Raw genomic sequence first — 54,333 nt, forward strand, 5'->3', positions numbered from 1 at the left:
CCCGACGCGGCGTACTCGCTCGCGCCCGTCGCCGAGCGGCTCGGCGAGCTGCTGGGCACCGACGTCGCGTTCGCGACCGACACCGTGGGGGAGGACGCCAGCGCGAAGCGCTCGGCCCTCGTCGACGGCGGCATCGTGCTGCTCGAGAACCTCCGGTTCGACGCGCGCGAGACGAGCAAGGACGCCGGCGAGCGCGAGGCGTTCGCCGCGCAGCTCGTCGAGGGTGCCGACGCGTTCGTGTCGGATGGCTTCGGGGTCGTGCACCGCAAGCAGGCGAGCGTGTACGAGGTCGCGAGCCTCGTGCCGAGCGCCGCCGGTCTGCTCGTCGCCGCGGAGCTCGACGTGCTCTCGCGACTCACCGACTCGCCCGAGCACCCGTACATCGTGGTGCTCGGCGGCTCGAAGGTGTCCGACAAGCTCGGCGTCATCGAGCACCTGCTGCCTCGCGTCGACCAGGTGCTCGTCGGCGGCGGCATGCTCTTCACGTTCCTCGCGGCGAACGGCCACGGCGTCGGCAAGAGCCTGCTCGAGGCCGACCAGCTCGAGACGGTGCGGGGCTACCTGCATCAGGCCGAGGCGTCCGGCGTCGAGATCGTGCTGCCCACCGACGTCGTCGTGGCCGAGGCGTTCGACGCCGACGCCGCGCACGAGACGGTCGCCGCCGACGCCATCGAGTCGAGCGCGTTCGGCGCCGACGGCATCGGCCTCGACATCGGACCGGACACGGCGAAGGACTTCGCCGCGCGCATCGCGGGCTCGCGGACGGTCTTCTGGAACGGGCCCATGGGCGTGTTCGAGATGGAGGCGTTCGCGGCCGGCACGAAGGCCGTCGCGCAGGCGCTCACCGAGGTCGACGGCCTCGGCGTGGTCGGTGGCGGCGACTCCGCAGCCGCCGTGCGCAGGCTCGGCTTCGCCGACGCCGACTTCGACCACATCTCGACCGGTGGCGGTGCGAGCCTCGAGTTCCTCGAGGGCAAGCGGCTGCCAGGACTGGAGGCACTCGGATGGTGACCCGTACCCCGCTCATCGCAGGCAACTGGAAGATGAACCTCGACCACCTGGATGCGATCCGGGTGGTGCAGAAGCTCGCATGGACCCTGCAGGACGCCAAGCACGACGTGAAGGACGCCGAGGTCGCGGTCTTCCCGCCGTTCACCGACCTGCGCAGCGTGCAGTCGCTCGTCGCAGCCGAGCGCTTCGACATCGCGTACGGCGGCCAGGACGTCTCGGAGCACGACTCCGGTGCCTACACCGGTGAGGTCAGCCCCGTGTTCCTCGCCCGCCTCGACTGCGCCTACGTCATCGTGGGGCACTCCGAGCGTCGCCAGATCCACGGCGAGAGCGACGAGCTCATCGGGCGCAAGTCGGCAGCGGCGCTGCGTCATGGCGTGACGCCGGTCATCTGCATCGGCGAGACCGCCGACGACCTCGAGCAGCACGGCGCCGCCGCGGTGCCCGTGCAGCAGATCCGCACGATCCTCGAGGGCCTGCCCGCCGGCGACATCGTCGTGGCGTACGAGCCCGTGTGGGCCATCGGCTCCGGGCAGGCGGCGACCGCCGAGCAGGCGCAGGAGGTGTGCGCCGCGATCCGCGCCGCGATCGCCGACGTGCGCGGGGCCGAGGCGGCCGAGGCGACGCGCATCCTCTACGGCGGATCCGTGAAGTCGGCGAACATCGCGGGCTTCATGCGGCAGCCCGACGTCGATGGTGCGCTCGTGGGCGGTGCGAGCCTCGATCCGGTCGAGTTCGCCGCCATCAGCCGCTTCACGCACCACGTCGGCACGTGACGTTCGCCGCGGCGCCGGGGGGGACCTCGGCGCTGCGGTAGACTGATCGATCGACCAGACTTCCCACGAGAGGTGAACGTGGAGATCCTCCAGATCATCATGCAGGTGATCCTCGGCATCACGTCGGTGCTGCTGACGCTGCTCATCCTGCTGCACAAGGGCCGCGGCGGTGGCCTGTCCGACATGTTCGGAGGCGGCATCTCGTCGTCGATGGGCTCGTCGGGCGTCGCCGAGCGCAACCTGAACATCCTGACGGTCGTCTTCGTGCTGACGTGGATCACGTCGATCACGGTGCTCGGCGTCATCACCCGCTTCAACGGAGCCGGCTGATGGCCTCCGGCGGCAGCGCCATCCGCGGCTCGCGCGTCGGCGCGGGCCCCATGGGCGAGCAGGACCGTGGCTTCCACGCCGAGCGCGTCGCGATCTCCTACTGGGATGCGGCGGGCAACGAGACGGTGCGGTACTTCGCAGCCGATCTCCCTGAGGACGAGATCCCCGAGGTGATCGACTCGCCGTCGACGGGTCTGCCCGCCGGCCGCGACAAGGACGCACCTCCGCAGGTCTCGAAGGCCGAGCCGTACAAGACGCACCTCGCGTACGTGAAGGAGCGCCGCACGCCCGAGGAGGCGGAGCAGCTGCTCGAGGAGGCGCTGCAGAAGCTTCGCGCCCGCCGCGGTCAGGCCTCCTGACCGAGGCGCCACGCAGACGCTCGAAGGCCCCGCATCCATCGGATGCGGGGCCTTCGAGCGTCTGCGCTCAGCCGAGCATGCCGTCGGGCAGCAGCGAGGTCGCGGAGCGGTCGACGAGGTAGCGGGTCTCGATCGTGCCGTGCACGCCCGCAGCGGGCACCTCGTGCCGATCGGCGGTCGACATCGCGAGGGCGAGGGCCGACGCCTTGTCGTCGCCGGCGACCACGAGCCACACGCGCGCCGCGCGGTTGAGCGAGCCGAAGGTGAGGCTCAGTCGCTCGGGCGGCGGCTTGGGGGAGTGGCGCACGGCGATGACGCCCGTCTCCTCGACGTCGGTGCCGTCGTAGCCGGGGAACAGCGACGCGACGTGCGCGTCGGGGCCCATGCCGAGCAGCACGAGGTCGAGCGCACGATCGCCGAGGTCCGACGTCGCTGCCGCTGCCGCCGCGTCGAGGTCGAGTCCTGCGTCGGACGCCGGCATCTCGTGCACGTTCGACGAGGGGATGTCGACGTGGTCGAGCAGCGCCTCACGTGCCTGCAGGGCGTTCCGCTCGCCGTCGGTCGCCGGCACGAAGCGCTCGTCGCCCCACCAGCAGTGCACGCGCGACCAGTCGAGCGAGCGGCCGCGCAGGGCTCCCAGCAGCTCGATCCCCACCGATCCGCCCGTGAGCGCGACGTGGCACTCGCCGCGCTCGGCGAGCACGGCGTCGACCGTCGTGACGAACCGATCGGCCGTCTCGGCGACGAGTGCCGCACGATCCGCGTGGACCACGAGCTCACGGCTCATCGTGCGCCTCCCTCGGGTGCGGGCACGCTCGTGCCTGCCGTGCCCCACGACCGGATGGCCTCAAGCACCTGGTGGTACATCTCGTCGGGGTCGAGCCTGCGCAGCTCCTCCGCGAGCTGGTCGCGCAGCTGCCGATGCGACAGCGCGACCTCGTGGTCGGGCTGGCCGGGGATCTGCAGCAGACCCGTCGACGGTCGGATGCGCGTGAGCGTCGCGTCGCCGGAGGCGCGCGTCAGCGTGACCGACGACAGACCGCTCGAGCCGAGCGGGCCGTCGGCGCGCGACGACACGGCGACCTCGACGCCGAGCCGCAGCCGCAGCCACGACGCCATGAGGTGCACCGACGGGCTGCGGAGCGCGCCCGAGACCCGCGCGTGCAGCACGGGCTCGTACGGCGGCTGGTCGAGCACGGCGGCGAGCTGGGCGCGCCAGTTCGTGATGCGCGTCCATGCGAGGTCGGTGTCGCCGGGCTCGTAGCCCTCGGCGAGGCCGCGCAGCACCGACCGCGGATCCTCCTGCCGCGCGGAGTCGGTGATGCGGCGCTGCGCGAGCGCGCCGAGCTGCGCGGACGCGGGATGCTCGGGCATGCGGTCGGGCCACCAGGCGACGACGGGCGCATCGGGCAGCAGGAGGCCCTGCACGACGCCGATGAGGTGCGCGCCGACCTCGCCGTAGCACTGGAGCAGGACGACCTCGCTCGCGCCCGCGTCGCCGCCGACGCGGATCTCCGCATCGAGGCGCGGCTCCTCGGTCGCGGCGATCTCGTCGATCGACCGCGACACCACGAGCACGCGCATGGGGTGCTCGCGGCTCGCCTCGTTGGCGGCCGCGATCGCGTCCTCCTCCTCGCCGAGGTGGGTGTGGATGACGAGCGTGAGGACGCGGCCGAGCGCCAGCACGCCGCCCTCCTCGCGGATCTCGACGAGTCGGCGCTGGATCGCGCTCGTCGTCGTGCCCTCGAGCGTGACGATCATGGGCGCCTCCAATGCCGGTCGGTGCGCCGCAGCATGGCGTCGGCGCTCGCAGGGCCCCACGAGCCCGGTGCGTACTGCTCGAGCGGACCGCCTGCGGCAGCCCAGTGCTCCTCGACGGGGTCGAGGATCGCCCACGACAGCTCGACCTCGCGCGCCTGGGGGAAGAGGGGCGGATCGCCGAGCAGCACGTCGAGGATGAGGCGCTCGTAGGCCTCGGGCGACTCCTCGGTGAACGCGTGGCCGTAGCCGAAGTCCATCGTGACGTCACGCACGTGCATGCCGGGGCCAGGCACCTTCGAGCCGAAGCGCATCGAGGTGCCCTCGTCGGGCTGCACGCGGATGACGAGCGCGTTCTGGCCCATCGACTGCGTGGCGGTCTCGGGGAAGAGGTACTGCGAGGCGCGCTTGAACACGATCGCGATCTCGGTGACGCGGCGGCCGAGGCGCTTGCCTGCCCGCAGGTAGAAGGGCACGCCAGACCAGCGGCGGTTGTCGACCTCGAGGGTGATGGCCGCGTACGTCTCGGTGCCGGAGTCGGGCGCCATGCCGTCCTCGTCGAGGAAGCCCGTCACCTGCTCGCCGCCCTGCCATCCGCCCGCGTACTGACCGCGGGCGGTCGACGCGTCGAGGTCGCCGGGGATCCGTGCGGCCGAGAGCACCTTCTCCTTCTCGGTGCGCAGGTCGACGGCGTCGAACGACACCGGCTCCTCCATCGCCGTGAGGGCGAAGAGCTGCAGCAGGTGGTTCTGGATGACGTCGCGTGCGGCGCCGATGCCGTCGTAGTAGCCGGCGCGACCGCCGACGCCGATGTCCTCGGCCATCGTGATCTGCACGTGGTCGATGTAGTTGGCGTTCCAGATCGGCTCCCACAGGTTGTTGGCGAACCTGAGGGCCAGGATGTTCTGGACCGTCTCCTTGCCGAGGTAGTGGTCGATGCGGAAGACGCTGTCCGGCGGGAACACCGAGTCGACGACGGCCGCGAGGTCCTTCGCGGAGGCGAGGTCGTGCCCGAAGGGCTTCTCGATGACCACGCGGCGCCACGACTCGTCGCTCGTGGCGACGCCCGACCGCTTCAGCTGCTGCGTCACGACGGGGAACTGCCCGGGCGGGATCGACAGGTAGAAGGCGTAGTTGCCCATCGTGCCGCGCGCCTCGTCGAGCTCGCGCAGCGTGTCGGCGAGCCGGTCGAACGCCTCGTCGTCGTCGAAGTCGCCGCGCACGAATCGGAGGCCCTCGGCGAGCTGCGCGAAGACGTCCTCGCGGAAGGGCGTGCGCGCGTGGCGGCGCACCGCCTCCTCGACGACCCCTCGGAAGGCCTCGTCGCTCCAGTCGCGTCGGCCGTAGCCGACGAGCGAGAAGCCGGGAGGCAGCAGCCCGCGGTTCGCGAGGTCGTAGATCGCCGGCAGCAGCTTCTTCTGCGCGAGGTCGCCCGTGACGCCGAAGAGCACGAGCGCGTTCGGCTCGGGGATGCGCGTCAGGCGCATGTCCGAGGCGTCGCGCAGCGGGTTCGACCAGCTCGCCGAGGCGCTCATGCGGCGGCTGCGGCGGCCAGGCGGCGGTACCCGTCGTCGAGGTCGGTCAGCGTCAGGGTGAGCACGGGCCGGTCGTGGCCTGCGAGCACCGCGGCGTCGCCGCCGGCCTGCGCCTGGAGCAGCTGGCCGAACGAGAACGGTCGCTCCGGGATCTCGAGGTCCTCGGCGGGCGTGCCGAGGATCTGCAGGAAGACGCCGGAGGGCTTGCCGCCCTTGTGGAACTGACCGGTCGAGTGCAGGAAGCGCGGACCCCACCCGAACGTCACGGGGCGCTGCACGCGCGCCGCGAGGATGTCGCGCAGGGTCGCGAAGCGCTCCTCGCCGAGGCGATCGAGGTACGTGTGCACCGCGAGGTAGCCGTCGGCGGGCACTGCAGCCAGCAGCGCGTCGAGGGAGGACTCGAGCGTGTCGCCCGTGACGGAGCCGCGCAGCTCGATCGAGCCGTCGACGACGGATGCGGGCGCCGGGGGAGCGAGATCCTCGAGGAGGCCGCGGGCGGCGTCCTTCGCGGACTCGACGTCGGGCTGGTCGAACGGGTCGATGCCGAGCAGGCGGCCGGCGACGGCCGTCGCGAACTCCCACACGAGCAGCTGGGCGCCGAGCGTGCCTGCGACCTCGACCTCGCCTGCCGCGACGTCGCGGGCCTCGTCGCGCGAGCCGACGACGCGGATGACCTGCAGGTCCGCGAGCCCCTCGGAGAGCTCGGGGGCGTCGACGTCGAGCACGACGGGCAGCACGCCCGTGCCCTGCTTGCCCGTCGACTCGGCGATGAGCTGCTCGGCCCAGTCGGCGAAGCCCACGATGTGCGTGCCGTCGGCGACGATCCCGACGTAGTCCTTGAGCGGCTTCGTGCCCGCGAGCACGGCACCGAGCTGCAGGCCCGGGTTCGACTCCGCGTCCTCGGAGACGAGCGGCAGTGCCGCCTCGGCCTCGTCGAGCAGCTCGGCCACGTCGACGCCGGCGAGCGCCGACGGCACGATGCCGAACGCGGTGAGCGCCGAGTAGCGGCCGCCGACGTTGGGGTCGGCGTTGAAGACGCGGAAGCCGGCCTCGCGAGCCGACCGGTCGAGCGGGCTGCCCGGGTCGGTGACGACGATGATGCGCTCGGTCGGGTCGATGCCCGCGTCGCGGTACCACTGCTCGAACACGCGCTTGGCGGAGTCGGTCTCGAGCGTCGAGCCCGACTTCGAGGACACGACGATCGCGGTGCGCGCGAGCTCGTCGCGCAGCGCCGTGAGCACCTGGCCGGGCTCGGTCGAGTCGAGCACCGTGAGGTGCACGCCGAAGGTGCGCGTGATGACCTCGGGGGCGAGCGACGAGCCGCCCATGCCCGCGAGCGCGAAGCGGTCGACGCCCTTCGCGGCGAGGTCGGCCTTGAGCTCGAGCACGTCGTCGACGATGCCGCGCGTGTTCGAGGCCGCGTCGATCCAGCCGAGGCGCTTCGACGCCTCGGCCTCGGCGGCCTCGCCCCACAGGGTCGAGTCCTTCGCTGCGATGCGGCCCGCGATGCCGTCGGCGACGAGCTGCGGCACGACGCGGTCGATGGCGTCCTGCGCGGCGCCGGTCGCGTGGAGGATGAAGGTCATCGGTCGCCTCCCGCCTGCGCGAGCTGGCCGCGCACGGTCTCGACGAGCTCGTCCCACGAGGCGATGAACTTGTCGACGCCCTCGCGCTCGAGCAGGTCGGTCACCTCGACGTACGACACGCCCTGCGCCTCGACGGCGTCGAGCACGCCCTGAGCGGCCTCGACGTTCGCCGAGATCTCGTCGCCCGTGACGACGCCGTGGTCGGCGAGCGCCTCGAGGGTCTTCTCCGGCATGGTGTTGACGGTCTCGGGCGCGGCGAGCTCGGTGACGTAGAGCGTGTCGGGCAGCGACGGGTCCTTGACGCCCGTCGAGGCCCACAGCGGACGCTGCGAGTTGGCGCCGGCCGCGAGCAGCGTCTGCGCGCGCTCGGAGGAGAACGCCTCCTGCCACACGCCGTAGGCGAGGCGCGCGTTCGCGATGCCAGCCTTCGACTTCAGCGCCGTCGCCTCCTCGGTGCCGACGGCGTCGAGGCGCTTGTCGATCTCGGTGTCGACGCGCGACACGAAGAACGACGCCACGGAGTGGATGGTCGACAGGTCGAGGCCCGCCTGCTGTGCGCGCTCGAGGCCCGTGAGGTAGGCGTTGATGACGTCGCGGTAGCGGTCGAGCGAGAAGATGAGCGTGACGTTGACGCTGATGCCGGCGCCGATGGTGGCGGCGATGGCCTCGAGCCCCTCCTTCGTGGCGGGGATCTTGATGAGCACGTTCTCGCGATCGACGCGCTCGTGCAGCGCCTTCGCCTCGTCGACGGTGCCCGCGGTGTCGAAGGCGAGGCCGGGGGAGACCTCGATCGAGACGCGGCCGTCGATGCCGCTCGTGGCGGCGTAGATCGGCTGGAAGATGTCGCAGGCAGCCGCGACGTCCTCGGTCGTGAGGGTGCGGATGACCTCGTGGACGTCTGCGCCGTTCGCCTTGAGCTCGGACAGCCGCGACTCGTAGCGCTCGCCGTTGGCGAGCGCCGAGGCGAAGATCGACGGGTTCGTCGTGACGCCGACGACGTCGCGCGTCTCGATGAGCTCCTGCAGGTTGCCGGTCTCGATGCGCTCGCGCGACAGGTCGTCGAGCCAGATGCTGACGCCGACGTCGCTGAGGGCCTTCGTGGAATCGGTCATGGGGTTCACGCCTCCTTGACGGCGGAGAGCGACTCGCGCGCGGCGGCCACGACGGCCTCGTGCGTGAGACCGAACTCGCGGAACAGGGTCTGGTAGTCGGCGCTGGCGCCGAAGTGGTCGATGCCGACGGAGCGGCCGGCGTCGCCGACGATGCCCGCCCACGTCAGGGTGGAGCCGGCCTCGACCGACACGCGGGCCTTCACCGCCTTCGGCAGCACGGACTCGCGGTGCTCGGCCGACTGCTCGGCGAACCACTCGAGGCTCGGGGCGGCCACGACGCGCGTGCCGACGCCCTCGGCCTCGAGCACCTCGCGAGCGGCCACGGCGATCTGCACCTCCGAGCCCGTGGCGATGAGGATGACCTCGGGCGTCTCGGTGGATGCGTCGACGAGCGTGTAGGCGCCCTTCGCGACGTTCGACGCCGCTGCGAAGGTCTCGGCGGTCGCCGCGCCCTCGCCGCGCTCGAAGGTGGGGATGGGCTGCCTGGTCAGCGCGATGCCGACCGGCTTGCCCGTGCGCTCGAGGATCGTCTTCCACGCCCACGCGGTCTCGTTGGCGTCCGACGGGCGGACGACCTCGAAGCCGGGGATGGCGCGGAGCGTCGCGAGCTGCTCGATCGGCTGGTGCGTCGGGCCGTCCTCGCCGAGGGCGACCGAGTCGTGCGTCCAGACGTGGACGGGGTGCACGCCCATGAGCGCCGCGAGCCGCAGCGCCGGGCGCTGGTAGTCGCTGAAGATGAGGAACGTGCCGCCGTAGGGGCGCGTGGGGCCGTGCAGCACGATGCCGTTGAGGATCGCCGCCATCGCGTGCTCGCGGATGCCGAAGTGCATGGTGCGACCGCCGAACGACGCGTCGGGGAAGACCTTCGTGCCGCTGCCCGACGGCAGGAACGAGCCCTGGCCCTCGAGCGTCGTGTTGTTGGACTCGGCGAGGTCGGCGGAGCCGCCCCACAGCTCGGGGATGACGCCGGCGAGCGCGTTCAGCACCTTGCCGGATGCGGCACGCGTCGCGAGGTCGGTGCCCGACTCGAACACGGGCAGCGCCTCCTCGACGCCCTCGGGCAGCTCGCCCGTCTGCAGGCGGTCGAGCAGCGCCTTGCGCTCGGGGTTCGCCGACGCCCATGCGTCGAAGCGCTCCTGCCACGCGGCGCGCGCCGTCGCAGCGCGCTCCGCGGCGTTGCCGCGTGCGTGCTCGAGCACGCCGTCGGGCAGCGCGAAGTGCTCCTCGGGGTCGAAGCCGAGCAGCTCCTTCGTCGCGGCGAGCTCCTCGGTGCCGAGCTTCGAGCCGTGGACCTTGCCCGTGTTGCGCTTCGTGGGTGCGGGCCAGCCGATGATCGTGCGCAGCACGATGATCGACGGCTTGCGGGTCTCGGCCTTCGCCGCCTCGATCGCCGCGTGCAGCGCCGGGAGGTCCTCGTGGTAGTCGGCATCGTCGGCGGGGTCGCCCGAGCGCCAGTCGACCTCGAGCACCTGCCAGCCGTAGGCCTCGTAGCGCGCCTTGACGTCCTCGGTGAAGGCGACGTCGGTGTCGTCCTCGATCGAGATCTGGTTCGAGTCGTAGATGGCGATGAGGCGGCCGAGCTCCTGCCGGCCCGCGAGGGATCCGGCCTCGCTCGTCACGCCCTCCTGCAGGTCGCCGTCGCCGGCGATCACGTACGTGAAGTGGTCGAACGGGCTCTCGCCCTCTGCGGCGTCGGGGTCGAGCAGCGCGCGCTCGAAGCGCTGCGCGTACGCGAAGCCGACGGCGGAGGCGAGGCCCTGGCCGAGCGGACCCGTCGTGATCTCGACGCCGTCGGTGTGCCCGAACTCGGGGTGGCCGGGGGTCTTCGAGCCCCACGTGCGCAGCGCCTGCAGGTCGGCGAGCTCGAGGCCGTCGCCGGCGAGGAACAGCTGCACGTACTGCGTGATCGACGAATGGCCCGCCGAGAGGATGAAGCGGTCGCGACCGAGCCAGTGGTGATCGGCGGGGTCGCGCTGCAGCACCTTCTGGAACAGCAGGTACGCGGCCGGCGCGAGGCTCATCGCGGTGCCGGGGTGGCCGTGTCCGGCCTTCTCCACGGCATCCGCTGCGAGCAGTCGGGCCGTGTCCACGGCCTTCGCGTCGGTCTCAGTCCATTCGAGCGTCAAGGCGGGCCCTTCCATGCGGGATCGGCCCCGCGGCGTGGCAGGGCCGATGCAGAGGTGGTGCGACGTCTCCCAGCATAGTGATGGCGCCATGCGCCGGACGGGCCCTTGCCAAGCGGTAGACTCGAAGCGTCACACCACCGCCTGCGTCGTCTTCTCGAGGGTCATGACCGCCACCGCCCACCGCTCCGATCGAGCGCGTCTCGTCGACCGCGCGAAGGCCTACCTGGCGCTGACGAAGCCCCGTGTGATCGAGCTGCTGCTCGTCACGGCGCTGCCGACGATGTTCCTCGCAGCAGACGGCATCCCGCAGCCGGTCGCGCTCGTCGCGACGCTCATCGGCGGGTTCCTGTCCGCGGGTGCGGCGAACGCGTTCAACATGATCATCGACCGCGACATCGACGCCGTCATGGAGCGCACCCAGGGTCGCCCGCTCGTGACGGGCGCGCTGACGCCGCGGCAGGCGACGGTGTTCGCATGGACGCTCGTCGTCGTGTCGACCGCGGTGCTCGCGCTCTTCGCGCACTGGCTCGCCGCCGTGCTGTCGCTCGCGGCCATCGGCTTCTACGTCTTCGTCTACACGCTGCTGCTGAAGCGCCGCACCGAGCAGAACATCGTGTGGGGCGGCATCGCCGGGTGCTTCCCCGTGCTCATCGGCTGGGCGGGCGTCACGGGCACGCTCGACTGGCCCGCGTGGATCCTCTTCACGCTCATCTTCCTCTGGACGCCTGCGCACTACTGGCCGCTGTCGATGAAGTACCGCAAGGACTACGCCGCCGCCGACGTGCCGATGCTCGCCGTCGTCCGCGGCCGTGCCACGGTCGGCATCCAGGTCGTGCTCTACGCGTGGGCCTCGCTCGCGTGCACGCTGCTGCTCATCCCCGTCGCGGGCATGGGCGTCGTGTACGCGATCGTCGCGCTCGCCGCGGGCATCTGGTTCGTCGCCGAGGCGCACGGGCTGCACTCCCGGGCCGTCCGCGGCGCCGAGGCGCGCGCGATGCGCGTGTTCCACGCGTCGAACACGTACCTGACGCTCGTGTTCCTCGCGGTGGGCATCGACCCGCTGCTGCCCTTCTAGCGACTCACAGCCGGTCGAGGTGACGCAGCAGGCGGCCCTCGCGCAGCGCCCACGGCGACACGTCGAGCTCGCGCACGCCGAAGGCGCGCATCGCCTCCGAGAGCACGATGCCGCCCGCGACGATCTGGAAGGTGCGGTCCGGCGTGATGCCGGGCAGCGCGTGTCGCGAGTCGGCATCCATGCGCGCGATGCGCGGCACCCAGTCGTCGAGGTCCTTGCGGCGCAGCACGACTCGATCGTCGCCGCCGAGACCGGGCACGACGCTGCCCGCGAGGCGGGCGAGCGAGCGGATGGTCTTCGACGAGCCGACGACGTGGTCGGGCCTGCCCGCGGCGCGCACCGTGCCGACGACGTCGTCGAGCACGGCCTTCGCGTAGGTGCGCAGCGCACGCTGCTGCGCGGCCGACGGGGGATCGTCGGCGAGGAAGGTCACGGTCGAGCGACCCGCGCCGAGGGGCACCGACAGCGCGACCTCGGGCTCCTCGTCGGCGCCCACGGCGATCTCGAGCGACCCGCCGCCGATGTCGAGCAGCAGGATGCGCCCGGCCGCCCAGCCGAACCATCGCCGCACGGCGAGGAACGTGAGACGTGCCTCGTCGTCGCCGGAGAGGATGTCGAGCTCGACGCCCGTCTCGGCCTCGATGCGCGCGATGACGGCCTCGCCGTTCTCGGCCTCTCGCACCGCGCTCGTCGCGACGACGAGCAGCCGCTCGAGCCCGACCGACTCGGCGACGTCGACGCACTCCTGGATCGCCGCGACGAGGGCGCGCTGCCCCTCGTCGCTGATGGCGCCGTCGACGAGGTAGCGCATGAGGCGCATCGTCACCTTGTGCGACTGGTGGGGGATGGGCCGGCCGCCGGGTGCGGCGTCGACGACGAGCAGATGGACCGTGTTGGAGCCGACGTCGAGGACGCCCAGGCGCATGCTCATGGGCACGATCCTGCCCGACGCCGGCGTCAGGCGGCGACGGGCTCGCGCGGGACGTCCGCCTCGAGCGGCTCGCGCACCTCGACCCGCAGCGACAGCGCGGCGACCACGGTGCACGCGACGATCATCACCGAGATGACCATGTGCGCGCCGACGAGCGCGATCGGCAGACCCAGGTTCGACTGCACGACGCCGACGAGCGCCTGCGTCACGATGAGCGCGAGCAGCGTGCCCGCCCAGATGCCGAACGGACGCCGCCGCCAGCCGACGAGCACGAGCGCGACCGCGAGGGCGAGCAGGAGGTAGGCGGGCAGGGCGTGCACGTGCTGCATCACGGCCGGGTCGAGACCGTTGCGCGCTGCCCCGCCGTCGCCGGCGTGCGGGCCCGACCCCGTCGTGAGGATGCCGACGTACACGACGACGGGCACCATGACGGCGGTGGCGAGCATGAGCGCCCGCTGCGCGAGCGTGCCGCCGAATCGCGTGGCCCGGCCGCGGAAGACGCGCCACGCCATCCACGCCGCGACGCCCACGAGGATCGCCGAGAGCGAGAAGTGGATGCCGACGGTGTCGGGTCGCAGGTGCAGGAAGACGACGATGGCGCCGATGAGCGCCTGGGCGACGGTGCCGACGACGAGCACGATCGCCAGGGGGAGGACGCCGGGATGCCGGCGTCGGTGCAGGATCGCGAGCACGAGCATGATCGCCGCGACGAGCAGCACGACGCCGCCCATGACGCGGTTGGCGAACTCGATGACGCCGTGGATGCCCTGCTCGGGCACGGGCACGAACGACTCGGGCGTGCAGTAGGGCCATGTCGTGCAGCCGAGGCCGGAGCCCGTGAGGCGCACGGCGCCTCCCGTGCCCACGATGACGATCTGGGTCGCGAGGGTCGCGAGGCTTGCGATGCGGATGCCGCGGGTCACGGTGCTCTCTTCCAGCGCAATGAGGTTCCGCTGCGCGTGGGCGGGTCACGGTAGGCTGGTGGTCCGGATGAGGCCCGTGTCGGGCTACGACCATCAGCCCCTCCATTCTGCCACCGCATGACGGTGTCCACGGAATGGCATGGCTGGCCCATCCATTTGCAGACTTCGAGAGGTGAGGGGGAGCGATGGCCGACGTGCTGATCGACCGACCGGAGCTGGAGGGACTCGGCCAGTACGAGTTCGGCTGGCACGACTCCGACGAGGCGGGTGCCATCGCCAAGCGCGGCATCAACCCGCAGGTCGTCGAGGAGATCTCCGGCCTCAAGAGCGAGCCCGAGTGGATGCGCGACCGCAGGCTGAAGGCGCTGCAGCTCTTCGAGCGCAAGCCCATGCCCACGTGGGGCGCCGACCTGTCGGGCATCGACTTCGACAACATCAAGTACTTCGTGCGCTCGAGCGAGAAGCAGGCGCAGACGTGGGAGGACCTCCCCGAGGACATCCGCACCACGTACGACCGCCTCGGCATCCCCGAGGCCGAGCGCGCGCGCCTCGTCGCCGGCGTCGCCGCGCAGTACGAGTCCGAGGTCGTCTACCACTCCATCCAGAAGGAGCTCGAGGACCAGGGCGTCATCTTCATGGACACCGACACGGCGCTCAAGGAGCACCCGGAGTTCTTCGAGGAGTACTTCGGCTCGGTCATCCCCTCCGGCGACAACAAGTTCGCGGCCCTGAACACCGCGGTGTGGTCGGGCGGCTCGTTCGTGTACGTGCCCAAGGGCGTCCACGTCGAGATCCCGCTGCAGGCCTACTTCCGGATCAACACCGAGAACATGGGCCAGTTCGAGCGCACGCTCATCATCGCCGACGAGGGCTCGTACGTGCACTACATCGAGGGCTGCACGGCCCCGATCTACTCGTCCGACTCGCTGCACTCGGCCGTGGTCGAGATCATCGTGAAGAAGGACGCCCGCGTCCGCTACACGACGATCCAGAACTGGTCGAACAACGTCTACAACCTCGTCACGAAGCGCGCGATCGCGCACGAGGGCGCGACGATGGAGTGGATCGACGGCAACATCGGCTCCAAGGTCACGATGAAGTACCCGTCGATCTACCTGGCGGGCGAGCGCGCGAAGGGCGAGACCCTGTCGGTCGCCTTCGCGGGCCCCGGCCAGCACCAGGACGCCGGCGCGAAGATGATCCACATGGCGCCGCACACGACGTCGTCGATCGTCTCGAAGTCCATCGCGCGAGGCGGCGGCCGTGCCGGCTACCGCGGCGAGGTCCGGGTCGATGCGAACGCGCACCACTCGGCGAACACCGTGCGGTGCGACGCGCTGCTCGTCGACACGATCTCGCGCTCCGACACCTACCCCGCCATCGACATCCGCGTCGACGACGTGGTGCTCGGGCACGAGGCGACGGTGTCGAAGGTGTCCGAGGAGCAGCTGTTCTACCTCATGAGCCGCGGCATGCCCGAGGACGAGGCCATGGCCATGATCGTGCGCGGGTTCATCGAGCCCATCGCCCGCGAGCTGCCCATGGAGTACGCGCTCGAGCTCAACAAGCTCATCGAGATGAGCATGGAAGGATCCGTCGGCTGATGACCGTGGTGGAGAGCACCCCCTTCGTCCCCATCCAGACCCGCTCCGAGCGGCCCACGTCGTTCGAGCCCGCCGACTTCGGCACGCCGACCGGCCGCGAGGTCAACTGGAAGCTGTCGGACGTCCGGCGTCTCGCGCCGCTCCTCGTCGACGACGAGACGCCCGCCGAGCAGGATGCCGTCGCCTACGACCTCGCGAGCCTCGAGGCCTACGTCGTCCCGTCCTCGGGCCACGACGCGGCGCCGCGCGGCGAGATCTTCCGCCCGGAGGACGTCGCGTCCGCCATCGCGTGGAAGCGCAGCCCCGACGCCCTGCACATCCGCGTGCCCGAGGGCGAGACGGTCGCCGAGCCGCTCGTCGCCCGCATCCAGGGCCTCGGCGAGGGGCGTCGTGCGACGTCGCAGGTCGTCGTCGAGGCGATGCCGGGCAGCGTCGCGACCGTCGTGCTCGAGCACTCCGGCTCGGCTGCGTACGCGCAGAACGTCGAGATCCTCGTGCGCGACGGCGCCCGCCTCACGGTCGTCTCCGTGCAGGAGTGGGACGACACGGCCGTGCACGCCGCAGCCCACCAGGCCGTCGTCGGCGCAGGCGCGTACCTCAAGCACGTCGTCGTGACCTTTGGTGGCGGCGCCGTGCGGGTGAACCCGTCGATGCGCCTCGCGGGCGAGGGATCCGAGGGCGACATGCTCGGCCTCGCGTTCGCCGACGCCGGGCAGCACCTCGAGTCGCAGGTCTACATGCACCACGAGGGCGTCTCCACGAAGGGCGACGTGCTCTACAAGGGCGCGCTGCAGGGCACGGGCGCGCGCACGGTCTGGATCGGCGACGTGCTCATCGGCCAGGGCGCCACGGGCACCGACTCGTACGAGAAGAACCAGAACCTCGTGCTCACCGACGGCACGCGCGCCGACTCGATCCCGAACCTCGAGATCGAGACGGGCGACATCGCGGGCGCCGGCCACGCGTCGGCGACCGGTCGCTTCGACGACGAGCAGCTGTTCTACCTGCAGGCGCGCGGCATCCCCGAGGAGCAGGCGCGACGCCTCGTCGTCGTCGGCTTCCTCATGGAGATCGTCCAGCGCATCGGCATCCCCGAGCTCGAGGAGCGTCTCGCGGCCGACATCGAGGCCGAGATCGCACGCGGTGCCGGCCTGGCACCCGCGTCGCGGGCGGGGGCATGAGCGCGACCCGCGCGTGCGGAGTCTCCGAGGTCTCCGTCTCCGAGCCGCGCAAGGTCGAGGTCGGCGGCATCGCCGTCTCGATCGTGCGTGACTCCGCAGGCGCGATCCACGCGCTCGGCGACCGCTGCACCCACGGCGACATCTCGCTCTCGGAGGGCTTCGTCGAGGACGACACCCTCGAGTGCTGGGCCCACGGCTCGCGGTTCTCGCTGCGCACGGGCCACCCCCTGAACCTCCCGGCCTACGAGCCGGTGCCGGTCTATCCGGTGACGATCGACGGCGACGACGTGCTCGTCGACGTGACGAACCCCATCGACGTGTCCGGCCTCGCGGCCGACGGAAGGAGCTGACGTGAGCACCCTGGAGATCAAGGACCTGCAGGTCTCGATCGAGACCGAGCAGGGTTCGAAGCCCATCCTGAAGGGCGTCGACCTGACGATCCGCTCGGGCGAGATCCACGCGGTCATGGGGCCGAACGGCTCCGGCAAGTCGACGCTCGCGTACACGATCGCCGGCCACCCGCGCTACCAGGTCGACGGTGGCTCGATCACGTTCGACGGCCAGGACGTGCTCGCGATGAGCGTCGACGAGCGCGCTCGCGCCGGCGTCTTCCTCGCCATGCAGTACCCGGTCGAGATCCCCGGCGTCACGGTGTCGAACTTCCTGCGCACCGCGAAGACCGCGATCGCCGGCGAGGCGCCGCAGCTGCGCCCGTGGATCTCGTCGGTGCGCGAGGCGATGAGCGACCTCCGCATGGACTCGTCGTTCTCCGAGCGCAACGTCAACGAGGGCTTCTCGGGCGGCGAGAAGAAGCGCCACGAGATCCTGCAGCTCGAGCTGCTGCAGCCGAGGCTGGCCGTGCTCGACGAGACCGACTCGGGCCTCGACGTCGACGCGCTGCGCATCGTCAGCGAGGGCGTGAACCGCGTCAAGGACAAGACCGGCATGGGCGTGCTGCTCATCACGCACTACACGCGCATCCTCCGCTACATCCAGCCCGACTTCGTGCACGTCTTCGTCGACGGCAAGGTCGCCGAGCAGGGCGGCAAGGAGCTCGCGGAGCGTCTGGAGGACGAGGGCTACGATCGGTTCCTGAAGGCAGGAGTCTGATGGCAGTCACCGAGCTCGCACCCGAGCTGTTCGACGAGGCGACGGAGGCCCTGAAGGGCGTCGTCGACCCCGAGCTCGACGTCAACATCGTCGACCTCGGCCTGATCTACGACCTCGCGTGGGACGACGAGCAGGATGCCCTCGTCATCTCGATGACGCTGACGTCGGCGGGCTGCCCGCTGACCGACGTCATCGAGACCGAGATCGCCGACAAGCTCGACGGCATCGTCGCGCGCTTCCGCATCAACTGGGTGTGGATGCCGCCGTGGGGCCCGGAGCGCATCACCGAGGACGGTCGCGAGATGATGCGGGCGCTCGGCTTCACGATCTGACCGCACCGAGCGAAGCGAGGGATCTCGGCCTCACCATCGAGGAGATCCCCGCGAGGACGGCGCAGCACCTCCGGGTGCTGCGCCGTTCCGCGCGTGGGGGGAGCGCAGTCAGCGGCCGATGCGCCGGATGCGCGGCGCCCACGTGCGCACCGACTCCGCCTCGGACAGCATCGACCACACGGTGGTGGCGAGCGGCGGGTAGTCGGCGGCGATGCGGCGCAGCACGACGTCGCTGACGTCCTCGTCCGGGCGGACGGCACCCGGCGGCAGGATGCGCTCGCTGCGCAGCAGCAGGACGACGAGCTCGTCGACGCTCGGCAGGTCGGCCATGAAGTCCCACGGGTCCTCGCCGGCGCGCAGCCGCTCCTCGACGAGCACGGAGCGCTCGTCGGCCGCCTCGGCCCGCAGCACCTCGAGGCTCGCGCGTCGCTGCGGCGACGGATGCGGAGCGGGTTGCTGGGTCACCGATCCAGCCTACGCGGAGGGTCGGACGGCGCTCGGCGTGTCCGCCGTCCGCGAATCGCGCGCGTGTCCGGACACGCGCCGCGTCGATGCCAAGATGGCGTCCGTGAGCTCGCAGTCGACGACGCACCGCAATCGCGCGGCGGTGCTGCAGGCTGCGCGCGAGGCGCACGGCGCCTCCCGCGCCGAGCTCGCTGCGCGCACGGGGCTCAGCGTCGCCACGGTGTCCCGTGCGGTGGCAGCGCTCCTGGAGGCCGGCCTGCTGCTCGAGGAGAGCGCGGTCGGACCCGCGGGCGGGCGGCCGCTCGGCCGCGTGCAGGTCGACGATCGTGCCGCGAGCGTGCTGGCGGTCGACGTCGCCGACCGGCACACGACGCTGGCGCTCGTCGACCTGGGCGGTGCCGTGCGCGAGTCGCGCCGCATCGAGGCGCCCCCGCTCGACCCCGAGGCGCGCCTGCAGCACACGCTCGATGCCGTCGAGGAGGCGTGGCACGCCGCGGAGCGCCGCCCGATCGCCGTCGGCGTCGCGATCCCGGGTCCCGTGCAGCCCGACGGAGCGATCGACTTCGCGCCGGCGCTGCGGTGGCGCGGCATCCGCATCGGCGACCTGCTGCGCGAGCGCATCCAAGTGCCGGTCGCGGTCGCGAACGACGCCAACCTCATCGCGCTCGCCGAGTCGCGATGGGGTGCGCACCGCGACGCGTCGAGCCTCGTCGCGCTCGCGGTGTTCGAGGGCATCGGCTCGGGCATCGTCGAGGCGGGCCGCGTCGTGGAGGGCTCGCGCGGCTTCGCGGGGCAGATCGGGCGCATGCTGCTCGACGCGCGACCCATGGAGCACCTCGATGACGACTTCGGCGACCTCGAGGCGCAGCTGGGCGCCGTCGGCATCGAGCGCCGCGCGCGGCTCGACGGGATCGCGCTCGCCGGCGACGATCCGTTCGCCGCCCTGTTCGCGAGGCTCGACGCCGAGGACGATGCCGCGCTGCTCGCGCACCGCGTGCTCGACGAGTTCGCGGTCGCCATCGCGAACCTGTGCGCGGTGCTCGATCCGGACGTCGTGGTGCTGGCCGGGCGATTCGCGCCGCTGGCTCAGGCGATCGTGCCGCAGCTCGAGCAGCGCCTGCGCGGGCGCGTCCTCCACGTGCCGCGGCTCGTGCCGCCGTCGACCGCGACCGATGGCGCGGTGCTGGGCGCCGCGGCCGTCGCGATCGATGCCTTCGGGCCGCTGGAGCGCCTCATCGCATCCTGATCGGGTCACGATCCGGTCACGGCTCTGGCCGAGCGAGGAATCCTCGTGCCAGACTGACGACATCATTTCTCGCAGTCTGCGCAAAAGTGCGGACCGCTGATGCAAGGAGGCATCGAATGCGCATGCGTGCTCTCGGGGTCGCGGCCCTGGCGGCGACGGCCCTCGTCGCGACCGGCTGCTCCACCGTCTCGAACGAGCCGGCATCGTCCGGCGGGGACGGCGAGTCGACCGGACCCTTCACGATCGGCATCTCCAACGGCTTCGTCGGCTCCGAGTACCGGACCCAGATGATCGCCGACATCGAGGACGCCGCGTCCGACTACCAGGACGAGGGGGTGCTCGAGGACCTCGTGCTCGAGAACGCCGACACCGACGTCAACGGACAGATCCAGCAGGTCCGCAACCTCATCAACGCCGGCGTCGACGCGATCATCGTCGACCCCAACTCCGGCTCGGCCCTCGACCAGGTCTTCCAGGAGGCCACCGACCAGGGCATCCTCGTCTTCGCGATCGACCAGGCCGTCACGGCCGAGTCGGTCATCAACGTGGGCATCGACCAGGCCGAGTGGGCGGCGACGAGCGCCGAGTGGCTCGCGGAGCAGGTGGGCGAGGGCGGTCAGATCGTCGCCGTCAACGGCATCTCGGGCCACCCCGCGAACGAGGCGCGCTACGGCGCCGCCCAGGAGGTCTTCGAGGAGGCCGGCGTCGAGGTGCTCACGACCGCCGACGGCGGCTGGGACCAGGCGACGGGCCAGCAGCAGATGGGCAACCTGCTCGCCACCTACCCCGAGATCGACGGGGTGTGGACGCAGGACGGCATGGCCCTCGGCGTGCTGCAGGCCGTCATCGCCGCGGACCGCGTCGACGAGATCGTCGTCACGGGCGAGGCCCGCAACGGCTTCCTGCAGCTGTGGAACGAGCAGTCGGACGACTTCGAGTCGATCGGCGTCACGAACCCGCCCGGCACGGGCGCCACGGCGCTGCACCTCGCCATGGCGATGCTGCAGGGTGCCGAGATCGACGAGTCGCAGCTCGTCGACGGCAACACGCTCGTGCTCGACCTCGAGGAGCCCGTCACGAACGAGAACCTCGACGCCGTCTGGGCGGAGACCGAGGAGGAGGGCGAGTCCTACGTGCTCGACTCGATCCTCTCGGCCGACGACGTCCAGCAGTACCTCGTGCAGGACTGATCCGATGACCGGGACCTCGCCGCTCGTGCGGCTGCAGGGCGTGCGCAAGCGCTACGGCGGCGTGCAGGCCCTTCGCGACGCGAGCCTCACGGCCGCGGGCGGCGAGGTCCACGGCCTCCTCGGCCCCAATGGCTCCGGCAAGTCGACACTCGGCAAGGTGCTCGCGGGCTCCGTGCGACCCGATGCCGCCGAGATCGCCCTCGCGGGCGAGCCGGTGCGCATCGGGTCGCCGCGAGCCGCCGCACGGCTGGGCATCGCCGCCGTGTACCAGCAGCTGAGCCTCGTGCCCGACCTCACGGTCGCGCAGAACCTCGTGCTCGGCTCGGAGCCGAGCAGGATCGGCTTCCTCTCCGACCGCGCCGCCGAGAGGCGCGTCGCGCCCATCCTCGAGCGGCTCGGTCCGGCGCTCGGCGACGTGCGCGCCGACGACGCCGTCCGCGACCTCGCACCCGGGCAGCAGCAGCTCGTCGAGATCGGCAAGGCGCTGCTGCGCGACCCCCGCATCCTCATCCTCGACGAGGCGACGGCGTCGCTGCACCGCGACCAGGTCGCCCTCGTGTTCGACGTCGTGCGCGAGCTGCGCGACGGCGGCGCCGCGATCCTCTTCGTGTCGCACCGTCTCGACGAGATCACCGAGCTGTGCGATCGCGCGACCATCCTGCGCTCCGGCGAGACCGTGGCAGCCACGAGCGTGCCCGACACGACGCCAGACGAGCTCGTGCGCCTCATGGTCGGCGACGTGCAGGCCGTCGAGCGCGAGCACGCCGACGTCGCGGACGGCGCCGTGCGCCTCAGCGTGCGCGGCCTCGCAGGCGGTGCCCTGCACGGCATCGACCTCGACGCGCGCGCCGGTGAGATCGTCGGGCTCGGCGGCCTCCAGGGCCAGGGGCAGTCGGAGCTGCTGCTCGCCCTGTTCGGCGCCACCCCGGCCACGGGCGACGTCGAGGTCGACGGCGAGCCCGTGCGACTCTCGTCGCCCCGCACCGCCGCCGGCCGCGGCATCGCGCTCGTGCCCGGCGACCGGGGCACGCAGGGCACCCTGCCGGCACGCCCCATCCAGGAGAACCTCGCCATCGCGAGCATCGCGGGCCGCTCGCGCGTCGGCGTGCTGTCTGCGCGACGCGAGCGCGAGGCGGCGCAGTCGATGGTCGAGGCGCTCGCCATCAAGATCGGCGGTCTCGCCGACCCCATCTCCAGCCTCTCCGGCGGCAACGCGCAGAAGGTCGTCTTCGGCAAGTGGCTGCTCACCGAGCCCACCGTCGTGCTGCTCGACGACCCGACGAAGGGCGTCGACGTCGGCGCCAAGGCCGAGATCTACCGGATCGTGCGATCGCTCGCCGCGCGCGGTGCGACCGTGCTCATCAACTCGAGCGAGGATCGCGAGCTCGTCACGGTCTGCGACCGGGTGCTCGTGCTCTACGAGGGGCAGGTGCGCGCGACGCTCGTCGGCGACGAGATCACCGAGGAGCGGCTCGTGCAGGCCGCGCTGCGCATCGGCGAGGGCGAGCACGGCGAGGCGAAGGAGGAGGACGCAGCATGACCGACACCGCCACCCGGCCGTCGCCCCCGTCGTCGACGGCGTCGTTCGTCGACCGCGTCCGCGGCGTCCGCGTCGCCTCGTGGGCGACCGCCGGACTGCTCGTCATCGCCGTCGTCGTCGCCATCGCGCTGCAGCCGAACCTGCTGAGCTCCTACGGCATCGCGTCGACCTTCGCGACGTTCCTGCCGCTCGTGCTCGTCGCGGTCGCGCAGGCCATCGTCGTCATCGGCGGCGGCCTCGACCTCTCGGCGGGCGCCATCGTGGCGCTCTCGAGCGTCGTCGCCGTGCAGGTCATGCGCGGCGAGGACGGCATGGCCGCCGTCGGCCTCGTCGCGGCCGTCGGCACCGGGCTCGCCTGCGGGCTCGTGAACGGCCTCATCGTGTCGCGCCTGCGGCTGCAGCCCCTCATCGCGACGTTCGCCTCCGCCTCGATCTTCTCGGGCCTCGCACTGCTCGTGCTGCCGACGCCCGGAGGCACCGTGCCCGCCGTGCTCACCGGCACGTTCCGGCAGGCGATCGCGACCGTGCCGATGTCGGTGCTGCTCGTCGTCGCCGTCGCGCTCGGCTGGCTCGTGCTGCGACGCACGCGCATCATGCGGCACATCCGTGCGACGGGCGGCGACCCCGCCGCGGCGTACGCGTCGCTCGTGCCCGTGCAGACGAGCCAGCTCGCGTCCTACGCGCTCTCCGGCGCCATCTGCGGCCTCGCCGCCCTCGCCGTGCTCGGCAACGCCGGCTCGGGCGACCCGTTCATCGGCGGCGACCTGGCGCTCAACAGCGTCGCGGCCGTCGTCGTGGGCGGCATCGCCCTGCGCGGCGGCATCGGCTCGCCGCTCGGCGCCATCGCAGGCGCCATCATCCTCTCGCTGTCGTCGACGATCCTCTTCGCGATCGGGCTGCCCACGTCGTGGCGCGCCCTCGCGGCGGGCGTCGTCGTCATCCTCGCCCTCGCGCTCAGCGCGCTCGGAGCCCCCAGGAGGCGTCGATGAGCCGCGCCGTGCGCGTCCTCAAGGACCCCATCGTCATCGCAGCGCTCATCGCGGTGCTGCTCGTCGTCGTCGGCGGCATCCTGCGACCGGGATTCGCCGCGCCCGCGCAGATCGTCGACATGCTGCGCGTGGCCTCGTTCCTCGGCATCATCGCGATCGGCCAGACCATCGTCGTGCTCTCCGGCGGCGAGGGCATCGACCTCTCCGTCGGCACCGTCGCGACCCTCGGCGCCATCCTCGCGAGCCGCACCATGGCGGGCGACGACGCGATGATCGTGCCCGCCGTGCTCCTCGCCCTCGGCGTCGCAGCCGTCATCGGCCTCGTGAACGGCCTCGGCATCGTGCTGCTGCGCATCCCGCCGTTCGTCATGACCCTCGGCATGCTCGGCGTCGTCGGCGGGCTCATCCTCGTCGTCACCGGCGGACGTGCCGACGGCCGTGCGGCGCCCGCGCTCGTCTCGCTCGTGAACGGACGCGACGTGCTCGGACTGCCCGGCATCCTCGTCGTCTGGCTCGTGCTCGGCATCGCCGTCACCCTCGTGCTGCGCCGCACCGTCTTCGGTGCCCGCCTCTACGCGATCGGCACGAGCAGGGAGGCCGCTCGGCTCTCCGGCGTGCCCGTGCGCCGCACGACCGTCAGCGCCTACGTGCTGTCGTCGCTCTTCGCGGCCCTCGGCGGCATCGCGATGGTCGGCTACTCGCAGCAGGTGTTCCTGAACCTCGCCGACGACCTCACGCTGCCCTCCATCGCCGCGGTCGTCATCGGCGGCACGCTCGTCGCGGGCGGCGTCGGCGGCTACCTCGGCAGCGCGATCGGCGCGATCGTCCTCACCGTCCTCACGAGCCTGCTCACGACCCTCGCGATGCCCGAGTGGGCGCGCACGGTCGTGCAGGGCGTCGTGCTCATCGCGCTCCTCGCCGTGTACGGCCGGCAGCGCAGGCTTCGCGCCTGAACGAAGGGAACCCCATGGCAGAACGCTCCGTCCTCGGCGTCGGCATCGTCGGCGCAGGCTTCATCGGCGAGTTCCACGTGCGCTCCTGGACCGGCGTGCGCGACGCGGACGTCGTCGCGGTCGCGTCCCGCACGCGCGAGAGCGCGAGCCGCGTCGCGGCGCTCGCCGAGGAGCTCGCGGTCGGCTCCGACGTCGCGGTGCACGACGACGTGCGCGCGCTCGTGCGCGATCCGCGCGTCGACGCCGTCTGGGTGCTCACCCCGAACGACACCCGCCTGGACGTCATCCGCGCCATCTGCGACGAGGTGCGGGACGGCGCGACGCTTCGTGGCATCGCGATCGAGAAGCCGCTCGGCCGCACCGTCGCGGAGGCGCAGGCGATCCTCGACCTCGTCGAGGGCGCCGGGCTGCTGCACGCCTACCTCGAGAACCAGGTCTACTCGCCGGCCATCACGCGCGCCCACGAGCTCGTGTGGCGCCGCGGCGCGTCCGAGTCGGGCTCGCCATACCTCGCGCGCTGCGCCGAGGAGCACTCGGGACCGCACAAGGCGTGGTTCTGGGACGGCGCCCGCCAGGGCGGCGGCGTGCTGTCGGACATGATGTGCCACTCGGTCGAGGCCGGGCGCTACCTCCTGACGCCTCCCGGCGTCGACCCGGCCGACTGGCTGCGACCCGTCTCGGTGAGCGCGAGCATTCAGTCGCTCAAGTGGGGGAGGCCCGAGTACGCCGAGCGCCTGCTCGAGCTCTACCCCGGCGCACCCGACTACCGCGAGCGTCCCAGCGAGGACTACGCCCGCGCGGCGTGGGAGTTCGTCAACGGCGACGGCGAGATCGTCATCGCCGAGGGCACGACGTCCTGGAGCCACGTGGGCGCCGGCCTCAAGCTCGCCTTCGAGCTGCTGGGCCCCGAGTACTCGATGCAGTCGGACACGCTGCAGACCGAGTCGCGCGTCTTCCTCTCGCGCGAGCTCGGCCAGCACCAGGGCGAGGACATGCTCGAGAAGCAGAACGCCGAGCAGGGCCTCATGCCGGTCGTCGCCGACGAGGCGGCCACCTACGGCTACACGGGCGAGAACCGCCACGTGGCCGCATGCTTCCTGCGCGGCGAGCAGCCCGCGGAGTCGCTGCGCAACGGCGTCGCCGTCGCCGAGCTGCTCATGGCCGCATACCTGTCCGCCCAGACGGGCGAGACCGTGCGCTGGCCGGTCGACCTCACGGACTTCGTGCCGGACGTCGCGAAGGGCACCTGGAACCCGCGCCGCCCCTGAGGGCGGCGCGGGCCCGCGTCAGTCGCGGCGGTGCCGCGGCTTGCGGTCCTCGCGGTCGTCGCGGCGCGGTCGGTCGGAGCCGCCCCGGTCGTCGCGACGCGGACGGTCGAATCGGTCGTCGCGATCGCGACGCGGGCCGCGATCGGCACGGCCACCGGTGTCCGGGCGGATGTCGATCGGCTTGCCGAGGATGCGGGTCTCGGCGAGACGGCCGAGCTGGTCGTCGGAGAGCTGCGGCAGCTCGACGAGCGTGAAGTCGAACCGGATCTGGATGCGGCCGAAGTCGTCGCGGCCGAGCCCGCCCTCGTTCGCGAGGGCGCCGACGATCTGACGCGGCTCGACGCGGTTGCGCGAGCCGACGGCGAGACGGTACGTCGTCGCATCCGACGGGCTGCGACGCTCGCGGCGCGGACCGCGGTCGTCGCCCTCGTGCGGGGCACGCGCGTCGTCGCGATCGCGCGCGCGCTTGGGGGGCCGGGACGCGACGTCGTCCTGCTCGTCGAGCAGCATGGGCACGGGCCCCTGCGCGACGACGGCGAGGGCGGCGGCGACGTCGACGTGCGGGACGTCGTGGTGCTCGACGTAGTGCGCGACGATGTCGCGGAAGCGATCGATGCGCGCCGTCTCGCCGAGCGCTGCCGAGATCGCGTCGTCGAACTTCGACAGGCGCGACGCGTTGACCTCGCCTGCCGACGGCATCGGGATCTCCTCGACCGTGCCGCCCGTCGTGCGCTCGATCGCGCCCAGCATGCGACGCTCGCGCGGGGTCACGAAGCTGATGGCGTCGCCGGTGCGGCCCGCGCGCCCCGTGCGACCGATGCGGTGCACGTAGGACTCGGTGTCGATGGGGAGGTCGTAGTTGACGACGTGGCTGATGCGCTCGACGTCGAGGCCTCGCGCCGCGACGTCGGTGGCGACGAGCACGTCGAGCGAGCCGTCGCGCAGCTGCTCGATCGTGCGCTCGCGCTGCGCCTGGGCGACGTCGCCCGAGATCGCGGCCGCCGTGTAGCCGCGCGCCCGCAGGCGCTCGGCGACCGTCTCGGTCTCGGAGCGCGTGCGCACGAACACGATGGCGCCGTCGAACGGCTCGACCTCGAGCACGCGCGTGAGCGCCTCGAGCTTCTGCTGGTACGACACGAGGATGGCGCGCTGGCGGATGCTCGCCGACGTCTTCGCCCCGCCCTGCACCGAGATCTCCTCGGGGTCGCGCAGGTGCTGCTGCGAGATCGCCCGGATCTGCCTCGGCATCGTCGCCGAGAAGAGGGCGACCTGCTTGTCCTCCGGCGTCGACGCGAGGATCTGGTCGACGTCCTCGGCGAAGCCCATCCGCAGCATCTCGTCGGCCTCGTCGAGCACGACGTGCGTCAGCCTCGACAGGTCGAGGGTGCCCTTGTCGAGGTGATCCATGATGCGACCCGGCGTGCCGACGACGACGTGGACGCCGCGACGCAGCGCCGACAGCTGCACGCCGTAGGCCTGACCGCCGTAGATCGGCAGCACGTGCACGCCGCCGAGGTGCGCCGCGTAGCGCTCGAACGCCTCGCAGACCTGCACGGCGAGCTCGCGCGTCGGCGTGAGCACGAGCGCCTGCACGTGCTTCGACGCGACGTCAACGCCCGCGAGCACGGGCAGCGCGAACGCCGCCGTCTTGCCGGTGCCGGTCTGCGCGAGGCCGATGATGTCGCGCCCCTGCAGCAGGGTGGGGATCGTCGCCGCCTGGATGCTCGAGGGGGTCTCGTAGCCGACGTCGGCGAGCGCCTGGAGGATCGCGGGCGGCAGGCCCAGGTCGGCGAACGTCGAGCGCTCTGCGTCGGTCGCCTCGGCGGGCGCGGTGTCGGTCATGACGTCAACGGTACGCGGCCTGGGGGCTCGCGCGCGCCACATGCCCGCGGTGCGTCGTCAGAGGCGGGCGGGCCCCTGCAGCGACACCTCGAGGAACGCGAGCACCGTGTCGCGCACGTCGGGCTCCGTGAGGAGGCCGATCGAGTGGTGCTGCGAGGGCACCACGGCGAGCTGCACGGGCACGTCGTGGCGCTCGAGCACCGACGCGAACGCCTCCGCCTGCGCGAGCGGGATCATCTCGTCGTCGCCGTGCACCACGAGGAACGGGGGATCGGTGGGGTCGACGAACGTCGCCGGGCTCGCGAGCCCGGCGGCGGGGCAGTCGGCCAGCTCGTCGCACGCGAGGTAGGCGAGCTGTCGCTCGACGAAGTCGTCGCGCACGTCGACGCCGGAGAGGTCGAGCGGTGCCGACATCGACACGACGGCGGCGACGCGGTCGACCGCATCCCAGTCGCCGGAGCCCGCCGTCGCGAGCAGCGACGCGAGGTTGCCGCCCGCCGAGCCGCCGAAGGCACCGATGCGGTCGGCGTCGATGCGGTACGTCGCGAGCGTCTCGGGGGAGCGCAGCCATGCGAGCGCGGCCGTCACGTCGTCGATCCCGGCGGGGAAGGGATGCTCGGGTGCGAGGCGGTAGTCGACGTTGGCGACGACGTAGCCGGCCGACGCCAGCCACGTGCACGTGTCGCGCCACAGCGGATCCGTGCGGCTGCCGCGCGCCCACGACCCGCCGTGCACGAGCAGGATCGCGGCACGCTCGGTCGTGGTCTCGCCGCGCGGCAGGCAGACGTCGATGCGCTGCGCGGGGTCGGCGCCGTAGGGGATGGCCTCGACGACCGCGATGCCGGTGCGGTCGCGCGCGGGCGTCGACGGCCGCTCCGCGTGCACGCCCGGCACGACGCCGGGCGCGACCACGGCGCCGACGAGCACGAGCACGCCGAGCGCACCCGCGCCCGCGAGCGCGAGCGCACGCCGCATCCCCACCGTCGGACGCCGAGCCGATGCCGAGGCGCTACTGGCCGCGACGCGCGTCGAGCGCGCGCACGCCCCGCCACGCGATCGGCAGGATCGCGGCAGCGAGCAGCGCCTTCACGATGCCGCCCGGGATGAAGGGCACGAGGCCCCACGCGAGGATCTGCTCGAGCGAGCCGCCCGTCGCCACGGCGAGCCACGTCATGCCGAACGCGAACGTCACGAGCGTGCCGGCCGTCATGGCGACGACGGCGCCGAGGAACCGCCGGTCCCAGCGGCGCTCGGCGAGCCAGCCCGTCAGCGCCGCCGCGGCGATGAAGCCGAGGATGTAGCCGCCCGTCGTGCCCATGAGCACGCCGAGGCCGCTCGCGCCGTCGGAGAAGATCGGCAGGCCGACGACGCCGAGCACCGCGTAGAGCGCGAGCGAGGCCGCGCCGCGAGCGGCACCGAGCGAGGCGCCGACCACGAGCACCGCGAGCGTCTGGCCCGTGATGGGCACGGGCCACAGCGGGATCGCGACCTGCGCGAGCAGCGCGGTGAGCGCGGCGCCTCCCGTGACGAGCGCCACGTCGGTCGCGACGGACCGGTGGGCGACGAGACGGTCGGCGAGCACGGCGGGGGCGGCGATCGAGGTCATGCGAGACTCCTGGGTCGTCGAGCGATTGCCCCGAGCATAGGGCGACGCGCGCGAGCGCGTCGGCACATGACGACGAGCGGGCCTCGCACGCCTGCGGACGTGCCAGCATGATCGCGTGGATCCCATCGCCTGGCTCGTCGGCGCCTACACGGCGCAGATCGAGCTGCCCGGCGGCCAGTCGCTCCTCCTGCGCGAGGTCGTGGGCAACGTCTTCGGCCTCGCGAGCGCCCTCGGCGGCATGGCCAGGCGCGCATGGGCGTGGCCCGTGGGCATCGTCGGCAACCTCCTGCTGCTCAGCGTCTTCCTCGTCGCGATCGTCGACCCCGACCACGGCCTGCCCGGGCTGCTCGGCCAGGCGGGTCGACAGGTCATGTTCATCGCCGTCGCCGTCTACGGCTGGGTGCGGTGGCGACAGGCGCGCGACGGCCACGGGCAGATCCGGCCGCGGTGGGCGAGCGGGCGCGAACGCGTCGGCATCGTGCTCGCGCTCCTCGTCGGCACCGTGGCGCTCACGCCCGTCTTCACGGCGCTCGGCTCGTTCGAGCCGCAGTGGGCGGATGCGTGGACGTTCGTCGGCTCGCTCGTCGCCACCTACGGCATGGCCCGCGGATGGACGGAGTTCTGGCTGGTGTGGATCGCGGTCGACGTCGTGGGTGTGCCGCTGCTCGTCGCCGCCGGCTACTACGCGACCGCCGCGATGTACGTGTTCTACGGCGCCTTCACCGCCGTCGGCTTCGTCGTGTGGTGGCGTGCGCAGGGGCGCAAGCCCGCGGTCGAGACGCTGCTGCCCGACCCGCGCATCCACGACTGACGCGCGCCGGCGTCACCCGACGAGCGTCAGAGCAGACCGAGCTCGAGCGCCTTCGTCACCGCGCGCGTGCGATCCGAGACGCCCAGCTTGTCGAACACGCGCGCGAGGTACGTCTTGACCGTGGCCTCGCCCACGTAGAGCCGAGCGCCGACCTCGCGGTTCGTCAGCCCCGCTGCGACGAGCGCCAGCACCTCGGCCTCGCGCGGCGACAGCGCGACCGCCGACGCCTCCGGCTCCCGGGCCGCCCGCACGAGCGCGCGGGCCACCGACGGCGCGAGCGCCGTCTCGCCGGCGGCCACCGAGCGGATGCCCGCGACGACCTCCGCCGCCGGCGCCGCCTTCAGCAGGTAGCCGGAGGCGCCCGCGGCGATCGCCGCCAGGATGTCGTCGTCGGTCTCGTACGTCGTGAGCACGAGCACGCGCGCCGCCGCGTCCGCATCGACGATGCGACGCGTCGCCTCCACCCCGCCGAGGCCGGGCATGCGCAGATCCATGAGGATGACGTCGGGCTCGTGCGCTGCGACGCGAGCGATCGCCGCCTCGCCATCGTCGGCCTCGCCGACGACCTCGATGCCGTCCGCAGCGGCGAGCAGCGCGACGATGCCCGCGCGCACGACCTCGTGGTCGTCGACCACCAGCACGCGGATGGGGGCGGTCACGAGCGCTCCTCGCGTGCGACGGGCACGCGCACGACCACGCGCGTGCCGCCGAGCGGCGACGCGCTCGTCGACGCGGAGCCGCCGGCGAGCGCCGCGCGGCGCGCCATCGCCTCGAGCCCGAAGCCGCGCGCCGATGGCGGCGACGACGGCATCCCGACGCCGTCGTCGTCGACCGTGAGCACGGCGTCGTCGCCACCGACGAGCGCCACGCGCACGGCACCGGCGCGAGCGTGCCTGCGCACGTTCGACAGCGCCTCCTGCAGGCAGCGCACGAGCACCACCTGCGCCTCGCGGTCGATCGCGACGGCGTCGAGCCTCGCGTCGACGTCGACGCCGTGCTCGCGCGCGAAGCGCTCGGCGACGTCGCGCAGCGACGCCGCGAGACCACGGCCCTCGACGTCGATCGCGATCTCGCCCGCGACGAGCGCGCGCGCGTCCGCGAGCGAGCGGCGCGCAGCCTGCTCGGCGCGCTCGAGCGCCGCCGGCGCCGCGTCGCTCGAGGCCCGCGCACCCTCGAGCAGCATGACGACGCCCGCGAGGTCCTGCGCGATCGTGTCGTGGATCTCGCGCGCGATCCGGTCGCGCTCCTGCATCGCGCCCTGCTCGGACGCGAGCGCGGCGACCTCGTCGCGCGAGGCCTGCAGCGCCTCCACGAGGCGTCGGCGCTCCTCGCTCAGCCGATCGATGGAGCCGATCCACAGCCCGAACCACGTGGAGAACGCCCACGACCCCGCCTGCGTCGCCAGCGCCGCTCCCCAGTCCTCCGGCGAGTGCAGGATCCATCCCGCAGCCGCCGAGGCGGCGACGAGGCCGGAGGCGACGACGCCGAACCTGCGGCGGTCGGCGCCGATCCACGCGAGCGGATGCAGCACCGCCTGCACGATCGCGAGCCACGGGGCCGCGAGCGTGCAGGCGAGGGCGATGGCGCACAACGCGACGACGCGCCACGCAGGCGCCGTGCCCGTCGCGGCCAGCGAGCGTCGCAGCACGAGCCACAGCGCCGCGAGAGCGACCATCGCGGCCACCACGAGCGCGACGCTCGCCGCGCCGCCCGGTGCGATCGCGACGAGGGTCACGGCGGCGACGACGACCGAGACGACCGCGACGTCCGCCCACCGCAGCGTCCGCGCCTCGTCGTCGCGGATCGGGGTCGGGACGTGCACCCCGCCATCCTGACGCACCTCGGTCGGCGTCGACGCTCGCAGCGTCACGATCGACGGATCCATCGGAACGTGAGCCGCACGAGCACGAGCCCCACGACGACCCACGCACCCAGCACGAGCGCCACGCCCTCGAGGTTCCACGACCCGCCGAGCTCGAGCACCGCATGCTCGGCGGGCAGGAGCGCGGCACGCATGCCGAGCGCCATCCACGCGACGGGCAGCGCCTGCGCCGCCTGCTGCATCCACTCCGGCAGCACCGAGAACTGGATGAAGATCCCCGACGCGAACTGCACGACGAGCACGATGGGGATGATGACCGCCGTCGCGCTGCGACCCGATCGCGGGATGCGCGACAGCGCGATGCCGAGCAGGGCGCTCGCGAGGGTGCCGAGCACGAAGACCCAGGCGAACGTCGCCCAGGCACCCGCATCGGTCGGCAGCGCGACCCCGAACACGAGGGCGCCGACGCCGAGCAGCACGACCGCCTGCGCGGCGCCCGTGACCGCAGCCTGGCCGAGCTTGCCTGCGATGTAGGCGATCGGCGGCATCGGCGTGCCGGCGAGCCGCTTGAGCGTGCCGTTCGTGCGGGCGACCGCCACGTCGACCCCGAGGTTCTGCACCCCGGAGAGCAGGATGCCGGACGCGAGCATCGCGGGCAGGTAGTACTCGGCCGCTGGCAGCTCGGTGGTGCCGCCGCGACCGTCGGGGAACGTCATGGTGTCGAACACCGACGCGAAGATGCCGAGCATCAGCACGGGGAACAGGAACGTGAAGAAGACCTGATCGAGCTGGCGGAAGTACATCCGCACCTCGTAGCCGACGCGGCCCGCGGCGATGCGGGCCGTGCGCGCGATGCCGACGGGCGACAGCGGCGACGGGATGCCGTTCGTGCTCGTGGCCTGCGCGACGCTCATGCCGCCACCTCCTCGCGGTCGGCGCGGACGATGCCCAGGTAGACGTCCTCGAGGCTCGGGCGCACGACCTCGAGCCCGTCGGGCTCGCCGAGGCGCGCGACCAGCGATGCGACGACGGCTCCTGGCTCGACGGATCGGTGCTCGCGCATCGCTCCGCCCTCCCGCCAGCGCACGAGGGGCACGCGCGCCTCCGCACCGCCGATCGTCGAGGGCGGGCCCTCCGCGGCGACGCGGCGGTCGGCGATGACGACGATGCGGTCGGCGAGCTGCGCGGCCTCCTCGAGGTAGTGCGTCGTCAGCAGGATCGTCGTGCCATCGGCCTGCAGCGAGCGGATGAGCGCCCAGAACTCGCGCCTCGCCTCGGCGTCGAACCCCGTGGTCGGCTCGTCGAGGAACAGCAGCCTCGGCCTGCCGACGATGCCCATCGCCACGTCGACGCGGCGCTGCTGGCCGCCCGAGAGCGAGGCGATGCGCCGATCCGCATGCTCGGAGAGCCCCACCGCCTCGATCACGTCGTCGACGGCGCGGGCTCGCGGGTGCAGGGCGGCGAGCCCGCGCAGCTCCTCTCGGACCGTCGCGACCGACGCCTCGCCGGTCGACTGCAGCACGATGCCGAGCCCTGCCCGCCAGGCGACGCCCGCGCGCTGCGGATCCTCGCCGAGCACGCGCACGTCGCCACCCGAACGCACGCGGTAGCCCTCGAGGATCTCGATCGTCGTCGACTTGCCCGCACCGTTCGGGCCGAGGAGGGCGAGCGTCTCGCCCTCGTCGACGTGGAGGGTCACGTCGTCGAGCGCGACGCGGTCGCCGTAGGACTTCCGGAGGTGCTGCACCTCGACCAGTCGATTCGTCATGCCCACAGCCTGCTCCCGCCGCGACGCGCCCGCGAGGGGCGGGCGGAGGACCCGGCGTCCACCGGATGGCGGACACAGGGACCGTGGAAGGGCGCGTCAGTCGGCGGCGACCCTCGTGGCTGCCGCGTCGTCATCGGCGAGCGACGGCGGAGCACCTGCGCGACCGGCGCCCGGCCGCGCGAAGCACAGCGCCGCCACGACCCCGAGCGCCGTCACGGCAGCGGGCAGCAGCAGCGACTGCCCGAGCGCGGCGGCGAAGGGCCCCGCGACCTGCTCGGGCAGCGCACCGCCCGCCGATGCGCCGGAGACCCGATCGCTCGCGCCCGCACCGAGCTCGGCGTCGATGCGCCACGACATCGCCGCCGCGATCGCCGCGGAGCCGACGACCGCACCGATCTGCCGCACGGTGTTGTAGACGCCCGAGCCCGCCCCCGCGAGCCGCGGATCGAGGTTGCGGGTCGCGACGATGCCGAGCGGACCCCACACGAACGCGCTCGACACGCCCATGAGCGCGCCAGGCAGCAGGAGCAGCCAGACGTCGGCCTGCTGCTGCACCCACGTGCCGTACCACGCGACCGCACCGCCCATCCCGAGGATGCCCGCCGCGACGAACAGCCGCGGGTCGCGCGCCTGCAGGAAGCGGCTCGTGAAGGGCGACAGGAAGCCGGCGCCGAGCGCCATGGGCACCATGAGCAGGGCCGACTGCGTGGGGGAGAGGCCGCGCACGCCCTGCGCGTAGAGGAAGATCGGCACGGCCATCGCCGTGACGAGGAAGCCGATCGTCGCGATCGCGAGGCTCGCGAGCGCGAAGTTGCGGTCGCGGAAGATGCCGAGCGGCACGAGCGGCTCGCGACGGTTGCGCCACTGCCACACGACGAACGCGACCATGAGGACGACGCCGGCGAGGATGACGCCGACGATGGGCACGTCGACGCCGAGGACGGGCATGGCACCCCAGTCGTACGTCTCGCCCTCCTGGATGCCGAGCACGAGCAGGAACATGCCGGCTGCGCTGAGCACGACGCCGAGCCAGTCGAACGAGTGCGCGTGCAGCGGCAGGCTGGGCACGAGGCGCATGACGAGCACGAAGCCGACGATGCCCACGGGCACGTTGATGAAGAAGATCCACGCCCAGCCGAGGCCGTCGACGAGCGCGCCGCCCAGCAGCGGGCCCACGAGCATCGCGAGGCCGGCGACGCCGCCCCACAGCCCCATGGCGGCGCCGCGCGAGTCCGGCGCGAACGTGCGCATGATGACGGCCATCGTCTGCGGCGTCATGAGCGCGGCGCCGAGGCCCTGCACGACGCGGGCGAGGATCAGCATCTCGATCGAGTCGGCGAGTCCGCACCACAGCGACGCGAGCGTGAAGACGACGAGGCCCGCGAGGTAGACCGGCTTCGGACCGAAGCGGTCGCCGAGGCGGCCGGTGATCAGCAGCGGCACGGCGTAGGCGAGCAGGTAGGCGCTCGTCACCCAGATGACCTCGTTGATGCCGGCGTCGAGCCCAGCCATGATGTGCGGGATCGCGACCGACACGATCGTCGAGTCGACGAGGATCATGAAGAACCCGATGACGAGCGCCCAGAGCGCGGGCCACGGGGACCGGGTGGTGGGGGTGTCGGACATGCGTGCTCCCTGGTGAGGATCGTGGCTCGATCGACGAGCGCGCCGGCCACCGGTCGACTGCTCCGCGTGGAGCAGTGTGGCACGCACGTCGGACATCGGCGACCGCGCCGCCCCCGCGCGCCTCGCGAGCACGGTAGGCTGGGCGGCTGGCCATCGTCGGCCACTCCCCACCCCTCGAAGAAGCCCTAGGCAGCGCCATGATCTCCGTCACCGACCTCGACCTGTCCGTCGGCGCACGCACCCTCATGTCCGGCGTCACCTTCCGCGTGGAGAAGGGCGACAAGATCGGCCTCGTCGGCCGCAACGGCGCGGGCAAGACCACGATGACGAAGGTGCTCGCCGGCGTCTCCGACGACCGCGACGGCCATGACTTCGCAGGCACGATCGAGCGCTCGGGCGAGATCGGGTACCTCCCGCAGGATCCGCGCTCCGGCGACCCGAAGCAGACGGCTCGCACGCGCATCCTCGACGCTCGCGGCATCGGCACGGTGCTCGAGGAGATGCGCAGCGCGACCGAGCGCATGGCGCTCGGCGGCGCCGAGGGCGAGCGCGCCATGCGGGCCTACTCGCGCGCCGAGGACGCCTTCCTCGGCCTCGGCGGCTACGCGGCGGAGGCCGAGGGTGCGGCGATCGCGTCGAACCTGCAGCTGCCCGAGCGCATCCTCGACCAGCCCCTCGAGACGCTCTCCGGCGGCCAGCGGCGACGCATCGAGCTCGCGCGCATCCTGTTCTCCGGCGCCGAGACCATGATCCTCGACGAGCCGACGAACCACCTCGACGCCGACTCCGTCGTGTGGCTGCGGGAGTTCCTCAAGGGCTACGCGGGTGGGCTCATCGTCATCAGCCACGACGTCGTGCTCGTGGAGGAGACCGTGAACCGCGTCTTCTACCTCGACGCCAACCGCCAGGTCATCGACATCTACAACATGGGCTGGAAGCACTACCTGCGCCAGCGCGAGGCCGACGCCGAGCGCCGCAAGCGCGAGCGCACGAACGCCGAGCGCCAGGCAGGCGTGCTGCAGATGCAGGCGGCGAAGATGGGTGCGCGCGCCTCCGGCGCCGTCGCGGCCAAGCAGATGGCGAAGCGCGCCGATCGCCTGCTCTCCGGCCTCGAGGCCGTGCGCATGGACGACAAGGTCGCCAGGTTGCGATTCCCGAAGCCCGCCCCGTGCGGCAAGACGCCGCTGCAGGCGCACGACCTGTCGAAGTCGTACGGCTCGCTCGAGATCTTCTCAGCCGTCGACCTCGCGATCGACCGCGGCACCAAGGTCGTCGCGCTCGGCCTGAACGGTGCTGGCAAGACGACGCTGCTGCGCATCCTCGCGGGCGTCTCGGAGTCGGACACCGGCGTGATCGAGCGCGGGCACGGCCTCCGCATCGGCTACTACGCGCAGGAGCACGAGACCCTCGACGTCGACCGCACCGTGCTGCAGAACATGGTCTCCTCCGCGCCCGACATCGGCGAGGTCGAGGCACGGCGCGTGCTCGGGTCGTTCCTGTTCACGGGAGACGACGTGCACAAGCCCGCGCGCGTGCTCTCGGGCGGCGAGAAGACGCGCCTCAGCCTCGCGACGCTCGTCGTCTCGGCGGCCAACGTGCTGCTGCTCGACGAGCCCACGAACAACCTCGACCCCGCGAGCCGCGAGGAGATCCTCGGCGCGCTCGACTCCTTCGAGGGCGCCGTCGTGCTCGTGAGCCACGACCCGGGCGCCGTCGAGGCGCTGCACCCCGACCGCGTGCTCATCATGCCCGACGGCACCGAGGATCACTGGAACCCCGAGTACCTCGAGCTCATCGAGCTCGCGTAGCCCGCGACCCAGGGGCGAGGCATGCTCGACGACTGGCTCGGCACCGTGCACACGGCCCTCGTGGGCCTCGGCGTGCTCGCGTTCGCGATCTCGGGTGCGCAGCTCGCCGCCGAGAAGCGCATGGACGTCGTCGGCATGGCCTTCCTCGCCGTCGTGACGTCCACGGGAGGCGGCATGCTGCGCGACCTGCTGGTGGGCCGCACGCCCGTGGTGCTCGTCGACGTGTGGATGGTCGGCGTCGCCGTCGCCGGGGCAGCGGTGGTCTTCGCCCTGCACCGTTGGATCGCGCATCTCGCGCGCCCCGTGCTGGTGTTCGACGCCATCGGCCTCGGCGTCTTCTGCGTCGAGGGCACGATCGTCGCGATCGAGGCGGGCATCGGACCGGTGGGCGCCGCGATCGTCGGCATGCTGACGGGCGTCGGCGGCGGCATCCTGCGCGACGTGCTCGCGAACGACATCCCCACCGTCATGCGACGCGAGTCGCGCCTCTATCTGCTGCCCGCGCTGTCCGGCGCGGCGCTCACCGCGCTGCTCGTCGAGCTCGGCATCGCTTCGACGTGGGTGCTCGTGGGCGTCGGCGCGGCCGTCATCGCCTTCCGGCTGCTCGCGGAGCGGTTCCGGTGGCGCGTGCCCGCGCTGTCGACGACCGTGCTGCCGGTCGTGCGCGGGGACGACGCGGACGCGCGCTGAGCGTCAGCGCGTCGAGCGGTCGAGGATCGCGTCCTCGACGTCGGCGTCGCTCGGGCGCCGCGTGCGTCGCGTCGGCCGCTCGACCTCGTCGAGCTCGGCGTCGCCGCGCGCCTCGCGGCGCAGGGCCCACACGTAGCCGATGCCGCCCATCGCCGCGAACACGAACCACTGCAGCGTGTACGACAGGTGCGGCCCCTCGTCGAGCACGGGCCGCGTGAAGGATCCGATGCCGTCGGCGACCTCGCCGTCCTCCGTCGCGAGCAGGCCGTAGGCGCCCGTGTAGGCGTCGGCGTCGAGGGTCGATGCGATCGCCTCGAGGTCGATGCTCGCGACCTGGCCCTCCGGCGCGTCGCGACCCTGGATGGCCCCCTGATCCTCCCGCAGCCGCACGACGATGGTCGTCTCGCCCTCGGGCGCGGCGGGCACCGCGTCGGGTGCCGCCGAGCTGCTGCCGGGCGGCAGCCAGCCGCGATCGACGAGGAGGATGCGGCCGTCGGTCGTCTGGAACGGCACGAGCACCTCGAAGCCGACCTGCGTGTCGCGCACGCGGCCGCGCCACAGCAGCGTCTCGTCGGCGAGGTACTCGCCCGTCGCCTCGACGACCGTCCACTGCTGGTCGATCGCGAACTCGTCGAGGGCGGGCAGCTCGTCGGCGAGCGGCACCGCCGGCTCGTCGTAGTTCGCGTCGAGGCGGGCGATGGCGGCGAGCGCCTCCTCCCGACGATGCCACTGCCACATGCCGAGCGCGACGCACACCGTCGCGAAGACGAGCACGAGCGCGAGGTAGCCGAGCCACCGCCGCGTGCGGAGGAGCGCGAGCATCAGCCCACCCGTTCCACGGTCTCGCCGAACGGCGTCACCACGACGGGGAAGTCACGGCTCGCGAGCCAGTCGCGCAGGTGGTCGCGGTGCGCGTCGCACGCCGCCCACTCCTTCACGCGCGAGGCGTCGTGGATGCGCGGGTTGCGCCACGAGACCGTCCATGCCGCAGCGTCACGGCATCCGGACGACGAGCACTCGGTGGCGGCGGAGTCGCCGCCGAGATCCCACAGGCTCACGACTCGATCTCGCGGCGCACGACGCGGTCGGCCCTCGTGCCGAGCTGGCTCGACGCGTTCGCGACGACGACGGCCACCCAGGGGATCACGATGGCGACGATGGCCGGCGCCACCTTCCACCAGTCGGGAAGGACGATGAAGAGGACGATGCAGAGGAGGCGGATGCCCATCATGATGAGGTACGTCCTCGTGCGCCTGCGTCGATCCTCGGTCGGCGACACAGGCAGGTCGGTGATGGACGGCTCGTCGTGGCTCATGGGTTCCCTTCGACCAAGGGTACGCCTGGCTAGGCTTGCCGCGGGCGCCCGCGCACGGGTGCCGTTGCGCTTCGAGAGGAATCCATGTCCCGCACCGTGCTCGTGACCGGCGGCAACCGCGGCATCGGCCGCGCCATCGCCACCGCCTTCGTCGACGCCGGACACCGCGTCGCCGTGACGGCCCGCTCGGGCGAGGGCCCCGAGGGCACGCTGACGGTGCGCGCCGACGTCACCGACGCCGCATCCATCGACGCGGCGTTCACGCAGGTGGAGGCCGAGCTCGGGCCCGTCGAGATCGTGGTCGCGAACGCGGGCATCACGCGCGACACCCTGCTCATGCGCATGAGCGAGCAGGACTTCTCCGACGTGATCGACACGAACCTCACCGGCTCGTTCCGCGTCGTGCAGCGTGCGTCGAAGGGCATGGTGCGGGCGAGGTTCGGGCGCATCGTGCTCGTGTCGTCCGTCGTCGGGCTCCTCGGCGGCGCCGGCCAGGTCAACTACGCCGCGTCGAAGGCCGGTCTCGTGGGCCTCGCGCGCTCGATCACCCGCGAGCTCGGCTCGCGCGGCATCACGGCGAACGTGGTGGCGCCCGGGTTCATCGAGACCGACATGACCGATGCGCTGCCCGCCGAGCAGCAGGCGCAGTACAGGTCGCAGATCCCGGCGGGCCGCTTCGCGAGCGCCGAGGAGGTCGCGAAGGTCATCACGTGGCTCGCGTCCGACGACGCCGCGTACGTGTCCGGCGCCGTCATCCCCGTGGATGGCGGCCTCGGGATGGGGCACTAGACGGCCGCGTCCCCGACGCGTCGCGCGTCGGAGGGCGCCGCGTCGCGCGGCTCATGGGCGACGCCCGTCGCCGCGGGGCTCGTGTCGGCGCTCGTCGCCTTCACGTCGGCGTTCGTCGTCGTCCTCCAAGGGCTGTCCGCCGTCGGCGCCTCCCGTGAGGAGGCGGCCTCCGGGCTGCTCGCCGTCACCGTGACGATGGGGCTCGCGAGCATCGCCCTCGCCGTCTCCACGCGGATGCCCGTCACCGTCGCGTGGTCGACGCCGGGTGCTGCGCTCCTCGTCGGCACGGGCGTGGTCGACGGGGGCTGGCCGGCCGCGGTCGGCGCCTTCCTCGTGACGGGCGTGCTCGTGCTGCTCACGGGCCTCGTGCCGTGGCTCGGACGGCTCATCGCCGCCATCCCGACGTCGATCGCGCAGGCGATGCTCGCCGGCGTGCTGCTGCAGCTGTGCCTCGGCGTCGTCACGGGGCTCGCGGCCAACCCGCTCGCCGTCGCACCCGTCGTCGTCGTGTGGATCGTCGCGCTGCGGCTCGCACCGCGCTTCGCAGCCCCGCTCGCGTTCGTCGCCGCCGCGATCGTCGTGACCGTGCACCTCGTCGCCTCGGGCGCCGCACCCGCCGCGTCGTCGCTCGCACCCGCCGTCGCGCTCACGGCGCCGACGCTCACCGTCGCGGGCGTCGTCGGCATCGCGCTGCCGCTGTTCCTCGTCACCATGGCGTCGCAGAACGTGCCGGGCGTCGCCGTGATGCGCGGCCTCGGCTACGACGTGCCGTGGCGGCGCTCGATGCTCGTCACGGGGGTCGGCACCGTGATCGGCGCCCCGCTCGGCGGCCACGCCATCAACCTCGCCGCCATCTCCGCGGCGCTCGCCGCTGGGCCGGATGCGGGCGCCGATCGATCGCGCCGATGGCTGGCATCGGTGTCGTCCGGCACCCTGCTCGTCCTGCTCGGCGTCGGCTCGAGCGCGCTCGCGGCGCTCGTCGCGCTCGCACCGGCAGGCGTCGTGGCCGCCGTCGCAGGGCTCGCGCTCCTCGGCACGCTCGCCGCGTCGCTGCACGCCGCGCTCGACGACGCGAGCGACCGCATCCCGGCCGTGGCCGCCTTCGTCGTCGCCGCATCCGGCATCGCGATCGCGGGCGTGAGCGCCGCCTTCTGGGCGCTCGTGGTCGGCATCCTCCTGCGGCTCGTGCTGCGCGGCTGGCGTCGCGAGGGCTGAGCGCTCCGCGCGCTAGGCCGTGCGCAGCAGCGCGAGCACCTCGCGGAAGTCGGGCACGTCGACGTGCGCCCGGATGCGCTCGCGCACGATGGGCTTCGCGCAGAACGCGACGCCGAGCCCGGCGTCCTCGAGCATCAGCAGGTCGTTGGCGCCGTCGCCGATCGCGACGGTCGACGACAGCGGCACGTCGTGCTCGGCCGCCCACCGGTGCAGCGCGTCGCGCTTCGCGGCGGCGTCGACGATCGGCCCGACCGTGCGCCCCGTGAGCACCCCGTCCGATGCCTCGAGGCGGTTCGCGAGGGCGCGATCGAGGCCCAGTCGCTCGGCGAGGGGGTCGAGCACCTCGTGGAACCCGCCGGACACGGCGCAGACGATGCCACCGGCTGCGTGCACGGCGTCCACGAGCTCCTCGACGCCGTCGGTGACCCGCACCGAGCGGGCGACGTCGTCGAGCACCGACACGGGCACGCCCTCGAGCATGCGCACGCGCTCGACGAGCGACGCGGCGAAGTCGAGCTCGCCGCGCATCGCCCGCTCGGTCACGGCCTCGACGTGGGCGCGCGCGTCGGGCCCGACGGCATCGGCGATGCGCTCGATGACCTCGTCGCGGATGAGGGTGGAGTCGACGTCGGTGACGACGACTCGCCTCACGCCATCACCCGCAGACCCTTCGGCACCGTCACGATCCCCGTGTCCGACACCGCGAACCCGCGGGCGCGGTCGTGGTCGTGGTCGACGCCGATCTGCACGCCGGGGCCGACGACGACCTCCTTGTCGAGGATCGCGCGACGCACGACGGCGCCCGCGTGCACGTGCACCTGGTCGAAGAGCACGGCATCCGACACCGACGCGCCCGAGTCGACGCGGTTCCACGGCGAGAGCACGCTGCGCACGACCGAGGCGCCCTGGATGACCGAGCCGGACGACACGATCGACTCGACGACCTCCGCGGGGCGGCCCTGCTCGTCCCGCGTGAACTTCGCGGGCGGCTCGTTGTACTGCGCCGAGTAGATCGGCCAGCGACGGTTGTAGAGGTTGAAGATCGGCAGGGCCGCGATGAGGTCCATGTGCGCGTCGAAGAACGACTCGATGGTGCCGACGTCGCGCCAGTAGTACTTGTCGCGGTCGGTCATGCCCGGCACGGTGTTCGACTGCAGGTCGTAGAAGTACGCCTCGCCGCGGTCGACGAAGTACGGCACGATGTCGCCGCCCATGTCGTGGTTCGACTCGTCGAGGTCGCCGTCGGCCTTCACGGCCTCCACGAGCGCGTCGGCGTCGAACACGTAGTTGCCCATCGAGGCGAGCACCTCGTCGGGGGAGTCGTTGAGCGGCTTCGGGTCGCTCGGCTTCTCGCGGAACGCGTCGATCTTGCCCGAGCCGTCGGACGACTCCTCGATGACGCCGAACTGGTCGGCGAGCGCGATGGGCTGGCGGATGCCCGCGACCGTCATGCGCGCGCCGGAGGCGACGTGCGCCTCGATCATGTCGCGGAAGTCCATGCGGTAGACGTGGTCGGCGCCGACGACGACCACGATGTCGGGCTTCTCGTCCTTGATGAGGTTGAGCGACTGCAGGATGGCGTCGGCCGAGCCCTGGAACCACCGCTTGCCGAGCCGCTGCTGCGCCGGCACCGACGCGACGTACGACCCGAGCTGCGGCGCCATGCGCCACATCTGCGAGACGTGGCGGTCGAGCGAGTGCGACTTGTACTGCGTCAGCACCACGATCTGGCGCATCCCCGAGTTCACGAGGTTCGACAGCGCGAAGTCGATGAGGCGGTACGTGCCACCGAAGGGCACCGCGGGCTTCGCCCGGTCCTCGGTCAGGGGCATGAGCCGCTTCCCCTCGCCACCGGCGAGGACGATCCCGAAGACCTTCTTGTCCATGGCACGAACCTATCGGGCGAGCACGCCGCCGCGCAGGGCCGTCGCACGTCTGGTATCCGCCGCGTACGCTGACGGCATGCGCGTCGACGTCGTCACCAAGGAGTATCCGCCTGCCATCTACGGAGGCGCCGGCGTGCACGTCACCGAGCTCGTGCGCGCGCTGCGGCGCGACACCGAGGTGCAGGTGCGCTGCTTCGGCGCTCAGCGCGACGAGGCCGACGTCACGGCGTACGACGTCCCCGCCGAGCTCGCCGACGCGAACGCCGCCCTGCAGACGCTCGCGGTCGACCTGCAGATCGCGGATGCGGTGGCGGGCGCCGACGTCGTGCACTCGCACACCTGGTACGCCAACGAGGCGGGCAGGCTCGCCCAGGAGCTGCACGGCATCCCGCACGTCGTCACCGCGCACTCGCTCGAGCCCCTGCGGCCCTGGAAGGCCGAGCAGCTCGCGGGCGGCTATCGCATCTCGAGCGACGTCGAGCGCCGTGCCTACGAGGCCGCCGACCGCGTCATCGCCGTGAGCGACGGCATGCGCGCCGACATCCTCCGCTCGTATCCGAGCCTCGACCCCGAGCGGGTCGTCACGATCACGAACGGCATCGACCTCGACGCATGGCAGCGCGTCGACGACCCGGACCGCGCGCGCGAGCTCGGCCTCGACCCCGAGCGGCCGTCGGTCGTGTTCGTCGGACGCATCACGCGGCAGAAGGGCCTGCCGTACCTGCTGCGCGCCGCCCGCGCCCTCTCGGAGGAGGTGCAGCTCGTGCTGTGCGCCGGCGCGCCCGACACGCAGGAGATCCTCGCCGAGGTGCGCGCGCTCGTCGACGAGCTGCGCGAGACGCGCGACGGGGTCGTGTGGATCGACGAGCACCTGCCGCGCGCCGACATGCAGGTGCTGCTGAGCCACGCGACGACGTTCGTGTGCCCGAGCGTGTACGAGCCGCTCGGCATCGTGAACCTCGAGGCGATGGCATGCGGTGCCGCCGTCGTCGGCTCGGCGACCGGCGGCATCCCCGAGGTCATCGACGACGGCGTCACGGGCGTGCTCGTGCCCATCGACCAGGTGCAGGACGGCACGGGCACGCCCACCGACCCCGATCGCTTCGTCGCCGACCTCGCCGACGCCCTCGCTCGCGTCGTCGCCGACCCCGAGGCGGCGCGGCGGATGGGCGAGGCGGGCCGGGAGCGGGCACGGACGCACTTCGACTGGGGCCGCATCGCGCGGGAGACGCGCGCGCTGTACGAGACCGTCGTCGCCGAGCGTCGCTGACCGGCGGCGCCCGAGCGCGCGGCTAGGCTCGACGACATGACGCGTGTCCTCGACCTCGACGACGTCACCGTCGTCCGGAACGGCAACCGCATCCTCGACTCGGTGCGCTGGAGCGTCGACTCGAGCGAGCGCTGGGTGATCCTCGGGCCCAACGGCGCCGGCAAGTCGACCATCCTGCAGCTGGCCTCGGCGGCGATGCACCCCTCGTCCGGCACCGTGGAGGTGCTGGGGGAGCGGCTCGGGCGCGTCGACGTGTTCGAGCTGCGCACGCGCATCGGCATCGCCGCGACGAGCCTCGGCCGCCGGATCCCGCCGCAGGAGACCGTCGGCGACGCCGTGCTCACCGCGGCGTACGCCGTCACGGGCCGCTGGCACGAGCGGTACGACTCGGTCGACCTCGAGCGGGCCGCCCACGTCATGGAGGACTGGGAGCTGACGCGCCTGTCGAAGCGCTCCTACGGCACCCTGAGCGACGGGGAGCAGAAGCGCGTGCAGATCGCGCGCGCCGTCATGACCGACCCCGAGCTCATGCTGCTCGACGAGCCCGCCGGCAGCCTCGACCTCGGCGCGCGCGAGGGTCTCGTGCGTTCGCTCGCCGAGTACGCCGCGAGCCCGCTCGCGCCGGGCCTCGTCATGGTCACCCACCACGTCGAGGAGATCCCCCCGGGCTTCACCCACGTGCTGCTGCTCGCGGGTGGCACGGTCTCGGCGGCCGGCCCGATCGACGAGGTGCTCACCGACGCGCGCCTCACCGAGGCCTTCGGCACGCCGCTGCGCGTCACGCGCGACGGCGACCGCTACACGGCCCGCGCAGCCTGACGCGCCGGGCGGAGCCGCTCCCGCGTCGCGGGCGCGGACTCTGCTAGAGTCATTCGCTGGTGCGCATCGCGCCGACGACTTCCATCCACATCCCGAGGTATCACCATGAGAACCGGCATCCACCCCGAGTACCGCGACATCGTCTTCCGCGACCTCGCATCGGGCGAGACGTTCCTCACCCGCTCGACGACGACGTCCGACAAGACGATCGAGCTCGACGGCGTCGAGTACCCGGTCATCGACGTCGAAATCTCCAGCGCCTCGCACCCGTTCTACACGGGCAAGCAGCGCATCATGGACTCGGCCGGCCGCGTCGAGAAGTTCAACAAGCGCTTCAAGGGCTTCGGCGCCTGAGCGCTCCCTGAGCCACCCGGAGGCGGGCACCCATCGGGTGCCCGCCTTCGTCGTGCGTGGAGGGCTCGGCGCCGCGGGTGCGCGCCAAGGGCGCGCGCCTGGCGGCGCGTCAGCCCGTGACGACGAGCAGGTCGGCGACGTCGCGGGGCCGGAACCGTGCGCCGAACTCGGCGTCGTTCGGCACCCATACGTCGCGCCACAGCGCATCGTGATCGTGGCCGGCCGCGCGGTCGCGGGCGATGCCGCGCTCTGCGGCGACGGCGGGGTCGACGTCGCACCACACCGTGAGGTCGAGCGCGTCCAGCGCGTCGGGATGCAGCAGGCCGACGAGGTCGACGACGAGCACGTCTGCGCTCGGCACGGCCTCGGGCTCGCCGAGCGCGCCCGCATGCCAGTCCCAGCGGCGGAAGGTGGATGCGCGCCGCTCGCGGAACGGCAGCAGCACCTCGCGCACGAGCCGCTCGCGCTCGACGCCATCCCAGTCGCTCGAGCGACGATGCGAGCGCTCGGGGGAGAGGAAGTCGTCGCCGCGCATGCGCACGGCGCCCTCGATGCGTCCGACGAGCGACCGGGCGAGCGTCGACTTGCCTGCGCCGCCCACGCCCGAGATGCCGACGACGACGGGCCTGTCGACCTCGCGCGCGCGACGCGTGACGCGCTCGGCGAGACCGTCGAGGTCGACGATGCGCGCGTCGCTCACGCCGAGCGAGCCTGCCGGATGGGCCAGCCGCGGTCGGCGACGAACGAGGGGTCGCGCTGCTGCATGTAGCGCGCGAACGACTCGGCCTGCTGCGTCGCCCAGTCGACGGTCGAGGCGTGCAGCTCGTCGGCCGGCACCTGCAGCTGCGGGAAGAGCTCGTGCATGGCCTGCGCGAGACGGCCGGCGGCGATGGCGTCGGCGGAGGCGTCGTGCCAGGCGTCGAGCGCGATGCCGTAGTGCGCGCACGTGACGCCGAGGGTGCGCTTGCCCTTGCGGTAGCGGTCGACGTGCTTGTCGAGCACGAGCGGGTCGATGACGGGAGCCGGCGTCTCGACCGGTGCGATGCCGTGGCGCAGGGCCTCGTGGTGCAGGACGGTGAAGTCGTAGGCCGCGTTGTACGCCACGACGGGCGTGCCCGCGCGCAGCAGGTTCGACAGCTCGGCGACGAGGGCCGCGACGACCTCGAACGCCGGCGCACCCTCGGCCCGGGCGCGCTCGGTCGTGATGCCGTGGATGGCCGCCGCGCCCTCGGGGATCTCGACGCCGGGGTCGGCGAGCCACGCGTGCTGCTCGACGAGGGCGCCGTGCTCGTCGAGCACGCCGAGGAAGGCGGTGACGATGCGCGCGGTCGACGTGTCGACGCCCGTCGTCTCGAGGTCGAAGACGGCGATGCGCGACGCCCACGCGGCGGGCAGCGCGGCCACCACGGCGTCGTCCGGCGAGGCGACGATCACCGGCGCAGGCCGCTGCGCTGCCTCCTGCAGCGCGAGGGCCTGGGTCACGAGGTCGTCGATCGCTCCGGCGTCGCCCGGCCGCGGGCTCTGGAGGTCGATCATGGCGCCACGCTAGCCGGGGCGGCCGACACGACCGGACAGGCGCGCCCCGTAGGCTCGGATGCATGGTCGACTCGCCCTTCCAGAAGCTGCTGGATGCGACGCCCGTCGCCCGCTTCGAGCACGTGGTCGACGGCATCCGCACGGCGTGGTTCGCCTACGGCGACCCCGCGGCGCCGCCCATCGTGCTCGTGCACGGCTACCGTGGCGACCACCACGGGCTCGAGACCATCGCCGCACACCTCACGGGCATGCGCGCGATCGTGCCCGACCTGCCGGGCTTCGGCGACTCGGCGGCCTCCGACGACACCTCGATCGACGGGTACGCCTCGTGGCTGCGGTCCTTCGTCGCGGCGCACGCCCCCGGCGCGCCCGTGCTCGGGCACTCGTTCGGGTCGATCGTCGTCGCCGCCGCGGCGGCCGCGGGCCTCGACGCGAGCCGCATCGTGCTCGTGAACCCCATCGCGCAGCCGGCGCTCGCCGGTCCGCAGCGCACGCTGTCGCGGCTCACGCTCGGCTGGTACCGCGTCGCGGCGGCGGCACCGGAGGCCGTCGGCCACGCGATGCTCTCGAGCCCCGTGATCGTGCGCGGCATGAGCCTCGTCATGACGAAGAGCCGCGACCGTGCCATGCGCCGCTGGATCCACGACCAGCACGACCGCTACTTCTCGGCGTTCGCATCGCGCGCATCGGTCGTCGGCGGCTTCGAGACGTCGATCAGCACGAACGTGGGCCACTACGCCGAGCGCATCCTCCAGCCCGTGCTGCTCGTCGTCGCCGACCGCGACGACATCACGCCGCTCGCGGCGCAGCGCGCCCTTCGCGCACGCTTCCCCGACGCATCGATCGCCGAGCTGCACGGCACGGGCCACCTCGTGCACTACGAGCAGCCCGACCAGGTCGCCGCGCGCGTGCGCCGATTCCTCGCGGCAGGCCGGGCATGAGGGTGCTCTTCGACTGCCGCTACGTGCGCACCGAGCGGCACGACGGCATCTCGCGCTTCTCGGCCGAGCTCGTCACGCGACTCGGCGCACGAGCCGACGTGACGATGCTCGTGCACGACCCCGCGCAGCTGCGCATGCTGCCGGACCTGCCCCACGTGCTCGGTCCGAGCCCGACGGGCGCGCTCGAGCCGCTCGCGACCTGGCGGATGCGGCACGTCGACGCCGACGTCGTCTACTCGCCGATGCAGACCATCGGCTCGCTCGGCAGGCGCACGGCGCTCGTGACGACGGTGCACGATCTCATCTACTACCGGCACCCCATGCCGCCGCGCGACCTGCCGGCGCCCGTGCGGGCGCTCTGGCGGCTCTACCACCTGTCCTACGCGCCGCAGCGGCTGCTGCTGCGCGGCGCCGACGCGACGGTCGTCGTCTCCGAGACCACCGCGCGGCTCGTGCGCGAGCACCGCCTCACGACGCGGCCCGTCCACGTCGTGCGCAACGCGGCCGACGCGCTCGGCGAGCCCGTGTCGCACGCCGCACCTCCCACGCGTCGCCTCGTCTACATGGGCTCCTTCATGCCCTACAAGGGCGTCGACACCCTCGTGCGCGCCGCCGCGCTGCTGCCGGAGCACGAGCTGCACCTGCTCAGCAGGATGCCGGCGGGGGAGGAGGCGCGCCTGCGCGCCATCGCGCCCGACGCGCGCATCGTCGTCCACGACGGCGTGACCGACGCCGAGTACGCCGAGCTGCTGCGCAGCGCCACCGCCCTCGTCCACGCGAGCCACGACGAGGGCTTCGGCATCCCGCTGCTCGAGTCGATGATGCTCGGCGTGCCCGTGGTGGTCTCGGACATCCCGATCTTCCGCGAGGTCGCGGGCGACGCGGGACTCTACGCGCCCGTCGCCGACCCGCAGGGGTTCGCGGACGCCGTGCGCGCGCTCGAGCGCGAGGGCGAGTGGGCTGCACGCTCGGCCGCCGCACGGGCGCAGGCCGCGACGTTCGGCTGGGATGCGTCCGCCGACGCGCTGCTCGCCGCGCTCGAGGCGACGGTCGCCGCCCGGCGCGCGCGCCGCTGAGGACGAGCCGGCCCGTCGGGCTCAGGCAGCGGAGGGCGTCGGCACGAGCGCCTCGGCGATCTCGCCGAGCGACTCCGACAGCCCCGCGTCGATGCGCACGCTCGCGCGTCGATCCCACTTCGTCGGGCCGCGGTTGATGATGACGATCGGCAGGTCGCGCCGCCGCGCGACCTCGAGCAGCCGCACCGCGGTGTTCACGACGAGCGACGAGCCGGCGACGAGCACGACGCTCGCGGCGCGCACCGCCATGTCGGCCTCGTGGAAGACGTGGCTCGGCACGAGCTCGCCGAAGAAGACCACGTCGGGCTTCAGCATGCCGCCGCACACGAAGCACACGGGCACGACGAAGTCCTGGTCGCCCTCGAGCGACACGTCGCCGTCGGGGTTCATGCGCACCGCCTCGGGCACCGTGATCCATGGGTTCTCCTCGGCGATGCGGTCGGCGACGACCTGCCTGGGGAAGCGGGATGAGCACTGCAGGCACGTGACCGTGGCGTTGGCGCCGTGCAGGTGCACGACGTCGCGGCTGCCCGCCTTCTCGTGCAGGTCGTCGACGTTCTGCGTCACGACGCCCGTCAGCAGGCCGGCTGCGCCCATCCGTGCGATCGCCAGGTGCCCGTCGTTCGGCTGCGTCGACGAGAACGTGCGCCACCCGAGGTGGCTGCCCGCCCAGTAGCGACGCCGCGCGTGCTCGGAGGCGAGGAAGCGGTCGAGCTGCATGGGGTTCCGCGGCGGGGCGCCGGCGCCGCGGTAGTCGGGGATGCCGGAGTCGGTCGAGATGCCCGCGCCCGTGATGACGGCGATGGGTCCGAGCCGGAGTCTGTCGATCGCAGTGTCGAGCACGCTCCGATCCTACGAGCCGACGTACCCTTGTCCGGCACGGAAGGGGCCCCATGGACATCGTCCGCATCGCATCGCTCGACGATCCGAGGCTGACCGACTACGTCGGTCTCACCGACGTGCAGCTGCGCATGCGCACCGAGCCTGAGCGCGGCCTCTACATCGCCGAGTCGCAGACCGTGCTGGGCCGTGCGCTGCGCGCCGGGCACGCGCCGCGATCGATCCTCGTCAGCGAGCGCTGGCTGCCCGACGTCGAGGCGATCGCCGGTGGCCTCGACGTGCCGGTGTTCGTCGGCGACGAGGCGCAGCTCGAGCGCATCACCGGCTTCCACCTGCACCGCGGCGCCCTCGCGGCCATGCAGCGCCCCGCGCTGCCGGATCCCGCCGACGTGCTGCGCGACGCGCGCACCGTCGTGGTGCTCGACGGGCTCGTCGACCACACGAACGTCGGCGCGGCCTTCCGCTCCGTCGCGGGCCTCGGAGCCGACGCCGTGCTCGTGACGCCCACGTGCGCCGACCCGCTGTACCGGCGCAGCGTGCGCGTCAGCATGGGCACGGTGCTGCAGGTGCCGTGGACGCGGATCCCCGCGTGGCACGAGGCGGGTCCCATGCTGCGAGCGGCCGGCTTCGAGACCGCGGCCCTCGCGCTCGCCGACGATGCCGTCGACCTCGCGCACTGGCGCCGCGAGCGAGCCGAGCGCGTCGCCATCGTGCTCGGCAGCGAGGGGCACGGCCTCGGACCCGATGCCCTCGCAGCGGCCGACGTCGTCGTGCGCATCCCCATGCACCACGGCGTCGACTCGCTGAACGTCGCCGCCACGAGCGCGGTGGTGCTGTGGGCGGTGCTGCACGCATGAGCCACTACGTCACGGCAGCGACGCAGGCCCGCACGCCCGCGTGGGTGCATCTCGTGCGCGCGCTCGTCGTGCTGCTGCTCGTGGCCGTCGTCGGCGGCGCCGCATGGCTGACGTTCGCGCCGCTGCCTGCGGTCGCGAGCGACGAGCGCACCCTCGACGCGCCACCTGCGGGCGAGGCGCAGATCGCCTGGCCCGGGTACGGCGCCGCGGCGTTCGCCATCGACGGCGTGGAGGGCGCGGCAGGCACGACGGGCGACGCGGCGGTGCCGATGGCGAGCATCACGAAGCTCGCGACGGTGCTCGTGGTGCTCGACGCGCACCCGATCGACGCCGACGAGGGCGCCGAGATCACGCTCGACGACGAGGACGTCGCGTTCATGCAGGCGGCGTTCGACGACGCCGCGCCGTACTACCCCGTGCGCGCCGGCCAGGTCGTGACGCAGGCCGACCTCGTCGACGCCTCCGTCGTCGCCTCCTCCGCCAACGCGGCCATGACGCTCGCACGGTGGGGCTTCGGCTCGATCGACGGCTTCGTCGCCGCGGCTGCCGACTGGGCGCAGGCCAACGGCCTGCCGACCATGGTGGTCGCCGACGCCGCCGGGCTCTCGCTCGAGTCGGTCGCGTCGCCCGCCGACATGGTGCGGCTCGGGCAGCTGGCGATGGCGGAGCCGCTCGTGGCCGAGGCGATGGGTGCCTCGTCGGTGCAGGTCCCGGGCCTCGGGGTGCAGCCGAACACGAACGGGCTGCTCGGCGAGGCGGGGATCGACGCAGGCAAGACCGGCGCGCTGTTCGTCTCGGGTCGCAACCTGCTCGTGTCGGCGACCGCCGTCGTCGAGGGCCGCGAGCTGCGCGCCGTCGCCGTCGTGCTCGGCCAGGTGACGGAGGACGATCGCGACGCGGCGACGATCGCCCTCGTCGAGAGCCTCTGGCAGAACGTGCAGCAGCGCGAGGTCGTCGCCGCGGGCGCCGTCGTGGCGACGAGCACCTCCGCCTGGGGTGCGACGTCGGAGGCGACGACCGAGGAGGCGCTCTCGACCCTCGCGTGGGTGACGCAGCCCATCGCGGTCGAGGTCGACGTCGAGCCCGTGTCCACCGGCGTCGGCTCGATGGAGGTCGGCTCGGCCGCGATCCCAGGCTCCGAGCTCGCCACCACGGTCGTCGCCCCGCGCATCCCCGAGCCCGACCTCCTGTGGCGCCTGACGAACCCGCTCGTGCTGCTGGGGCTCGCCGAGGGCTGACGTCCCTACGCGCCGTCGAGGTGGGGGAGGACGGGCTCCGCGAGCGGACGCTTCGGTCGCACGAGATCGCCGGACGAGCGACCCGTCAGCCGACGCACGACCCAGGGGCCGAGGTGCTCGCGCGCCCAGAGCATGTCGTCGCCCGCCGCCTGACGCCACGTCCGGCGGGGCAGCGGCTCGGGATGCTGCGGGTGCAGCCGGTGCTCGACCCCGAGCGCGTCGAGCACGACCATCGCGATGCGGTGGTGGCCGAGGGCCGAGAAGTGCAGGCGGTCGGGCGCCCACATCCGTGCATCCTGCAGCTCGGTCGCGGCCCACATGTCCGCGACGATCGCGTCGTGCCTGCGGGCGAGCGCCGCGAGGTTGCAGTTGTAGATCGCGACGCGTCCGCGGATGGAGCGCAGGACGGGCGTCATGCCGATGTCGGGGCCGTTGAAGAGCACGACCGTCGCGCCGTCGACCGAGAGCCGCTCGACGGCGCGTTCGAGGCGCGCGGCGACGCGATCGGGGTCGGCGCCCGGTCGCAGCAGGTCGTTGCCGCCTGCCGAGATCGAGATGAGGTCGGGGGAGAGTGCGAGGGCGGCGTCGATCTGCTCGTCCGCGATCTGGTCGAGCAGGCGGCCTCGGATGGCGAGGTTCGCGTAGGCCATGTCGGGGTTCGAGCGGGCGAGCTCCTCCGCGACGCGGTCGGCCCAGCCGCGCACGCCGTTCGGGAGGCTCGGCTCGTCGTCGCCGACTCCCTCGGTGAAGGAGTCCCCGATGGCGACGTAGCGGGTCCACGGGTGCTGCATGCATCCCATGCTGGCATCGCCACCCGGGCACGACATCCACCCTTGGTCGGAGATCGCGGGGCGCCGACGCGGGTGTCGGCGGGTGCTGCGACGATGGAGCCGTGAGCAAGCAGGACGGCTCGAACCGCATGGTGTCGAGCCCCGACGTCGACGACTCGTCGGCGACGATCCTGCACGTCGACCTCGATGCGTTCTTCGCCACGGCCTCCCTCATCGCGAGGCCCGACCTGCGGGGGCTGCCCGTCGTCATCGGGCACGACTCGTCGCGCTCCGTCGTCACCGCGGCCACGTACGAGGCTCGCCGCTACGGCGTGCACTCGGCGATGCCGATGGGCCGCGCCCTGCAGCTGTGCCCGAACGCCGTCATCCTCGAGCCCGACTTCGCGCTGTACCAGCGGCTGTCGCACCAGACGATGGCCATCCTCGACGACTTCTCGCCCTCGGTCGAGCGGCTCGGCATCGACGAGGCCTTCGTCGACGTCGCGGGCGCGCGGCGGCTGCTCGGCGGCGCCGTCGCGATCGGCACCCGCATCCGCGAGCGCGTGCAGGCCGAGACGGGCCTCGTCGCGTCGGTCGGGGCGTCGTCGACGAAGTTCATCGCGAAGCTCGCATCCGGTCGCGCGAAGCCGGACGGCCTGCTCGTCGTCCCCGCCGACGAGGTGGTGGCGTTCCTGCATCCGCAGCCCGTCGGAGCCCTGTGGGGCGTCGGCGAGCGCACCCAGGAGCGGCTGGAGCGCTATGGGCTGCGCACCGTCGCCGACGTGGCGCACACGGCCGAGCAGACGCTCGTGGAGTGGTTCGGGCAGGCCACGGGGCGACATCTGCATGCGCTGGCGTGGGCGCGCGACGTGCGCGCCGTGCACGAGCGGCCGCGCGAGCGCTCCATGGGGCACAACCACACGTTCGGCCGCGACGTCACCGACCGCGACGACCTCCGCAGCGAGATCCTGCGGCTCGGCACGGGGGTCGGCAGACGGCTGCGCGCCGCGGGTGCCGTGGGGCGCACCGTGACCCTGCGCGTGCGCTTCCACGACTTCCGCACCATCACGCGCTCGCGCACCCTGCCCGACCCGACCGACGTCACGCGCGTCGTCGTCGAGACGGCGTGGGCGCTGCTCGACGAGCTCGACGACCCCACGCCCGTGCGGCTCCTCGGCGTGCAGATGTCGCAGCTCTCCGACCCGTCCGACGCAGGGCTCCTGTGGGACGACAGCGAGGACTGGGGCAGCGCGGAGCGCGCCGTCGACGCGGTGCACGACCGCTTCGGCTCGCTCGCGGTGACGCCCGCGTCGATGCTGCGGCGCGAACGCAAGCGCGAGGACACCGGCGGCTAGGCCGCCCGCGCCCCGCGCCGCACGACTCAGCCGGGGTTCGCGGCGAACCAGTCGCGCATCGGCACGAGGTTCGCGAGCGGCGTGAACGCACCCGTGGTGCCCTGGTCGAGCAGCAGCCCGTGGACGCCGCCCTGCTCGTACGACGCGGCCCACTCGATCGCGGCGGGCAGCGGCACGGCGAGGAGCCTGCCGACCTCCTCCTGCGCCAGCCCGACCGAGAGCCCTCCCACGCGCGCCCGCTCGGCCGTGGTGAACGCCAGCAGCATCGGCCCCTGCGTGAACGTCGCCAGGAAGGGCGTCGGCTGATCGTCCGAGCCGCGGGCGATGCAGATCCAACGGTCGAGCCCGAGCACCGCACGCCAGAGCGCCGCCGCAGCCGCGGGATCGCCCGGGGCGTCGCGCGACGCCGCGGCGAGCCCGTCGATGCGGCCGACGACCGCGGGCGGCGGGTCGAGCGAGGGGATGCGGTCGCCGGGCTGGGGGGATGCGTCGCTCACGAGCCCATCCTCGCGCGCGGCGCCTCCGAGGACGCTCCGTGCCCTCAGCCGGCGAGCAGCGCGTCGATGGTCGTGACCGTCGCGAACCGGCCGTGCAGCGCGGACGCCGTCGCGCGCTGGATGTCGGCGGGAGCGATGGTGCCGCCGTCCCATGCCGCATGCGGATGCGTCGCCGTCGCGTCGAGCACGAAGGTCACGCGGT

At 72.7% G+C, this 54,333-nt stretch carries 56 protein-coding genes and 1 pseudogene (2 of these 57 running past the window's edge); 29 read left to right on the forward strand and 28 right to left on the reverse strand.

What is annotated here, in order from left to right:
• The 4 genes from ACFQPP_RS06040 to ACFQPP_RS06055 form a co-directional block, all read left to right on the forward strand.
• Nucleotides 1-1,011: the 3' portion of a phosphoglycerate kinase gene (locus ACFQPP_RS06040; RefSeq protein WP_376915647.1), read on the forward strand. 201 nt of this gene lie to the left of the window's left edge; the window shows 1,011 of its 1,212 coding nt (coding positions 202-1,212); the start codon falls outside the window, past its left edge; it ends in the stop codon at nt 1,009-1,011.
• The gene (tpiA, locus tag ACFQPP_RS06045; RefSeq protein WP_376915648.1) at nt 1,005-1,787 is read left to right on the forward strand and encodes a triose-phosphate isomerase; all 783 of its coding nucleotides are present in this window, start codon (nt 1,005-1,007) and stop codon (nt 1,785-1,787) included. Before ACFQPP_RS06040 ends, tpiA begins: the two co-directional genes overlap by 7 nt.
• 78 nt (nt 1,788-1,865) lie before the next feature.
• Nucleotides 1,866-2,117 carry a preprotein translocase subunit SecG gene (gene secG / locus ACFQPP_RS06050; RefSeq protein ID WP_376915649.1) on the forward strand — a complete coding sequence of 84 codons (252 nt, stop codon included), beginning with the start codon at nt 1,866-1,868 and terminating at the stop codon, nt 2,115-2,117.
• A complete protein-coding gene (locus ACFQPP_RS06055) occupies nt 2,117-2,476 on the forward strand; it encodes an RNA polymerase-binding protein RbpA (protein WP_376915650.1) in 360 nt (119 codons plus the stop codon). The genes secG and ACFQPP_RS06055 overlap by 1 nt, the downstream gene beginning before the upstream one ends.
• A gap of 67 nt (nt 2,477-2,543) precedes the next feature.
• Here ACFQPP_RS06055 and pgl read toward each other — a convergent pair whose 3' ends face one another.
• The 6 genes from pgl to tkt are packed head-to-tail and all read right to left on the reverse strand — an operon-like array spanning nt 2,544 to nt 10,608.
• Nucleotides 2,544-3,263, reverse strand: a complete 720-nt coding sequence (gene pgl / locus ACFQPP_RS06060) for a 6-phosphogluconolactonase (RefSeq protein WP_376915651.1) — start codon at nt 3,261-3,263, stop codon at nt 2,544-2,546.
• A complete protein-coding gene (locus ACFQPP_RS06065) occupies nt 3,260-4,237 on the reverse strand; it encodes a glucose-6-phosphate dehydrogenase assembly protein OpcA (protein WP_376915652.1) in 978 nt (325 codons plus the stop codon). The genes pgl and ACFQPP_RS06065 overlap by 4 nt, the downstream gene beginning before the upstream one ends.
• The gene (zwf, locus tag ACFQPP_RS06070; RefSeq protein WP_376915653.1) at nt 4,234-5,769 is read right to left on the reverse strand and encodes a glucose-6-phosphate dehydrogenase; all 1,536 of its coding nucleotides are present in this window, start codon (nt 5,767-5,769) and stop codon (nt 4,234-4,236) included. Before zwf ends, ACFQPP_RS06065 begins: the two co-directional genes overlap by 4 nt.
• The gene (locus ACFQPP_RS06075) at nt 5,766-7,355 is read right to left on the reverse strand and encodes a glucose-6-phosphate isomerase (protein WP_376915654.1); all 1,590 of its coding nucleotides are present in this window, start codon (nt 7,353-7,355) and stop codon (nt 5,766-5,768) included. The genes zwf and ACFQPP_RS06075 overlap by 4 nt, the downstream gene beginning before the upstream one ends.
• Nucleotides 7,352-8,467, reverse strand: coding sequence for a transaldolase (tal, locus tag ACFQPP_RS06080; protein ID WP_376915655.1), 1,116 nt, complete (start codon nt 8,465-8,467; stop codon nt 7,352-7,354). The genes ACFQPP_RS06075 and tal overlap by 4 nt, the downstream gene beginning before the upstream one ends.
• Before the next feature lie 5 nt (nt 8,468-8,472).
• Nucleotides 8,473-10,608 carry a transketolase gene (gene tkt / locus ACFQPP_RS06085; RefSeq protein WP_376915656.1) on the reverse strand — a complete coding sequence of 712 codons (2,136 nt, stop codon included), beginning with the start codon at nt 10,606-10,608 and terminating at the stop codon, nt 8,473-8,475.
• Between the two features lie 148 nt (nt 10,609-10,756).
• On the opposite strand from tkt, the gene ACFQPP_RS06090 reads away from it, so the two are divergent.
• A complete protein-coding gene (locus ACFQPP_RS06090; protein WP_376915657.1) occupies nt 10,757-11,668 on the forward strand; it encodes a heme o synthase in 912 nt (303 codons plus the stop codon).
• 4 nt (nt 11,669-11,672) lie between these two features.
• On the opposite strand, the gene ACFQPP_RS06095 is transcribed toward ACFQPP_RS06090, so the two are convergent.
• Together ACFQPP_RS06095 and ACFQPP_RS06100 are read right to left on the reverse strand one after the other, a co-directional pair.
• Nucleotides 11,673-12,593: a Ppx/GppA phosphatase family protein gene (locus tag ACFQPP_RS06095; RefSeq protein WP_376916765.1), complete on the reverse strand. Its 921-nt coding sequence runs from the start codon at nt 12,591-12,593 to the stop codon at nt 11,673-11,675.
• 32 nt (nt 12,594-12,625) lie between these two features.
• Nucleotides 12,626-13,522, reverse strand: a complete 897-nt coding sequence (locus ACFQPP_RS06100; protein ID WP_376915658.1) for a heme A synthase — start codon at nt 13,520-13,522, stop codon at nt 12,626-12,628.
• Between the two features lie 185 nt (nt 13,523-13,707).
• Here ACFQPP_RS06100 and sufB point away from each other — a divergent pair, with 185 nt between their 5' ends.
• The 5 genes from sufB to ACFQPP_RS06125 are packed head-to-tail and all read left to right on the forward strand — an operon-like array spanning nt 13,708 to nt 17,749.
• A complete protein-coding gene (sufB, locus tag ACFQPP_RS06105) occupies nt 13,708-15,126 on the forward strand; it encodes a Fe-S cluster assembly protein SufB (protein ID WP_376915659.1) in 1,419 nt (472 codons plus the stop codon).
• A complete protein-coding gene (gene sufD, locus ACFQPP_RS06110) occupies nt 15,126-16,307 on the forward strand; it encodes a Fe-S cluster assembly protein SufD (protein ID WP_376915660.1) in 1,182 nt (393 codons plus the stop codon). Before sufB ends, sufD begins: the two co-directional genes overlap by 1 nt.
• Nucleotides 16,304-16,657, forward strand: a complete 354-nt coding sequence (locus ACFQPP_RS06115; RefSeq protein ID WP_376915661.1) for a non-heme iron oxygenase ferredoxin subunit — start codon at nt 16,304-16,306, stop codon at nt 16,655-16,657. Before sufD ends, ACFQPP_RS06115 begins: the two co-directional genes overlap by 4 nt.
• A 1-nt stretch (nt 16,658) precedes the next feature.
• Nucleotides 16,659-17,417: a Fe-S cluster assembly ATPase SufC gene (sufC, locus tag ACFQPP_RS06120; RefSeq protein ID WP_376915662.1), complete on the forward strand. Its 759-nt coding sequence runs from the start codon at nt 16,659-16,661 to the stop codon at nt 17,415-17,417.
• Entirely contained in the window at nt 17,417-17,749 is a 333-nt protein-coding gene (locus ACFQPP_RS06125; RefSeq protein WP_376915663.1) for a metal-sulfur cluster assembly factor, read from the forward strand. Before sufC ends, ACFQPP_RS06125 begins: the two co-directional genes overlap by 1 nt.
• Nucleotides 17,750-17,857: 108 nt before the next feature.
• Here the strand turns inward: ACFQPP_RS06125 and ACFQPP_RS06130 are convergent, their stop codons facing one another.
• Nucleotides 17,858-18,214 (reverse strand): tryptophan synthase subunit alpha, encoded by a 357-nt coding sequence (locus ACFQPP_RS06130; RefSeq protein ID WP_376915664.1) that lies wholly within the window; start codon nt 18,212-18,214, stop codon nt 17,858-17,860.
• Between the two features lie 103 nt (nt 18,215-18,317).
• Between ACFQPP_RS06130 and ACFQPP_RS06135 the strand changes: the two genes are divergently transcribed.
• The 6 genes from ACFQPP_RS06135 (at nt 18,318) to ACFQPP_RS06160 (ending at nt 25,400) form a co-directional block, all read left to right on the forward strand.
• Nucleotides 18,318-19,460 carry an ROK family protein gene (locus tag ACFQPP_RS06135; RefSeq protein ID WP_376915665.1) on the forward strand — a complete coding sequence of 381 codons (1,143 nt, stop codon included), beginning with the start codon at nt 18,318-18,320 and terminating at the stop codon, nt 19,458-19,460.
• Nucleotides 19,461-19,576: 116 nt separating this feature from the next.
• A complete protein-coding gene (locus ACFQPP_RS06140) occupies nt 19,577-20,650 on the forward strand; it encodes a substrate-binding domain-containing protein (RefSeq protein ID WP_376915666.1) in 1,074 nt (357 codons plus the stop codon).
• Between the two features lie 4 nt (nt 20,651-20,654).
• Nucleotides 20,655-22,190: a sugar ABC transporter ATP-binding protein gene (locus ACFQPP_RS06145; RefSeq protein WP_376915667.1), complete on the forward strand. Its 1,536-nt coding sequence runs from the start codon at nt 20,655-20,657 to the stop codon at nt 22,188-22,190.
• Nucleotides 22,187-23,179, forward strand: a complete 993-nt coding sequence (locus tag ACFQPP_RS06150; RefSeq protein ID WP_376915668.1) for an ABC transporter permease — start codon at nt 22,187-22,189, stop codon at nt 23,177-23,179. Before ACFQPP_RS06145 ends, ACFQPP_RS06150 begins: the two co-directional genes overlap by 4 nt.
• The gene (locus ACFQPP_RS06155; protein WP_376915669.1) at nt 23,176-24,132 is read left to right on the forward strand and encodes an ABC transporter permease; all 957 of its coding nucleotides are present in this window, start codon (nt 23,176-23,178) and stop codon (nt 24,130-24,132) included. The genes ACFQPP_RS06150 and ACFQPP_RS06155 overlap by 4 nt, the downstream gene beginning before the upstream one ends.
• A gap of 14 nt (nt 24,133-24,146) precedes the next feature.
• Complete coding sequence (locus tag ACFQPP_RS06160) at nt 24,147-25,400, forward strand: Gfo/Idh/MocA family protein (protein ID WP_376915670.1); 1,254 nt, start codon at nt 24,147-24,149, stop codon at nt 25,398-25,400.
• Nucleotides 25,401-25,418: 18 nt separating this feature from the next.
• Here ACFQPP_RS06160 and ACFQPP_RS06165 read toward each other — a convergent pair whose 3' ends face one another.
• Genes ACFQPP_RS06165 through ACFQPP_RS06175 form a run of 3 tightly spaced genes read right to left on the reverse strand, consistent with a single transcriptional unit; the run spans nt 25,419 to nt 28,848 of the window.
• A complete protein-coding gene (locus ACFQPP_RS06165; RefSeq protein WP_376915671.1) occupies nt 25,419-27,242 on the reverse strand; it encodes a DEAD/DEAH box helicase in 1,824 nt (607 codons plus the stop codon).
• Nucleotides 27,243-27,299: 57 nt separating this feature from the next.
• Nucleotides 27,300-28,217: an alpha/beta hydrolase gene (locus tag ACFQPP_RS06170; RefSeq protein ID WP_376915672.1), complete on the reverse strand. Its 918-nt coding sequence runs from the start codon at nt 28,215-28,217 to the stop codon at nt 27,300-27,302.
• A 34-nt stretch (nt 28,218-28,251) separates the two neighbouring features.
• A complete protein-coding gene (locus tag ACFQPP_RS06175) occupies nt 28,252-28,848 on the reverse strand; it encodes a biotin transporter BioY (RefSeq protein ID WP_376915673.1) in 597 nt (198 codons plus the stop codon).
• Between the two features lie 124 nt (nt 28,849-28,972).
• Here ACFQPP_RS06175 and pnuC point away from each other — a divergent pair, with 124 nt between their 5' ends.
• Complete coding sequence (gene pnuC, locus ACFQPP_RS06180) at nt 28,973-29,659, forward strand: nicotinamide riboside transporter PnuC (RefSeq protein WP_376916766.1); 687 nt, start codon at nt 28,973-28,975, stop codon at nt 29,657-29,659.
• A gap of 26 nt (nt 29,660-29,685) precedes the next feature.
• On the opposite strand, the gene ACFQPP_RS06185 is transcribed toward pnuC, so the two are convergent.
• From ACFQPP_RS06185 to ACFQPP_RS06205, 5 genes are all read right to left on the reverse strand, one after another.
• Complete coding sequence (locus ACFQPP_RS06185; RefSeq protein ID WP_376915674.1) at nt 29,686-30,318, reverse strand: response regulator; 633 nt, start codon at nt 30,316-30,318, stop codon at nt 29,686-29,688.
• Entirely contained in the window at nt 30,315-31,481 is a 1,167-nt protein-coding gene (locus ACFQPP_RS06190) for a sensor histidine kinase (protein WP_376915675.1), read from the reverse strand. Before ACFQPP_RS06190 ends, ACFQPP_RS06185 begins: the two co-directional genes overlap by 4 nt.
• Nucleotides 31,482-31,525: 44 nt before the next feature.
• The gene (locus ACFQPP_RS06195) at nt 31,526-32,395 is read right to left on the reverse strand and encodes an ABC transporter permease (RefSeq protein ID WP_376915676.1); all 870 of its coding nucleotides are present in this window, start codon (nt 32,393-32,395) and stop codon (nt 31,526-31,528) included.
• On the reverse strand, nt 32,392-33,249 hold the full coding sequence (locus ACFQPP_RS06200) for an ABC transporter ATP-binding protein (protein ID WP_376915677.1): 858 nt from the start codon (nt 33,247-33,249) through the stop codon (nt 32,392-32,394). The genes ACFQPP_RS06195 and ACFQPP_RS06200 overlap by 4 nt, the downstream gene beginning before the upstream one ends.
• A gap of 96 nt (nt 33,250-33,345) precedes the next feature.
• On the reverse strand, nt 33,346-34,875 hold the full coding sequence (locus ACFQPP_RS06205) for a DHA2 family efflux MFS transporter permease subunit (RefSeq protein WP_376915678.1): 1,530 nt from the start codon (nt 34,873-34,875) through the stop codon (nt 33,346-33,348).
• A 197-nt stretch (nt 34,876-35,072) separates the two neighbouring features.
• Here ACFQPP_RS06205 and ACFQPP_RS06210 point away from each other — a divergent pair, with 197 nt between their 5' ends.
• Complete coding sequence (locus ACFQPP_RS06210; RefSeq protein WP_376915679.1) at nt 35,073-36,683, forward strand: ABC-F family ATP-binding cassette domain-containing protein; 1,611 nt, start codon at nt 35,073-35,075, stop codon at nt 36,681-36,683.
• Between the two features lie 21 nt (nt 36,684-36,704).
• On the forward strand, nt 36,705-37,373 hold the full coding sequence (locus ACFQPP_RS06215; protein WP_376915680.1) for a trimeric intracellular cation channel family protein: 669 nt from the start codon (nt 36,705-36,707) through the stop codon (nt 37,371-37,373).
• A gap of 3 nt (nt 37,374-37,376) precedes the next feature.
• On the opposite strand, the gene ACFQPP_RS06220 is transcribed toward ACFQPP_RS06215, so the two are convergent.
• The 3 genes from ACFQPP_RS06220 to ACFQPP_RS06230 are packed head-to-tail and all read right to left on the reverse strand — an operon-like array spanning nt 37,377 to nt 38,688.
• On the reverse strand, nt 37,377-38,195 hold the full coding sequence (locus ACFQPP_RS06220) for an SURF1 family protein (RefSeq protein ID WP_376915681.1): 819 nt from the start codon (nt 38,193-38,195) through the stop codon (nt 37,377-37,379).
• Nucleotides 38,195-38,431, reverse strand: a complete 237-nt coding sequence (locus ACFQPP_RS06225) for a hypothetical protein (RefSeq protein ID WP_376915682.1) — start codon at nt 38,429-38,431, stop codon at nt 38,195-38,197. Before ACFQPP_RS06225 ends, ACFQPP_RS06220 begins: the two co-directional genes overlap by 1 nt.
• Complete coding sequence (locus tag ACFQPP_RS06230) at nt 38,428-38,688, reverse strand: DUF3099 domain-containing protein (protein ID WP_376915683.1); 261 nt, start codon at nt 38,686-38,688, stop codon at nt 38,428-38,430. Before ACFQPP_RS06230 ends, ACFQPP_RS06225 begins: the two co-directional genes overlap by 4 nt.
• Nucleotides 38,689-38,772: 84 nt before the next feature.
• On the opposite strand from ACFQPP_RS06230, the gene ACFQPP_RS06235 reads away from it, so the two are divergent.
• A complete protein-coding gene (locus ACFQPP_RS06235) occupies nt 38,773-39,477 on the forward strand; it encodes a beta-ketoacyl-ACP reductase (RefSeq protein ID WP_376915684.1) in 705 nt (234 codons plus the stop codon).
• A gap of 63 nt (nt 39,478-39,540) precedes the next feature.
• Nucleotides 39,541-40,692, forward strand: a pseudogene (locus ACFQPP_RS06240) (benzoate/H(+) symporter BenE family transporter); the annotation flags it as partial.
• A gap of 12 nt (nt 40,693-40,704) precedes the next feature.
• On the opposite strand, the gene serB reads toward ACFQPP_RS06240, so the two are convergent.
• A complete protein-coding gene (gene serB / locus ACFQPP_RS06245; protein ID WP_376915685.1) occupies nt 40,705-41,343 on the reverse strand; it encodes a phosphoserine phosphatase SerB in 639 nt (212 codons plus the stop codon).
• Nucleotides 41,340-42,578 carry a glucose-1-phosphate adenylyltransferase gene (gene glgC, locus ACFQPP_RS06250; protein WP_376915686.1) on the reverse strand — a complete coding sequence of 413 codons (1,239 nt, stop codon included), beginning with the start codon at nt 42,576-42,578 and terminating at the stop codon, nt 41,340-41,342. Before glgC ends, serB begins: the two co-directional genes overlap by 4 nt.
• 76 nt (nt 42,579-42,654) lie before the next feature.
• On the opposite strand from glgC, the gene glgA reads away from it, so the two are divergent.
• The 3 genes from glgA (at nt 42,655) to ACFQPP_RS06265 (ending at nt 45,021) form a co-directional block, all read left to right on the forward strand.
• Nucleotides 42,655-43,848: a glycogen synthase gene (gene glgA / locus ACFQPP_RS06255; protein WP_376915687.1), complete on the forward strand. Its 1,194-nt coding sequence runs from the start codon at nt 42,655-42,657 to the stop codon at nt 43,846-43,848.
• Between the two features lie 36 nt (nt 43,849-43,884).
• On the forward strand, nt 43,885-44,667 hold the full coding sequence (locus ACFQPP_RS06260) for an ABC transporter ATP-binding protein (RefSeq protein WP_376915688.1): 783 nt from the start codon (nt 43,885-43,887) through the stop codon (nt 44,665-44,667).
• A 105-nt stretch (nt 44,668-44,772) separates the two neighbouring features.
• A complete protein-coding gene (locus tag ACFQPP_RS06265; protein WP_376915689.1) occupies nt 44,773-45,021 on the forward strand; it encodes a type B 50S ribosomal protein L31 in 249 nt (82 codons plus the stop codon).
• Nucleotides 45,022-45,130: 109 nt separating this feature from the next.
• Here the strand turns inward: ACFQPP_RS06265 and ACFQPP_RS06270 are convergent, their stop codons facing one another.
• Both ACFQPP_RS06270 and ACFQPP_RS06275 read right to left on the reverse strand, forming a co-directional pair.
• Nucleotides 45,131-45,721, reverse strand: coding sequence for a phosphoglycerate transporter (locus ACFQPP_RS06270; protein WP_376915690.1), 591 nt, complete (start codon nt 45,719-45,721; stop codon nt 45,131-45,133).
• On the reverse strand, nt 45,718-46,557 hold the full coding sequence (locus tag ACFQPP_RS06275; protein ID WP_376915691.1) for a 3'-5' exonuclease: 840 nt from the start codon (nt 46,555-46,557) through the stop codon (nt 45,718-45,720). The genes ACFQPP_RS06270 and ACFQPP_RS06275 overlap by 4 nt, the downstream gene beginning before the upstream one ends.
• Before the next feature lie 62 nt (nt 46,558-46,619).
• Between ACFQPP_RS06275 and ACFQPP_RS06280 the strand changes: the two genes are divergently transcribed.
• Nucleotides 46,620-47,498, forward strand: coding sequence for an alpha/beta fold hydrolase (locus ACFQPP_RS06280; RefSeq protein WP_376915692.1), 879 nt, complete (start codon nt 46,620-46,622; stop codon nt 47,496-47,498).
• The gene (locus tag ACFQPP_RS06285; protein ID WP_376915693.1) at nt 47,495-48,574 is read left to right on the forward strand and encodes a glycosyltransferase family 4 protein; all 1,080 of its coding nucleotides are present in this window, start codon (nt 47,495-47,497) and stop codon (nt 48,572-48,574) included. Before ACFQPP_RS06280 ends, ACFQPP_RS06285 begins: the two co-directional genes overlap by 4 nt.
• Nucleotides 48,575-48,595: 21 nt before the next feature.
• Here the strand turns inward: ACFQPP_RS06285 and ACFQPP_RS06290 are convergent, their stop codons facing one another.
• The gene (locus ACFQPP_RS06290) at nt 48,596-49,417 is read right to left on the reverse strand and encodes a Sir2 family NAD-dependent protein deacetylase (RefSeq protein ID WP_376915694.1); all 822 of its coding nucleotides are present in this window, start codon (nt 49,415-49,417) and stop codon (nt 48,596-48,598) included.
• 50 nt (nt 49,418-49,467) lie between these two features.
• On the opposite strand from ACFQPP_RS06290, the gene ACFQPP_RS06295 reads away from it, so the two are divergent.
• A complete protein-coding gene (locus ACFQPP_RS06295; protein ID WP_376915695.1) occupies nt 49,468-50,271 on the forward strand; it encodes a TrmH family RNA methyltransferase in 804 nt (267 codons plus the stop codon).
• Nucleotides 50,268-51,509: a D-alanyl-D-alanine carboxypeptidase family protein gene (locus ACFQPP_RS06300; protein WP_376915696.1), complete on the forward strand. Its 1,242-nt coding sequence runs from the start codon at nt 50,268-50,270 to the stop codon at nt 51,507-51,509. The genes ACFQPP_RS06295 and ACFQPP_RS06300 overlap by 4 nt, the downstream gene beginning before the upstream one ends.
• Before the next feature lie 5 nt (nt 51,510-51,514).
• Here the strand turns inward: ACFQPP_RS06300 and ACFQPP_RS06305 are convergent, their stop codons facing one another.
• Complete coding sequence (locus ACFQPP_RS06305; protein ID WP_376915697.1) at nt 51,515-52,309, reverse strand: SGNH/GDSL hydrolase family protein; 795 nt, start codon at nt 52,307-52,309, stop codon at nt 51,515-51,517.
• A gap of 92 nt (nt 52,310-52,401) precedes the next feature.
• Between ACFQPP_RS06305 and dinB the strand changes: the two genes are divergently transcribed.
• A complete protein-coding gene (gene dinB, locus ACFQPP_RS06310; protein WP_376915698.1) occupies nt 52,402-53,634 on the forward strand; it encodes a DNA polymerase IV in 1,233 nt (410 codons plus the stop codon).
• Nucleotides 53,635-53,660: 26 nt separating this feature from the next.
• Here dinB and ACFQPP_RS06315 read toward each other — a convergent pair whose 3' ends face one another.
• Nucleotides 53,661-54,131, reverse strand: coding sequence for a hypothetical protein (locus ACFQPP_RS06315; RefSeq protein ID WP_376915699.1), 471 nt, complete (start codon nt 54,129-54,131; stop codon nt 53,661-53,663).
• Between the two features lie 44 nt (nt 54,132-54,175).
• On the reverse strand, nt 54,176-54,333 hold the 3' end of the coding sequence (locus tag ACFQPP_RS06320) for a cysteine hydrolase family protein (RefSeq protein WP_376915700.1). 388 nt of this gene lie beyond the right edge of the window; only the last 158 of its 546 coding nucleotides appear in the window; its start codon lies off the right edge, out of view; it ends in the stop codon at nt 54,176-54,178.

Source organism: Agrococcus sp. GCM10030265, from assembly GCF_042666675.1.
Taxonomy (GTDB): Bacteria; Actinomycetota; Actinomycetes; order Actinomycetales; family Microbacteriaceae; genus Agrococcus.

What these genes read in the sequence shown, in the direction of transcription:
- tpiA (WP_376915648.1), top strand. Translation starts at nt 1,005, where the DNA reads ATGGTGACCCGTACCCCGCTCATCGCAGGCAACTGGAAGATGAACCTC.
- ACFQPP_RS06055 (WP_376915650.1), top strand. Translation starts at nt 2,117, where the DNA reads ATGGCCTCCGGCGGCAGCGCCATCCGCGGCTCGCGCGTCGGCGCGGGC.
- pgl (WP_376915651.1), bottom strand. Translation starts at nt 3,263, where the DNA reads ATGAGCCGTGAGCTCGTGGTCCACGCGGATCGTGCGGCACTCGTCGCC.
- ACFQPP_RS06065 (WP_376915652.1), bottom strand. Translation starts at nt 4,237, where the DNA reads ATGATCGTCACGCTCGAGGGCACGACGACGAGCGCGATCCAGCGCCGA.
- zwf (WP_376915653.1), bottom strand. Translation starts at nt 5,769, where the DNA reads ATGAGCGCCTCGGCGAGCTGGTCGAACCCGCTGCGCGACGCCTCGGAC.
- ACFQPP_RS06075 (WP_376915654.1), bottom strand. Translation starts at nt 7,355, where the DNA reads ATGACCTTCATCCTCCACGCGACCGGCGCCGCGCAGGACGCCATCGAC.
- tal (WP_376915655.1), bottom strand. Translation starts at nt 8,467, where the DNA reads ATGACCGATTCCACGAAGGCCCTCAGCGACGTCGGCGTCAGCATCTGG.
- tkt (WP_376915656.1), bottom strand. Translation starts at nt 10,608, where the DNA reads ATGGAAGGGCCCGCCTTGACGCTCGAATGGACTGAGACCGACGCGAAG.
- ACFQPP_RS06090 (WP_376915657.1), top strand. Translation starts at nt 10,757, where the DNA reads ATGACCGCCACCGCCCACCGCTCCGATCGAGCGCGTCTCGTCGACCGC.
- ACFQPP_RS06095 (WP_376916765.1), bottom strand. Translation starts at nt 12,593, where the DNA reads ATGCGCCTGGGCGTCCTCGACGTCGGCTCCAACACGGTCCATCTGCTC.
- sufB (WP_376915659.1), top strand. Translation starts at nt 13,708, where the DNA reads ATGGCCGACGTGCTGATCGACCGACCGGAGCTGGAGGGACTCGGCCAG.
- sufD (WP_376915660.1), top strand. Translation starts at nt 15,126, where the DNA reads ATGACCGTGGTGGAGAGCACCCCCTTCGTCCCCATCCAGACCCGCTCC.
- ACFQPP_RS06115 (WP_376915661.1), top strand. Translation starts at nt 16,304, where the DNA reads ATGAGCGCGACCCGCGCGTGCGGAGTCTCCGAGGTCTCCGTCTCCGAG.
- ACFQPP_RS06125 (WP_376915663.1), top strand. Translation starts at nt 17,417, where the DNA reads ATGGCAGTCACCGAGCTCGCACCCGAGCTGTTCGACGAGGCGACGGAG.
- ACFQPP_RS06140 (WP_376915666.1), top strand. Translation starts at nt 19,577, where the DNA reads ATGCGCATGCGTGCTCTCGGGGTCGCGGCCCTGGCGGCGACGGCCCTC.
- ACFQPP_RS06145 (WP_376915667.1), top strand. Translation starts at nt 20,655, where the DNA reads ATGACCGGGACCTCGCCGCTCGTGCGGCTGCAGGGCGTGCGCAAGCGC.
- ACFQPP_RS06150 (WP_376915668.1), top strand. Translation starts at nt 22,187, where the DNA reads ATGACCGACACCGCCACCCGGCCGTCGCCCCCGTCGTCGACGGCGTCG.
- ACFQPP_RS06155 (WP_376915669.1), top strand. Translation starts at nt 23,176, where the DNA reads ATGAGCCGCGCCGTGCGCGTCCTCAAGGACCCCATCGTCATCGCAGCG.
- ACFQPP_RS06160 (WP_376915670.1), top strand. Translation starts at nt 24,147, where the DNA reads ATGGCAGAACGCTCCGTCCTCGGCGTCGGCATCGTCGGCGCAGGCTTC.
- ACFQPP_RS06165 (WP_376915671.1), bottom strand. Translation starts at nt 27,242, where the DNA reads ATGACCGACACCGCGCCCGCCGAGGCGACCGACGCAGAGCGCTCGACG.
- ACFQPP_RS06170 (WP_376915672.1), bottom strand. Translation starts at nt 28,217, where the DNA reads ATGCGGCGTGCGCTCGCGCTCGCGGGCGCGGGTGCGCTCGGCGTGCTC.
- ACFQPP_RS06175 (WP_376915673.1), bottom strand. Translation starts at nt 28,848, where the DNA reads ATGACCTCGATCGCCGCCCCCGCCGTGCTCGCCGACCGTCTCGTCGCC.
- ACFQPP_RS06195 (WP_376915676.1), bottom strand. Translation starts at nt 32,395, where the DNA reads ATGAGCGTCGCGCAGGCCACGAGCACGAACGGCATCCCGTCGCCGCTG.
- ACFQPP_RS06200 (WP_376915677.1), bottom strand. Translation starts at nt 33,249, where the DNA reads ATGACGAATCGACTGGTCGAGGTGCAGCACCTCCGGAAGTCCTACGGC.
- ACFQPP_RS06205 (WP_376915678.1), bottom strand. Translation starts at nt 34,875, where the DNA reads ATGTCCGACACCCCCACCACCCGGTCCCCGTGGCCCGCGCTCTGGGCG.
- ACFQPP_RS06210 (WP_376915679.1), top strand. Translation starts at nt 35,073, where the DNA reads ATGATCTCCGTCACCGACCTCGACCTGTCCGTCGGCGCACGCACCCTC.
- ACFQPP_RS06215 (WP_376915680.1), top strand. Translation starts at nt 36,705, where the DNA reads ATGCTCGACGACTGGCTCGGCACCGTGCACACGGCCCTCGTGGGCCTC.
- ACFQPP_RS06220 (WP_376915681.1), bottom strand. Translation starts at nt 38,195, where the DNA reads ATGCTCGCGCTCCTCCGCACGCGGCGGTGGCTCGGCTACCTCGCGCTC.
- ACFQPP_RS06230 (WP_376915683.1), bottom strand. Translation starts at nt 38,688, where the DNA reads ATGAGCCACGACGAGCCGTCCATCACCGACCTGCCTGTGTCGCCGACC.
- ACFQPP_RS06235 (WP_376915684.1), top strand. Translation starts at nt 38,773, where the DNA reads ATGTCCCGCACCGTGCTCGTGACCGGCGGCAACCGCGGCATCGGCCGC.
- glgC (WP_376915686.1), bottom strand. Translation starts at nt 42,578, where the DNA reads ATGGACAAGAAGGTCTTCGGGATCGTCCTCGCCGGTGGCGAGGGGAAG.
- glgA (WP_376915687.1), top strand. Translation starts at nt 42,655, where the DNA reads ATGCGCGTCGACGTCGTCACCAAGGAGTATCCGCCTGCCATCTACGGA.
- ACFQPP_RS06260 (WP_376915688.1), top strand. Translation starts at nt 43,885, where the DNA reads ATGACGCGTGTCCTCGACCTCGACGACGTCACCGTCGTCCGGAACGGC.
- ACFQPP_RS06265 (WP_376915689.1), top strand. Translation starts at nt 44,773, where the DNA reads ATGAGAACCGGCATCCACCCCGAGTACCGCGACATCGTCTTCCGCGAC.
- ACFQPP_RS06275 (WP_376915691.1), bottom strand. Translation starts at nt 46,557, where the DNA reads ATGATCGACCTCCAGAGCCCGCGGCCGGGCGACGCCGGAGCGATCGAC.
- ACFQPP_RS06280 (WP_376915692.1), top strand. Translation starts at nt 46,620, where the DNA reads ATGGTCGACTCGCCCTTCCAGAAGCTGCTGGATGCGACGCCCGTCGCC.
- ACFQPP_RS06285 (WP_376915693.1), top strand. Translation starts at nt 47,495, where the DNA reads ATGAGGGTGCTCTTCGACTGCCGCTACGTGCGCACCGAGCGGCACGAC.
- ACFQPP_RS06295 (WP_376915695.1), top strand. Translation starts at nt 49,468, where the DNA reads ATGGACATCGTCCGCATCGCATCGCTCGACGATCCGAGGCTGACCGAC.
- ACFQPP_RS06300 (WP_376915696.1), top strand. Translation starts at nt 50,268, where the DNA reads ATGAGCCACTACGTCACGGCAGCGACGCAGGCCCGCACGCCCGCGTGG.
- ACFQPP_RS06305 (WP_376915697.1), bottom strand. Translation starts at nt 52,309, where the DNA reads ATGGGATGCATGCAGCACCCGTGGACCCGCTACGTCGCCATCGGGGAC.